Source organism: Variovorax sp. CCNWLW186 (assembly GCF_037203865.1).
Taxonomy (GTDB): Bacteria; Pseudomonadota; Gammaproteobacteria; order Burkholderiales; family Burkholderiaceae_C; genus Variovorax.
Window position 1 is genome coordinate 1 of record NZ_JBBCBO010000008.1, and the last position, 57,197, is coordinate 57,197.

The following is a 57,197-nucleotide window of genomic DNA, read 5'->3' on the forward strand; positions in this document are numbered from 1 at the left end:
TGCTACTTCTGGGTCGACCCGGTCAAGAAAGTGACCGGTGCGGTATTCACGCAACTGCTGCCGTTCTACGACGCGCGAATGGTCGAACTAGTCGGTGCTTTTGAGCGCGGCCTCTACACCGGCTTGGCAAGCGCCTGAGCTCCTTACATCAACGAGCAAGAATAGATGCAATCCTTGACCATTCACGGCCTCTCCATTCCTCGGCTGGAACTGGGCATCTTCCGCATGCGCGGCATGGCCTGCCAGCAGGCCGTCGAGAGCGATCTCGCGCTGAGATACCGGCACATAACGGTTGAGAACTAGACAGGCTGCAGTCGGCCAAGACCGGCCATTCCCACCGACCTCCCACTTTTCACGAGAGCACAACTTTATGAAGAGCCGCATCATGTACATTGAAGCGAAGTCGGGTGGTCTGACAGGACCAGCTCGCATCGGCCGACTTACCTGCTCGAAGTCCGGGGCGACGCTGTACTACGTAGGCTTGGCTTTTTCGTTGCCTCAAGGGGAACGGATTCAAGTCGAATTACTTCGACGTTGAGACAGGCGAGCACTACTGGATCTGCGGGCCCCCGAAGAGACGGCAAGGATGCTCTGTACGCCACGTACAGCACATCTGCATAAAGGCCAGGCGGCTGTGGTCGCCCAACTGCAGAGCCTCACCACTTCACCCGAACACCCAGCGATCCATTGATCGAGCTCTTCACCCTGGCGTTGCCGCCGCTCGCCCAGAGCCTGCCGACTTCGCCGTAGAGGCTGGTCGACTGGCCCAGTGCGAGCGTGAAACCGCCCGCGAGTTCGGTGCTCGTGCCGCCGGTCGGCGCGGAGATGTCGGTGGTGGTCGCGCCGTTCACGAAGCGGGCGATGTCCGCGCCGCTGGACGTCCGGTAGACGTTGAAGCGGCCGTAGGGCTGCAGCATGCCGACGCCCGTCGCGATCTCGCCCTTGACCCGCACGCCCGCGCGGGCGATCCAGCCGCTGTCGGCCTGAGGCTGGACGACGGCGCCGACGATGGCGGAGTTGTTCAGATCCATGTGCTGATGGATCAGCTGCAGCTGCGGCTCGACGCGCCAGCCGCCGCCGCCCAGCGCGAAGGACTGCCCCACCTCGATGGAGCTCAGCAGGCTGTTGCCCTTGCCGCTCACGCCCAGGCTCGCCAGAGGCTCGACCGAGTAGCGATGGCGGCCCGACTGCACCACGACATCGGCGTAAAAACCGCTAACGCTGGTGTAGGTGCCGTAGACGCCCAGGTACTGGCTGCGCAGGTCGTTGCGGCCCACGGCCAGGTTCAGGATGCCGCTGGCGAAGCCGCGCACGCTGGCGTCGCCATCGAGCTGGCCGACGTAGAGGCCCGCGCGCCAGTTGGGCATGGCCAGCAGGTCGGTACCGGCCTGGAAGCCGGTGAGGCGGCCCTTGCTGGTGGGCGATACCGCACCGCCTTGCTGGATGTCGACGTCGGTGGACAGAACGCGGCCCCAGGCGCGGCGATCTGAGCCGGTCGGAGTGGTCGTGGTGCCCTTCACATCGTCGTCGCCCACGCGCTTGCGCAGGTCGCCGAGCATCGCGAGGCTTCCCTGGCGCAGCTGGCCGGGGAGCGCGGAATAGAGCGAGGCTTCGGCGCGGTAGGTGATCACCGGCGTGGGAGCCGCGGGTGATGCGATCGTGCTCGACCGCAGGTACCAGCTCTCGCCGGCGCCGTTCGCGTCGGCCGCGTAGAGGCGGTATTCGTAGGCGCCGGCATCCACGTGGCCGTTGGCCAGGCTGAACGCGTCCTTGGTGGTCTGGGCCGTCGTGGTAGCACCGTTGCTCGTGGTGACCACCTCGATGCCGTTGCCGCTGGTGAGCGCCCCCAGGCCGCCGAGGTTGGCGATCTGCACCGTGGTCCGGCCGCTTGCGGATGCCGTAGCGCCGTCGAGCACCAGGCGGTCGGACGGTCCCGTGCCGTTGAGCACGGTGCCGAGCCTGAGCACGCCGTTGTTCCCGACGTACGCGCCCGTGACCGTGAGCGTGGTGCCCGCGGTTGCGCCCACGAGCGAGAGGGTACCGCTGTTGGCCAGCGAGGCCACTGTCTGGCTGAAGCCTGCGAGGTCCAGCGTGGCGCCCGAGGCCACGCTGTGGGCGGAGGCCGCGCTGAAGGTGTTGGCGGCGCCCGCCCTGAGCGTGCCCTGCGCGATGTTGGTGGCGCCGGTGTAGTTGTTGGCGCCGGACAGCGTCAGCGTGCCCGTGCCTTCCTTGGTGATGAAGCCGCCGCCGCTGATCGCCCCGCTCAGGGTCGCGTTGAAGGCACCGGTGTCGATGACCGGATCGTTGTTGCCCGTGAGCTGGATCGCGTTGGCGATCGTCAGCCCGTCGGCGCTGAAGCCCAGGGTGGTGCCATCGTCCATCGCGAGCGCGCCGGTGCCCAGCGCCTGGCTATGGCCGAGGTTGAGCCGGCCCTGCTTGAGCGCGGTGCCGCCCGTGTAGGTGTTCGCGCCCGAGAGCGTGAGCGTGCCTGTGCCCACCTTCACCAGCGAGCCGCCGGTGCCCGAAATCACGCCCGAGACTTCGGTGTCGCCGTTGAGTCCGCCCGTGCTCAGCGTCTTGGCGCCGAGGATCACATCCCCCGCGCCGGACAGCGAGCCGATGGAGATTCCCGCCGCCGTCAGCGAACGGATGCGCAGGCGTCCGCCCGCGTTGTTGACCACGGTGGCCTGATCGGCGGTCGCGCGGCCGAAGATGTCGATCAGGCCGCCGCTTTCGTTGATGAAGGTCGCCTGGCCCGCACTGGCGTCGTCCAGCAGATTGATCTGGCCGCCGGCGAAGTTGGTGATGCGCGCGCTGCCGGCCGTGGCGTTGGACACGATGTTCGTCAGTCCGCCGCGATTTTCGATGACGGCGTTGCCGGCGGAGGCGTTGTCCCTGAACTCGGCCGACGCATCCCTGTTCATCACGAGGCGGGCATTCCCGGCCGAGCTGCTGCCGCCGAACTGCACGAAGCCGGCGTTGTCCGTCGGCAGGGGCCCGCGCTCGGCGGCGGTGATCGTCAATCCGCCCGCGTCGGCATTGCCGCCAAAAAGCAGCGAGGCGTTGCCGGCCACCGACACCGGCCCGGTGCCGAGCGCGCCGGTCGCCAGCGCCTGCAGGCTGCCCGCTGCCACCGAGGTGCCGCCCGTGTACGCATTGGCCGCGCCCAGCACCAGCGTGCCTTGGCCGGTCTTCAGGAGCGCTCCGTCGCCCGAGACTTCACCGTTCAGCGTCAGCGTACGGACCAGGTTCACATCGAAGGTGCCACCTCCCGGGCCCAGTGCGACCGTGCGGGTGGCGGTGGTGTCGCCGGTGACGTTCAGCGCGCCGCCGTCGAGCGTGAGCCCACCGCTCGAATTGCCGAGCGCACGATCGTCGGCGATGGAGAGCGCGCCGCCACGCACGGACCAGGGCGTCAGGCCGGTGTTGATGCCGGTCAGCGTCCAGGTGCTGGCACCGGTCTTTTCGTAGCGCGCGAAGCCGCTGTAGGTGCCGGCGTCGAGCGAAGTGGTCCCGTTGGTCGTGTCGCCCGCCAGCCTCAGCACGTTGCCGGTGCCGGAAACCACCCTCAGCAGGCCGGTGATCGTCGAGCCGGCACGCAGTTCGAGCCGGTTGTCGTTGCCGGTGATCCGTACCGCGTCGCCGCGCGTGGCACCGTCGCCGCTCATGCCGGCCGTCAGCGTCCCCGTGTTGACGATGGTGTTCGAGTCACCCCGAACGCGCAGCGCCGCACCACCCACGCCGAAACGCACGGCGATGCCGCCGGCACCGCCCGCGCCCCCCGTCAGCGAGCCGGTGTTGGAAACCGAGTTGTTGCTGGACTCCAGCGCGAGGCCCGCGCCGCCCTCGCCGCCGAATGACGACGTCCCGGTGAACCCGCCGCTGACGGTGCCGATGCCTCCGGCACCGCCGACGGACGCGCCGCTGTTGGCGACGGTCGCGCCGCCGCCTTGCAGCACGATGCCGTCGCCGCCACCACCGCCGCCGCCGGCCCATTGGCCAACACCACCCGCGCCGCCGTTGCCGCCGATCGTCTGCCCCACATTGTTCAGGTTGACGCCGGCCGCCGTGGACTGCAGGCCCGCGCCGCCACCGCCACCGCCGCCGGCCAGCCGCGCGACGCTGCCGGCACCGCCATTGCCGCCCCGCAGGATGGTGCTGCCGGACACGGTGATGCCCGTGTCGGATGTGTACACGGCAGCACCGCCGCCACCGCCGGCGCCACCGCCGTAGACCGGATCCCCATCGGGCGTGCCGTCGGTTCCCGAGCCCCCCGTGACCGAGCCGGCCACGCTGGTCGCCCCCACGGCACCGCCCGTTCCGCCGAGCCCGCCCCCGCCGATGCCGCCATCGCCCCCCGTGCCGCCCGACGGAGCCAGGCCGTTGGTCTCGGGGAACTCGCCGAGGCGGCCGCCGCCGCCGCCGCTGCCGTTGCCTGCGCCGCCCTGGCCGCCTGTGCCGCCAAGGCCGACGAAGGTCTCGCCGCCCGCAGCCTGAGCCCAGGCACCGCCGGACACGGCGACCAGCGTGAGCAGGCACGCGGCCGCCGCGAGCCGCTTCGCTTTGCGGCTTCCTTCGACTGTCGAGCGCCGCGCAGGCGATGCAGCAAGCTCCGACACGGCCTGCCAGACACCCAACACGCCGTTCCACACAACGCGATAAGTACGGTTCATTCCGACGATCCTCGACAAATGCGCAAAAACGGCGCAATGTAACATTTGCAACAGACGATTCAACTACCCGAAAGTAGTAATAGACATCGCCGCCGTTTCTGCTGCGGGAGATCGTTTGCCCCTAAGACGCCAAGGCCAACCTGCTGCCCCTGCCCAAACTCCTCTTCAAAGCAAGGGCGTCGCCTACCCGGCGGACTTCGACGTGGTGGGCGCTGCCAGCTATATCTGCGCCTGTCGCAGCGTGCACTTCCGCGCTCGGCACCAGCAGGTACCGAGCGGCTGCTATTTGCCGATGTCTATGTCTGCAAAGGGCCAAGGCTGTGTAGAAACATGCCGTATTGCCACGTCGAAGGCGGCTGGCTCGCCAAACTCATCCAGTGCTCTGGTGCTCAGAACTCGCATTTCGCGGCTTCGTGACGCTCCTTGTGCACACGTCAGAAGACACACAGGGACTCATTCCCCCGCCATCCACTCACATGCGTTGCAGGATGATGGCGAGCAGTGCGCGCACACGGTGGCTGTGCAGGCTCTTCCAGTCACGTTGGACTTAGTTGATGATTTCCCCCATGCCCTCCTGCACACGGCGCCGCAGTTCCCGAATGAACTCGGCATCGAAGGTCTCCCAGGAATCGATCTCACCGATGACTTTCAACGGATGCCGACTTCTGTATGAGCGCGTCGGATTTCCAGGAAACTTCTTGTCCGTCACGTTGGGATCGTTCTCGAATTCGCCGGTCGGCTCGACGACATAGACCCGTGGCTTGCCGGGGCCCTTCGCAATCTCAGCGGCCAAGCCGGCGCCCTTGCTCGGCGCTGTAAAGTAGATGTGATTCATCACGAGGCCGTCCTTGTAGTTGGACGTGAATCCCGCGGTGAGCAGATCGCCCACGCGCAGATCCGCCTTCGTGCCGTGAAAGAACGGTCCCGAGTCCAACACTGTCATAGAGGAACGCAGGTCTCTTTCACCGAGGGCGTCGGCCTACGCCCCGCTTCGATCCATCGGCACGCACCCCGGCACCGCCTCATCGCAGGTGCGGCGGCCGCAGATCGCGGCATCCGCGTGCCGAACGCTGTCTGCGGAACGACACTCATCTTTCGTCAACGCGCCATTGCGCTTTCGTCGGCCAGCGCGGCGGGTCGCCCGATCGGCGCTGCGGCCAGGCGTGGCACGGCGGGCACGTGCAGAATGCGACCAACAGCCGGATCCGGCCAAAACCGGACCTTCACAGCCACCACCAAAATGTTTTCTTTCCGACGATCTCGTGATCCCAGCCCTATGCTGAAGCTCTATCGCATCAACATTCATGTTCGCCGTGGCGAAAACACTGAGATGCCCGCCGATCTCGCCGGCGCATACGTCCCGGTCTTCGTTGGTGCGCAGGATCACGAAACTGCCGCAGCTCTTGCCGTGTCTCACCGTTCTCGTCAGGGGTTCGAATTCATCGATATCGCCGACGGAAAGATCCACCTTATCGACCCAACCTCTTGGGATACTTTTATCCAAGCGTCGTGGCCTGATTTCGTCGATCACTTTCCCAATCAAGCCAACGTCGTGCACCGGTTGGATAGCGAGTTCCTGTGCACCGGTCCGTTCGCGAGTTACACCGCTTCTGGGGCCGGCGACGTCCATTGAGCGACCGCTAACTAGAAACGCGACGGGCGGCTTCGAACTCCTCTGCGCCGACCGGCCGTGAGGCTACAGTCGGCCAGAACCGGAAGTACGACCGCACTTCATCAATGCCAAGACCACTCTCAATCGAACGTGAGCGCGAATTCGGCGAGCTTTATGCCTTCGTCGAGTTCTACATGACGCATGTATCTAAGGTTGAGGCGCCGCCGGACCTGAGCATGGCATCAGTGTGCGCTGACATGGTTCGCAAGTTCGGCAAGTCAAAAGCACTGACGGGACTCCGTCAGGCCGCCAATGACATCGTCGAAGACTTGAGTGGCCGATCAGCGGAAGGAATCGCAGCATTGGACGAGGTGTTGAGCGAGCGCGGGATTTTGACCGTTTCAGAGGTCCGGCGCCGCTACTCGACAGTGTTCAAGCGCATCGTCAAACGCGGCGTCATCCGAGATGAAACCGAGTACCACCTGATTACTGGTTTGGTGGTCGATCAAACAAGCGACATAGATGCGGACCAGCGAGCGTCACTTCAGCAGTTGCTGGATGCCTACGATAGGTCAGTTGAGCCAAAATCCTAGCGTCCCCGAACGTCCGCTTTTGAGCCGGGCTTCGGGCCACGGTGGCGCGACCGGCTACAGTCGGCCAAATGCAAACATTCGAAACCGGCGCCCAAGCGCACCTGTGAGCCGCACCAACGAGACCGCAATGTTTCGTGCGAGTTAACTACAAGGCAGCAGCTATGAAGAATGCGATGTCGCGAGAGCATGCAGTCTCGTATTTGTGCGCGCAAGGCTTCTCTCTGCCTGAACAGTCTGCCGACGCGCAAGCAATGTGCCTACGCTCTGCGCAAGAAGGCGACGTCGTAGCTCAATGCGTGCTGTCCGTCGTCCTTTCAGCCGGCCTTACCGGACAAAAGGACGAAAAGCTCGCCTTCGAGTGGTGCAAGGTCGCTGCAAACGGTGGCTCGCAAGACGCAAAATCGGCGCTGGCGGCGCACCTGATAAGCGGCAGGCAGATGGAGCGCCAGCCACAACGAGGCGTAGCAATGCTTCGCGATCTCGTTCAGGAGGGAAACCTGCCTGCGATGGCCTTGCTGGGGATGCTGATGATGAGCGGGCATACCGAATCCGTCTCGAAGAATGAGTCGGACGCGATCGACCTTTTGTTGGCACCTGCGCAGGCTGGCGATCCGCTCAGCCAATGCCTCGTTGGAGCTCAGCTCATCCTGGACGATGATCCCGGAGTCAATCTTGCGGGAGCCAAGTGGATTGCCTCATCTGCAGAGGGCGGCTTGGCATCGGCCCACAGATATCTTGCGACGTTTTATCGCCATGGGAGTCACGGTTATCCAGTCGATCCAGAAAAATCTGCGGTGCATCAAGCTATCGCGCAGCGCCTGGAAGAGGCAAGCCAATAAGGGAGGGTAGCGCGACCGGCTACATTCGGCCAGCAGCGGACCTTCACCGAAGCTGCAGAATGCCCAGGCTCGCCTATATTGCGATATGCCGTATCGAGTTCGACTTCCTGAAGCGTACCTCTTCGTCCGAGCATCCAACGCCCATCGCGGGCACTGGACGGCAGGCGTTCTCCAAGCTTGCCGACGGGCGGCGATTGACGCGCGATCTGTCGAGATCATCGATGAGGAAGACGCTTCAGCCACCGGCAATCTCTCCAGCGTCGTCCTGAAGATCTGCGACCAGTTGCCAGCTGAAACCATCCAGCGCCTGCCCAAGGAGATTGAAGCGACCGGCCCTCAGGGCGCGTCGATATGGGTGATAAGAGGAGTCTCACCGGAAAATTTCGCCCTAGATCCGGAGGACATCTTGACCGAATACTTCAGGCATGAGTTTGTGGTGGGCAGCAATATGATCCACCACGCAGAAAGTTGCGTAAGGCTGACACACCGCTCTACCGGCAGAAGCGCGCGAAGCACGGCGCATCGTTCGAGGGCTCTCAACTCGGAAGAGGCGCTCCTCCTCTTGGAGTGCCTTGTGAGGAGCGGTTCCGCAGCAGCATAGGTCAGTCGTCTTCCGGCCAGGACCGGACATTTAACCGAAGGAGCGGACATGAGCCAAGACGTGAGCCCGTCTGACGCGGATAGAGCGAGAAGCGTTGTCTCGGAACACCCGCTTTGGGTAGAGGCTTCGGCCCACGTGTACTGTGAGAGCGATATCTTCAGCTCTCAAAAGAGCCTCATTGAGCGTGCGCGCCTGACTGACGAAGAGCGCGTCGCACTGCAAGCTGCGCTCGCGGATGCAGATTCAGTTTTGGTGGTCAGCTATTACACAGCCGACAAGATGCCGGAGCCGCTCTCGGGGGGAGGAAAACTGTATGGCTTTTTGGTCCATCCCCATTCCTTTGCGCTGCTGCACGCTGGTGAAGGCACTTGGCGCTCGTAGCTCTTTCCACTCTCACGCGCCCAGCCTGGCGCGAGGCTACATTCGGCCACAAGCCGACGTTCGAGCCCGCGCCAGAATTTTCATCCGAGGCTCCCGCGATGCCAATGTACCCAAAGCCAGACTTTCCATTCTTCTTCAAGACGTCCGCCTGCCTAGCAATCGTTCTGGTTGTGCTGCACTGGCTGCCGGAGATTGCGACGTGGCTACACGCGACCATCTACGGCCAGAAGCTCAGCGTTGAGCCGCGCCGGTTTCGCTTGGTTCTCCTTGCCGGATACGCGCTGGTGGGCATCTCCTTGTCGCTCCAGCTTGCCGGGCTGCTGTGGGCGTCATGGCACCACCGAAAGCGGGCTCGCTGAAGGTGCGGGGTTCGTACGTCAAAATCCGGCCAGAACCGGCCGTTCACGGTGCCCCTCCACAACTTCAGAACACTCGGGGATGATGAAGGTTCAACCATTGACGCGACGACGACTTGCTACCTACATGGCTCTTGCGAGTACCGGCCTGTCGAGCCATTTACTTAAGGCTGCCGAACAGAGCCACCCTGTCGCTGAGACCAGAAACGCAATGCAGCTTCAAATCGATCACGTCATGTTTCCGGTGTATTTCAACAATGCATTCTTGGACATTGTTGAGAAGACCTGGAAAGGCAAAGCAATCGGAAGAGTTTTTGCCCAACCTCAGAACGCCGCCTTCAAGGCGGTGTACCTCCAGGGCAAGAGCTTCTACGTCGAGCATCTATCGACAGTTGAGTCCGAACCGTATTGGTCCAACACCCTGTATATCGTCGTACCGAAGGAATTTTGGTCGTATTACGCAGCGCCGGCTCTTCGCTCGGAACACTTCCTCATGCCTCGCTTCGGATGCGGCTATTCGCTCGTGAGTCCGGAGTTTCCTCATCTGCACTCAAGTCTTCCTGAGCAAAGCAATGACGGTCTTTCCATCCTGATTTCCTCCGCGCTCGAAGCCGAGTTGAAGACGCTCGCCGGGAGAGCGTGGAGTTTGCCGCCTCACGTGCGGGTGCACAACGGGCTGCATCACGCGCACGACATGGTTGTGGTCGATGGCAATTCGAAAGTCATTGCGCCGTTGTACCAAGCCAACCCACTCTTACGGGAATACCTCTAAGCCGCATCGACGGTCAGCTTTGGAGAAAACTGTACAGCCGGTATGGGCCCACTGCTGACCTTCAGCCTGCCGGGGAGCGGACGCTCGGTGTGACCTCCCGTTGAGCCGACGCCTCATTGTCCCAAATAGCCGCGACTAGTGAGGAGTTGGCAGGAGTGGCAAACCCAATGTTTCGGCAATCGCGCGCGCGGCCTCCGCAGGGCCGAGAGCGGAGGTATCAATGACTACTTCCGCTTTCGGCATCAACCGCTCGGACGCTTCAAACTGCGTGCGCAATTCACGCAGAAGGTCCACCGACTGAAGCTTTCCAAAAGCAGTCCGGCTCGGTGCCGTAAGACGTTCCTCTTGTACGGCTGCAGGAACGGTCAGTTGAACAAAATGGGTACTGCCACCGGCGGCCCTCACGCTCTCCACCACCCGCCTGTCGAAGCCTTCGACGACCGTCGGCTCTGGCGCAAACGTGAAGATGAGAGAGCGCTTAGCCATTGCCGCCTCGCGCATCATGTCGAGCCACATTTTTTCGCGCAGCCTCACAAACTGCTCGGTTCCGAAAGGGAACACCGCTGCCACGGCATCAACCACCAAGTGGTTGTGGAAGACGGCGTAGCCGGTCATGCGCCCGAGCTCCTTCGCAATGGTCAGCTTTCCAGAAGCGACGGGGCCATGGACAAAAACAAGTTTCATGCTGCTGAAAATGGTTAGAAAGCCAGCCACTCGAAAGTCGGGTTCTGGCCGCAAGCTGCGAATCAACCGCCGTCGGCTGTAGGCGCAGAGAAGACTTTCACCACTTCGTACATCCCTGGGTCGAACTTAGCTAAGGCGAGTGCCTGTTCCAAATATGGGGAGGCGACCGGATTCGAGCGCATTGCTTGGTAGTGCTCGGCACTTTGCCATTGCGCGTACATCGCGATTTTTGTACCGTCGACGCTGCCATGAAGGGCGGCGGAGACGAAGCCCGGCACGTGGCGCACGGATGTATCGGTGGCGCGCGCGAGCAGGGTGAGGAGTTCCTGTTGATTCGCAGGCTCGACCGAAAAGACGTTGATGAGCGTGACAAATCCCGTGTTCTCAGCAATCGTGGTCATGTGAAGCTTCTCCGCGTGTGGGAAAGAAGTATTGCTTAACTCATAGAAGACGGTCGGCAGCGCCGGACCGAATTCGGCCTCGGCGCTGGACGGCCGCGCATGGCCGAGGCCAGAAGTCCGTAGAGATAGGACAACTTTCGGTGCCAGCCGGCCGCCGCCAAGCACAGCACTAGCACACGGTCTTAAATTTCATCCGGTACGTGGTCGCTCAACGACACCATTACCCCGATTCCAACGCCGCCTACTGTCCCGGCGGCTTGCCGCGGACCTGAACCTCGCAGGCCGCGTACAGCAGCATCTTGCCTGCTGTACCTGGCAATGTTGGTTCTAGTGCGGCATTCGCCTGTTCGCCAGTTCGTTTCATATGCGTGACCAGTGGACCGGTCGCATTCAATCCGCCAATGACGGGAACAACGCATCGACGATGAAGCTTTTATGAATCTGATTTTTCGGACGCTTGCGGATCGCTCAGCAAATGTCTAGCGACAACCTGAGCCTTGAGAACAAGAAAAAGCCCCAGTGCCAGCGATCTGCTGAGGAGTCATGAGGTTTGCGCTTTTGCGCTCGCTGAGAAGAACCTGCTCTTAGTTGCTTGGGGGTTGCGGTTGAGGCGTTCCGCGATGAGCAAGCAGCAGGAAGTCGACACCCTGGGCACGGACGGACTGCATGTCGAACTTCGAAAGACTGGCCTGGCCCAAGAGCGAAACACAATCGGTGCAGACAACCGCGGGGACGTTCTTCAGCTCGAAGGGACCGACCTTGATGGATTCAACCACCACTGCCTTGGCTTCGACCTTGCGGCCATCGGCCACGGTCATCTGGATCTTGGGGTCGACCACCCGGTACACCGCCTTGGAGTCGCGCAGCAACGCTTCGCTCAGGCTGGTGAGGCTTGCGCCGGTGTCGACCATGAAAGGCTTCGGCTTGCCCGGGCCGAGCGTCACGGGCGCAAAGAAGTGGCCCGCAAACATCGGAAGGCGCAGCGCCATGCGCTCCTCGTTCTTCTCGGGCTCGGCCTTGTCAATGGCCGTCTCGATCGAGATCCGTTGCGCCGCGAAGTACGGCCGCATTCCCTTGGCCTCCAACTGGCTGTCGTAAGCCTGCAGCAGCGACAGAGCCTCGTAGGGGCGATGGGTTTTGAGCAGCAGGCCAGCCAGACGGCCTCTGACGTCGACCAGGCTCGGCGCCACGGAAAGCGCCTTGTATGACCATTCGATGGCATCGCCGGTGCGGCCGAGTTTTTCGTGGCTGTCCGCGTAGTAGGCAAAGAGGTCGTACGCCCCTGCTCCGAGATCGATCGACTTTTTGAGCTGGACTATGGCTTCTTCGTGCTTGTCGCGCTCATTCAACACGAAGCCGAGGCGAGCGATGCCTACGGAATCCTCAGGCCGAAGGCGCACGTATTCGCGCCAGCTTGATTCCTGGCATCGCAAGTCGCGCAACTGCGCGCATTTGTTTGCCTGCGACCTGAAATCTTCTGCGCTCAGGTTGCCTTTGTTGAACCAACGCTCCACGTAGCCACGGGTCCAAAGCGAACTCGCGCTGGAGGTTGCGAGCAGCACCGCGCAGCACCCGACAAAGACCTGCAGGTTCTTTCGTTGACTCGGATAGGCGGTCCAGAGCGAGAAGACGGCGACCACCACCACCGGAATCAGCATTGCGCCGAGTCCAATTCCGAGTGCGTAGCCGAGGGAGGCCCGCTCGGGCAGGTGGAAGGCCAGGCTGAACCACACCAGTGCCACGGACAGCACGACCGCGCAGGTCCACAGAGGCGCGCCGGCGGTGCGCCCGCGCAACCGGTCAAGCCTGACGAAGTCCGGCTCGATGTTGGGTAGAGCCGCCGCTCCTGCCGCGTCCGGCGCCGCCATCGGAACGTCTGCAAACACCGGCTCGCGGCGCTGCTCGAGCCCTTTCAGATTTCGTACCCGCGGGCGTCCGGGTTCGAACGACTGGGAACTGGAGCTCTGCTTTGCACCGAAATACGTGTTCTTCACTCGCTCGGACTTCGTGAAGTACAGGTACCAGAGAAAGCTGGAGATAAAGCCGCGGACGGTGCGTCCCATCTCCTCGCCAGTCGCATTGACGCTGAGGAAGGCCCAGCCCGCTCCCACGTCGCCGAGATAGACGACGAACGGACTGAGAACCAGAAAGAGCTTGGCATGCGCCACGCTCTCTGGCTCGTACCTCGTGCGGAGCCGGTTGGCCATCCATACCTTCCAAACGATGACGCCCAGCAGCAGGCACCAGCAGAAGGCCTTGTAAGGCACGTAGCCCGCAAGCTCGAGGACTGCGGGCGTGCGTGCTTCAACATCCGCAAAGGTCCTGAATTGCGTCCCGATGCTCATCAGGGGACCAAGGACGAACGCCGTGACCAGAAAGAAGCCGAGCCAGCCTTTTGTTCCGTAGAGCGGCTCGCCTTGAACCGCCCTCTGGCGTGCCGACCGGCGGGTGAGCCATACGCAGCCCGCCACGAGCGCGATGAACAGCAACAGCGGCACCATCGAACCAACTTGCTGCGAGTTCATTCCCGCTCCCTGGATAGCGCCAAGGCAAGTGCGCCCATCCCGAGGGTGGCGACACCAATCCAATCAAGCCCCTTCTCCCAAGTTCGCATCCGGATTCCCTCCAATAGGGCGCGCCCGGATTTTCTCGGTACCGCCCTGATCCTCGACTGCCCGAGGCGTCTCCCGGGAGGAGTACCGCCGCTTCTATTCTTTTTACGCACCCGCTCAGTGGCTGTTTCTATGGTGCGACGTGGATGTTACCTGCAGTAACTCCGGCATACAACATTCGGGACTGCGCACGCGAAGCGCAGCTCACGACGCAGCAATCGACTCGTTCACGAAGTCGCCGTACTTGCGCAGCGGATGCCCGATGACGGCCTGCAGGCGTTCCACTGCGCCGTCGGCCCCCTGCATGCCAAACTTCTGAATCCCGGCCATCATGAGGCGCATGTCGTAGGCAAGCCACGACGGCCCCTGCCCTGCCATCTGTGCTTCGAAGGCGGCCACGTCATCGCCGCCGTAAGCCACGTCGCGGCCCAGCGCGGCACTCCAGATCTTGGCCACCGACTCTCCTGTCAGCAACTCGGGCCCGACCAGTTCCAGCGTTGCGCGCGGCAGCGGCGCGGGCGCGTGGTCGCGGCGCAGCAATTCGGCGATGGCGGCATCCGCAATGTCTCGCGCATCGATCATGGCCACGCCGGTGGAGCCGATCGGCATCGGGTAGACGCCGTAGCCCTGGATCACCTGCTGGACCATGCGCTCGTTCTGCATGAAGTAGGCCGGCCGAAGAATGGTCGCGGGAATGTCGAGGCTTTCGATCATTCGCTCGACGGTGTGTTTGCCGGTGAAGTGCGGCACGTTGGTGAACTTGTCCGCATGGATGACCGACAGGTAGACAACGCGCTCGATGCCGGCCTCGCGCGCCAGGTTCAGCGCGACCAAGGCTTGCGTCACTTCGTCTGGAGTGACGGCGTTCAGCAGAAACAGTGTGCGCACCGACGACAGTGCCGCGCGCAATGAGGGCACGCCGGTCAGGTCGCCGACGACCTCCTTGACGCCCGTTGGAAAGCTTTGCTTTCCGGGTGTGCGAACGAATGCCCTGACCTGGGCGCCGGCGCTGGCCAGGCCTTGGACGACGAGGGAACCGATGGTGCCGGTGGCACCGGTGACGAGAATGCTCATGAAAATCTCCAGGGGTAAGGGGTAAGGGGTAAGGGGTAAGTGGGTAAAAGGGAATAAAGGGATCGATCAGCGCGAGAAGTCCGCAACCACCTTGCCGATGCGAGGGTCGGTGCGGTTGCGTTCAATGGCCGCCGGGATGTCGGCGAAGCCGACGACTTCGCCGAGCTTCGAGATCAGCGTGCCTTCGGCGATCTCCGCCGCCAGCCGCTCCAGCAGGTCGGCGTCCGGCTTGTTCATGAACCACAGTCCGCGGCGGCCGGGCGGCGTGCGTGCAAGGATGTCGGGCGACGAGGTGCCGACGATCGCGCCCTCCTTCTTCAACACCTGCCACGAGCGGTCGAGCATTTCGCCGCCGACGTAGTCGAGCACCAGGTCGATGTCCTGCGCGACCGACTCGAAGCGTTGAGCCCGGTAGTCGATGACGTGGTCCGCGCCCAGGCTGCGCACATGGTCGAGGTGCGCGGCCGACGCGGTTGCGAAGACTTCGGCGCCCACCCGCTTGGCGTACTGCACGGCATAGCCGCCCAACCCTCCCGCTGCACCGTGAATCAGGATCCGCTGGCCTGCGCCGATCGGTCCTGCGTGGTGCAGGCTCTGCCAAGCTGCAACGCCCGCGACCGGAATGGCGGCCGCATGAACGTCGTCCAGGCCGTGCGGCGTGCGCACCAGGTTCGCCTCGTCGACCGCTACGAAGTCGGCATAGGCACCGAGGCCGCCAAGCGGCCCCATGACGCGATCGCCCACACGAAAGCGCGAAGCGCCGGGGCCAACCGCCTCGACAACACCCGCAAGCTCTATACCAAGCACCGCGGGCAGTTGCAACGGAAAAGCCTGCCGGACCAAGCCGTCACGAACTTTCCAGTCGATGCCGTTCACGCCGGCGGCCCGAACGCGGACCAGAACCTGGCCCTGCCCTGCCAAGGGCCTCGTGATTTCGGCGACCTCTGCGGCACCGCCATAGGCCCGGATCAGCACAGCACGTTGAGTGGTGGTCATTTCAATTCCTCATTTCGAAGTTGCGATGAGGAGAAGATAGGTCGTTGCATTGATAAAACGAAGACCCGAAAATGAAGACACCTCGTCTCAATTTCGAAACACCATGGACCTGAACGCACTGAGCGACTTCGCGCTCGTCGCAACGAACGGCGGCCTCGGAAAAGCAAGCCGCGCCAGCGGCAGATCGAAGGCGACGCTTTCACGACGCATCGCGGACCTGGAAGAGCAGCTCGGTGTGCGGCTCATCGAGCGCAGCGCCCGCGGGCTCAAGCTCACGGAAGCCGGCCAGTTGCTGATGGATCGCACCGAAGGGCCGATGCACGAGGTGGCCGACGCGATGACTTCCGCACGCGAAGGTTTGTCGGTACCGCGCGGACGCTTGCGCATCGCCTCGCCGGTGCTGTTCTCCCAGCTTGCGATGGGCCGCATTTCGGCCGGGTTCTGCGCGGCCTACCCTGAGGTGACGTGCGAGGTGGTGGCGGACGATCGGCTGGTCGACCTCGTCGAGGAGCAGTTCGACGCCGCGATCCGCATCAATCCGAGCCCCGACAGCAGCCTGGTGGGCCGGTGCTTCGCCAAGGACCGGCTGGTGGTGGTGGCCGCGCCTTCCGTGACGGCGCCAAAGCCAGGCAAGGTCAGCGCCGTTCCCGGCATCGTTTCAACAAACTTTCAAGGCGGAAACTGGACGCTCGACGACGGGCGCCTTGTGATCGAGCCGATTCCAAGGCTGAGGCTTTCCTCGTTCCTGATGATTCGCGATGCTGCGGTCGCGGGCGCAGGCGCCGCCCTCATGCCGCAGTCCATCGCGTGGAACCAGCTGACGCGCGGAGAACTGGTTCAGTGGGGCATGGTTTCGGGTGCGGAGGTCGCGCTCTGGGTGCTGCATACGTCCAGGCGGCTTCCTGCGCCGAAGGTGCGCGCGTTCGTCGACTTCATGTGCGAGCAGTATCCGCAGGAGTCGCTCGTGCTGAACGGCTAGGAGACCGGTCGGCTCGCGGCGCGACGCGCGGCCGGCCGCTTCTGCCGCGACACCATTCCCAGGATGGTCTCGAGCAGTTCCTCCTTGGCCTGCGACGCGGAGATCTCGTCCATGGCCGCCGCGTACGACAAGGCCTCGGCCGCTCCCAGCATGGCGCGCAGCCCGGCCACGCCGATGTCCTTGCCGGGAGCAAACGGTGCCAGCAGCGCGCGGCACTTCTGCAAAAAGGCCGCTTCCGATTCGCGCTTGAGGCTCTCGAGTTCGGGAGAGCCCGCTAGCGCCGCGCTCACGCCGGGCAACTCGCGCCCTTGCGCGAGCACGCAATCGACATACGAGCCGGCAATCACCGATGCGCGTCCGGCCAGGGTCGGTTCGCTGTTCTCGATTGCGGCATCGATCAGCGCGTTCTGCTGCATGTCGAACTCGCCGTAGAGCGCGGCCAGCAGCCCATTGCGCGTCGCGAAATGGTCATACACCACCGGCTTGGCGATGCCCGCCTGCTCGGCGAGCGAGCCGAGCGTCAAGGCATCGGTGCCCGATTCGCGCACGATGCGCCACGCCACTTCGATGAGCTGGCGGTAGCGGTCTTGCCGCGAGAGGCGGCGTCGCTTGGGTTCATCGGTGTCGGCTGATGTGGCGCGTGCCTCTTTAACCCCGTGCTTGGTCATGGTTATGTACCAAAGGTAGGTTAATCAATATACTAAACGTAGGTTGCAACTGTAGCAGCCCTCTTCAACCTCAAGAAGCATGAAAGGAATGTCACGCATGCATGCGCTCATCGTTGTCGCACACCCGAGTCCGGAATCGCTCACCCACCACGTCGCACGCAAGCTCGCGGAAGGTGTCGCGCTTGCCGACGACGGCCACACGGCGGAAATTGCCGACCTTGCAGCAGAGGGTTTCGATCCGCGCTTTAGCGCGGGCGACCATGCCGCCCACAGGAAGCAGGCGCCGCCCGATGCCGACGTGACGCGTGAACAGCAAAGAATCGACCGCGCCGATGCGCTTGTGCTGGTGTATCCGGTGTACTGGTGGTCCTTCCCGGGGCTGCTCAAGGGCTGGATCGACCGCGTGTTCGCGAACGGATGGGCCTACGACGAGCGCAACGGCAAGCTCGTCAAGCGCCTGGGTCACTTGCCGGTGCACCTCGTCGCCATTGGCGGCGCCGACCCTGGAACCTACGACCGGCATGGCTACTTCGATGCGATGAAGACGCAGATCGACCATGGCATCTTCGGCTACTGCGGCGCACGCGTGGTGAAGTCGGAGTTCCTGCTCGAGTCCGACCGGCCGGACCGCACCGTTCAACTGGAAGCCGCGCGCGACCTGGGGCGCGGGCTTTTCTCGGCCGTTGCCGCTTGAGCTGAAAGCCAGGGAGTCCTGGCCATCGCATCAGGCTTCAGGAAGCTTCGCAATCACCTTGATCTCGAACTTGAAGCCATAGAGCCACGTCACGCCGATGCCGGTGAGCGTCGGGTGCGGCGCATTGCCCCAGTACTCCGGCACCACCTTCCAGATCTTTTCGAAGTTCGCTTCCGGGTCGACGACGAAGACGGTCACATCGACCACGTCGTCGAACGTGCAGCCCGCGGCCGCCAGAATGGCGTTCAGGTTCTCGAAGGCAAGCCGTACCTGCGCCTCCAGGTCGGGTTCCGGCGAGCCGTCGGGGCGGCTGCCGACCTGGCCTGAAACGAACAGGAAGCCGTTGGACCGAACGGCCGGCGAATAGCGGTTCTTTTCATAGAGCGCCTGGCGCCCGGGCGGAAAAACGACGTCGCGTTGAGCCATGGATTGCTTCCTTCTTTCTCGAATGAGCCGTCGCCGGCCCGTCATCACGATCAAGCGACTTTAGGGATCCGGGCTCATCGGATAAACAGGCAAAGCCAACAATCATTGTTTGGCAAACTCAAACAATCTTCGAACCAGCAGGAACAGACATGGACCGCTTCGATGCGATGCACGCATTCGCGCGCGTGGTGGAAGCAGGCAGCTTCACCAAAGCGGCCGACACGCTGAACATGAGCAAGACCACCGTGACGCAGCTGGTGCAGCAGTTGGAAGCAAGGCTGCGCGTGAAGCTGCTCAACCGCACCACGCGCAAGCTCAGCGTCACGGCCGATGGTGCCGCCTACTACGAGCGCGTGGTGCGCCTGCTGGCCGACATGGACGACGCGGAAACCAGCCTCTCGAGTGCCTCGGCGTTGCCGCGCGGCCACTTGCGGGTGGACGTGCCAAGCCCGCTGGCCCGCATGATCCTGGTGCCGGCCTTGCCGGCGTTCCATGCCCGCTACCCCGACATCCAGCTCGACATGGGCGTGAGCGACCGCATGGTGGATGTGATCGGCGACAACGTGGACTGCGTGGTGCGCGGCGGCGAGCTCACCGACCGGTCGCTGATGGCGCGACGCGTGGGCGACCTGCGGCTGGGCGTCTATGCGGCGCCGCGCTACCTGGAACTTGCCGGCACGCCGCTGCACCCGCGCGAGCTGGAAAACACGCACCACCGCATCGTGGGCTTCTTGTGGTCGCGCAGCGGCAAGACTTTTCCGTATGCCATGCGGCTGGGCGAAGAGCGCATCGAGGTGCAGGGCCGCTACGTGCTGTCGGTGGACGACGGCAATGCCTACCTCGCGGCGGGGCTTGCCGGGCTGGGGATTCTCTGGCTGCCGGACTACATGGCCAAGGGGCACTTGGCGGGCGGCGAGCTGGTGCGGCTTTTCGATGGCTGGCAACTCGACTCGATGCCGTTGTATGTGGCGTTTCCGCCGAACCGGCACGTCAGCGCCAAGCTACGCGTGTTCATCGATTGGATCGCCGAGCTGATGGCGCAGCACGCGCCTGTCGAAGCCCGGAGGCAGCTCAGGCCGTGACGACCGTGCTGGGCTGCGCACCCGCAATCTGACGCAGCGCCCGCTCGAACACCTCGACCGGCTGCCCGCCCGAAATCAGGTGGTGATCGTTGATGATGATCGCGGGCACCGAGTGGATGCCGGCATCGGTGTACATGCGTTCGCGCTCGCGGGTCTCGTTTGCGTACTCGTCGCTTGCCAGGATTTCGCGCGCACGCGCCGCATCGAGGCCCGCCTCCGTGGCCGCGCGCACCAGCACCTCGAGGTCCGACGGGTTTTGCCTGTCGGTGAAGTAGGCCTTGAGCAGCAGCTTCTTCAGCGCGGCCTGCTTGGCCGGGCTTTCGAGCTCGGCCCAGTGCAGCAGCCGGTGGGCGTTGAAGGTGTTGTAGACGCGAGGGCGGCCTTCGGGGCTGAACTCGAAGCCCACCTCAGCCCCGCGCTGGCGAATCATTTCGCGCGCCTGCGCTTGCTGTTCGCGCGTGGAGCCGTACTTCTGGTTCAGGTGCTCGAAGGTGTCCTGGCCTTCGATGGGCATCTGCGGGTTCAGCTCGAAGGGCTGGAAATGCAGCTCGGCCGTGACGTCCGGCGCCAGGCGCCGGAGCGCCGCCTCGAGCGAACCCAGGCCGACGGCGCACCAGGGGCAAGACACGTCGGAAACAAAATCGATCTTCAGATGGGAGGTCATGGGCGCCATTCTTCATGGCGCCGACTCCCTTGGTGCGCGCAAGGTCTTCAGGCGGTTGCCTTGGCCATGCGTGCGTTCACCAGCGTTTGTTCGCGCAGCCGGTCGTACTCGGTCTTCTCGACCGGAACTGCGTCAGGCTTGCCGAGGTCGTTCATATGCACGCGGTAGGTTTCGCGGGCGCTCCAGGCCGAGACGGCGGCAATGGCGCAGATCGCCAGCGTGATGGCACCCACGGTAAGCGGGATGTTGGCGGCACCGGGAGGCGCAACAGCCACGAACAGCGCCGGCAACAGCGCCGTGATCGCGGTGCCGATGTTCTGCGAAATGGCCATGCCCGAGACGCGGGTGCGCGTGGGGAACATCTCCGGATAGAAGCTCGGGAACACGGCGTTGTAGCCCTGGTAGACCACGCCCCACATCAGGAGCGACATCACGATGGCCAGCGGCACGTTGTGGATGCTGATGGCGTACAGGTAGCCGAACGACAGCAGGCCCGAACCAAGGGCGCCGACGACGATCGGCAGGCGCCGGCCGACTTTGTCCGACAGGTTGCCCACGAACGGAATCACGATCACGGCCAGGATGTTGCCCATGACCGGAATCCACAGATAGATGTCTTTCTCGAAGTTGATGCCGTAGCCCGGCTGCACCGCATAGGCCGCGCCGAAGATGGTGGCAACCACCGGAATCACGTTCATGAGCGAGCACAGCAGCACGCGCAGCATGTCGCCCCAGCTCTCGGTCACGGCCTGGATCACCGGCGCCTTGGGCACGGTCGCGCTCTTCTCCACTTCGGTGAAGGCGGGCGTCTCGTCCACTTCCTTGCGGATGATGTAGCCGGCCACGATGACGATGAAGCTCAGCAGGAACGGAATGCGCCAGCCCCAGGAGTTGAAGGCGTCCTTGTCCATGTAGTGCGCGAGCGGCAAGAACACGGCGGCCGCCATGATCTGGCCGGCCTGCACGCCCTGCAGCGTAAAGCTCGCAAAGAAGCCGCGGCGTCCGAACGGCGCGTGCTCCAGGATCATCGAGCTCGCGCCTGAAATTTCGCCGGCCACCGCAAAGCCCTGGATCAGCCGGAGCACCACCAGCATCGCAGGCGCCCACAAGCCGACCTGGTCATACGTCGGCAACAGGCCGACGGCAATGGTCGAAAAGCCCATGAGGAACATGCAGAGAATCAGCACGGTCTTGCGGCCGTGCGTGTCGCCCCAGTGGCCCAGCAGCAGTGCGCCGATCGGCCGTGCCACATAGCCCACGCCGTAGGTTGCGAGCGACGCGATGATCGCGATCTGCGGGTCGCCCTTGGGAAAGAAGATCTGCGGAAAGATCAGCGCCGCCGCGGTGGCGTAGATGAAGAAGTCGTAGTACTCCAGCGCCGAGCCGATCCAGCCGCTGGCGGTGGCCTTCTTCGACTGGTGCTTGCCTTTCGGCTCTTGGGCCGTGGTGTTTGCCATGGTTTGTCTCCGGGTTGACTAGAAGAAACTTATTCCTGCGCCTGCGATGCCATGCGGGCGGGTGCATTGAGGGCACCGTAGGCGTCGTAGCCCGCGGTGCGTTGTGCCAGTTCGAAGAAGAGCCCGCCTTCGATGCTCTCGGTGTAGATGTGCAGGTAGTCGCCGGCCGCAGAGCGGTCGAACAGCACGCCCGCCGCGCGCATGCGTGCGAGCAGCGCCGGGTCGAGATCGATGCGCGTGGCCAGGTCGTCGTAGTAGTTGCCCGAAATGGGCACGAAGCGCGTGCCGTTGGCGCGCAGCCGCTCCACGCTTTCGAAGATGTCTTCGCACCGCAAGGCAATGTGGTGCACCGCGCCGCCGCCCGTCACGCTCAGCGTGCGCGCGGTGCGGGTGCGCTGGCTCAGCGACACGTTGAGCACCAGCCGCACGCTTCGCGCCGCATCGGCCACACCGCGGCTTCGAATGAGCCCGAACGGATCGGCCAGCTCCAGGCTTTCGCCCGGCTCCAGCCCCAGCACCGCGCGTGTGAACAGCACCCAGGTGTCGAGTTGGTCCACCGCCAGGCCAAGGGCCACGTGGTCGATCTGCGTCAGGCCGGCGCCACCGGCCTCGGCTGCGTCTTCTTCGAGGATGAAATCCGCCTCGTACAGGCCATTCGCGCCCAATGCTTCCGACACGAAGTGAATGAGGTTGCCGCCCGGCGCCACGATGGCCGGCACTCGCAGTTCATTGGGACCGACCGGGCTGTCGTGGCGTTGCGATCGCATCGCCGTGGCGCGATCGACCGCTGCCAGCGGGTCAGCGCAGCGCACGCCCAGCGCGCACACCGAGGTGCCGTGCGCATCGAAGCGGCTGCGCGCGAACGAATCCGGCTGCGCATTGACGATCAGGTTGATCTCGCCCTGCCGGTACAGCATCACGGCCTTCGAGCGGTGCCGGCCGACGCGGCGGAAGCCGAGTTGCCCAAGCAGTGCGCCGAGCGTGCGGGCCGAGCTTTCGTCAGCCGCGAACTCGATGAACGAGAGGCCCGACAGCGCCGGCACGGGGGGCGGATTGAAAAGCTCGACGCGTTGCGGCGGCACGGGCACGGCCGCGGTTTCGGCCGCCGCCGCAAGGCGCCGCTGCGCCTCGCTTTCGAGATACAGCAGCGAGCGCATCGCATCCACCGCGGTGCGGCGATTCGGTGTCTCGCGGAAGATGTCGTTGAAGATCTCGAGCGACAGCGGCCCCGTGTAGCCCGCGCGCAGCACCTGCTCGAAGAACCCGATCACGGCAAGGTCGCCCTGCCCCGGAAACGAACGGTGATGGCGGGCCCACTGCAGCACGTCCATCGAAAGCAGCGGCGCATCGGCCATCTGCAAAAAGAAGATCTTGTCGCCCGGAATCTGGGCGATGCCCGCGGGATCGTCCTTCAGCGACAGCGTGTGAAAGCTGTCCAGGATCAAGCCGAGGTTCGGATGACCGGCCTCGCGCACGATGTTCCAGGCCTGGCCATAGAGCGAAGTGAAGCGGCCCCAGGCCAGGGCCTCGAAGCCCACGCGCAGGTTGCGGCGTGCGGCGCGCTCCGCCAGCTCGTGCAGCTGCGCCGCGGCAAGCGCCGGGTCATCGATGGCGAGCGGCGAGGTGTTCGAGCAGCACAGCATCATCGGCGCGCCCATCGCCTCCATCAGGTCGAACTTGCGTTCGGCGCGCTCCAGGCTGCGCCGGAACTGCGCCTCGGGCATGCCCTCGAAATCGCGGAACGGCTGGTACAGGTCGATCGACAGGCCAAGGTCGGCGGCAATGCGGCCGAGCTCACTGGCACTGCCCTTGAAGTTGACGAAGTCGCTCTCGAACAATTCGATGCCGTCGAAGCCCGCGGCCGAAACGGCTTCGAGCTTCTGGCGAAGCGTGCCGCTGAGAGAAACGGTGGCAATGGAGCGATGCATGGGAACCGACTTTAGAAACACGGCGCCCTGCCCACAATGCTCCACGCTCACCTGCAGTTCGATAATCGAACGCCTACGTGCAGTGTTCGCACGAAATAGGGGTTAGACCTAGGCGTGATCCCGCTCCGCGAGCGGCCGATTTTCAGAGACTGCGCCAGTAATCGATCAGCAGCTGCGTAAATTCAACCGGCCGCTCCACCGCACTCAGGTGCGCCGCATCGATGGTGGCCAGTCGCGCGCCGGGAATGGCGGCCACCATGGCCTCCGACATGACCAGCGGCGTGGCTTCGTCCTGCAGGCCCGCAATGACCAGCGTGGGCACGGCAATGCGGCGGTTGCTCTCGCGAAAATCGATGGCGGCCACGGCATTGCAGCTCTCGATGTAGCCCTGCGCATCGGTGCGCACCAGCACCTCGTTCAGCGCCTGCGCGGCCGCCTTGCCTTCTTGCGTGGTGACATAGCCGTGCGTCAGCCAGCGCGACACGGCACCCGGCGCAATGGCCGCCACGCCTTTGGCGGCCACCGTTTCAACGCGCGCGCGCCACGGCGACTGGTCGGGGTAGTGGGCCGACGAATTTGCAATGACCACGCTGCGCAGCAGCTCGGGATGCCGCACCGCCAGCGCCTGCGCCGTCATGCCGCCCATCGAAAGGCCGACGAAATGCACCGGCTCTCCGCCGGTCTCGCGCTGGATGAGCTCGGCCACGTCCTGCGCCAGTGTTTCGATGCGCAGCGCCCCCGGCACCACCTCGGAGCCGCCATGGTTGCGGTGGTCGTAGCGGATGACGGTGTGGCCGCGCGCAAGCTGCTCGGCCACGCCGTCCCACATGTGCAGGTCGCAGCCCAGCGCATGGCTCAGCACGACGAAGGGGCCGCTGCCTTCGCGGACGACGTTCAAACGGGTCATGTTGGTTCCTTCCTTATCGGGTGTTGAAGACGCGGCAGCCAGAGAAATGCGATGGCCAGCAGCACGCAGCCCGCGAGCAGCATGGGCACGACCATCGGCCAGGCGCCGTTCGAATAACCGGTGTCGACAAACTGTGCCGCAATTTGCCCGACGCTGAATGCAACCATCATCATGCCGAAGCCCGACCACGACACGGCGCGACCCGCCAGGTGCGGCAAGTCGCCCACCGCACCGGCCTGGCCGCAGGGCTGGTGGATGCCGTGGCCAAGGCAATAGACGGCGTGCCCCACCAGCAGCGGCACCGCACTGTGCGGCGCCAGCCAGCAGCCCAGCGCCTGGATCGTCGCGCCGGCAATGCTCAGCGTAGCGCCAAGCTGAACGGTGTGCACAGGCCCGTATTTGCGCAGCAGGCGCCGGCACATCGTGGTGCTGAAAATGTAGACCAGCGAGCCGCCGGCCGGAATCCAGCCGTACATCGCGGGCGACCAGCCCAGATAGCCGATGTAGACCATCGGCGACAGCAGCAAAAAGCAGAACAGGCCGCCGTAGGTGGTTGCGGCCACCGAAGCCCAGGCGCGAAAGCTGCGACTCGCAAACACGGCGCGCGCACTGCCGCGCGGCGCGGAAACATCGCCCGCCAGCGGCCGCCGCGTTTCGCCGAATGAACGCCAGCAGAGCGCAAAGAGCACCAGCGCATACAGCGCCATCGACCCCATCACCCAGCGCCAGCCCGCCCCTTGCACCAGCCACGCGCCAAGCAGCGGCGCGAGGAGCCCGACCACACCCAACCCGGTGAGCCCGCGCGCCATGACGTGCGGCCCCTCGTGCGCGGGGTACAGGTCGCGCACCGCGGCGCGCGCGCAAACCAGAATGGCCGCCATCGAAAAGCCCTGCAGCGTACGCCAGCCCGCAAGCACCGCCACGCTGCCGGCGAATGCACCGCCCAGCGCCGCGACCACGTAGCAACCCAGCCCCACCAACAGCACGGGCCGCCGCCCGAAGCGGTCGGCCAGCGGCCCGCACAGCAATTGCGCAAACCCAAAGGCCAGCACAAACAGCGTGAGGCTGGTGCTGGCCGAGCCCAGCTCATTGGCAATGGCGGGCAGCGCGGGCAGGTAGCTGTCGGTGGCCACAGGCTGGGCCGCCAGGAGCAGCGGCAGCAGCAAGCCAAAGCCGACGTCGAAGCGCCCTTTGCGAATATCCGTGGGCCCGGTCACTGCGGGGCTGCTGCCAGCAGGCCCTTCTCCCGCAAGATGCCGGTCGCAATGCCGAAGGCGTGGTTGGCCACCGGCACGCCGCAGTAGATGGCCGCCATCATGATCACTTCCTTGATGTCGTCCGGCGTCAGGCGCGATTCGGACGGGCCGTCGAGCGCCGCGCGCACGTGCATGGCGAATTCCTCATACGCATGAATGCCCAGCATCATCGACAGCACCATGAAGCGGCGCGTCTTGTCGCCCAGCGCGGGCCGGCCCCAGATGTCGTTCCACGCGTGGCGCGTGATGAGCTCCTGGAACTCGGCGTTGAACTCGTTGCGGTTGGCCAGCGACTTGTCGACCCACGCATCGCCGAGCACGCGCCGGCGGTTGACAAGGCCCGCTTCGTAGTCACCGGCGGGAGGTGTGCTTTTCGGATCGGTCATCGGGATGTGTCTTTCGCAATCAGTTGGTCGCGCAGCGCCGTCACCTGGCGCAGCGCGGTTTCGCCTGCCGGTCCGGCCAGGGCCGGGCTGAACCATTCGTCGGCTGCCTCGCGCGGCAGTTCCGTTCGAAGCGTGTCGATGTTGGCGCGCATGCGCGCCGCGTCGATCTGCAGGCCCGGCAGCGCACCGGCCAGGGCGCGTGCGCTGCCATGGGCGGACATCAGCAGTTGCGGCCACTCGGCCAGCTCGGCTTGCCAGCCGCCGAGGGCGCGCTCGTGTTCCTGCGGCATGGCGGCCAGCAGCGCGGCCACGCGCTGCGGCGCACGCTGCGCCGCGGCCAGGGCGACCATCGAGGCCACGGGGTTGCGCTTGTGCGGCATGGCCGAGGAGCCGCCGCGGCCCGGCTCGGTGGGTTCGGCCACCTCGCCGACTTCATACTGCCCCATGAGCGAGATGTCGCGCGCGATCTTGCCCAGGCTGCCGGTGAGCAGGCCCAGTTCGCAGCCGAGTGCGACCCATTCGTCGCGCTGCGTGTGCCAAGTGGCACCGGCGTTGCCAAGGCCGAGCTCGTCCGCCACGCGCTGCACCACGGCCGGGCCCTGCCCCTTCATCTGCGAGAGCGTGCCGACGGCTCCGCCGAGCTGCACGTTGAGGGCGTGGCGCGCGGCCGTGCGCAAGCGCACGCGGCTGCGCACCAGCGGCGCGGCCCAGCCCGCGCACTTGAGGCCGAAGCTGGTGACCGAGGCCGGCTGCATCAGCGTGCGCGCAAGAATCGGCGTGGCGGCATGCTGCGCGGCATGCTGCAGCAGCGCCTCGATCGCGCGATCGAGGTCCTTCTCGATGAGCGCCATGCCCTCGCGCGTGACCAATGCCATGGCCGTGTCGATCACGTCCTGGCTGGTGCTGCCGAAATGCACGAAAGGCACGGCCTCCGCATTGAACAGGCCCACGGCCTCTTTCAATGCCTTGACCAGCGGAATTGCAACGCTGCCCGCGCGGCCGCTGTCGCGCACGATCTTCGCCACGTCGAACAGCTCGACCTTGCAGCTTCCGACGATCGAATGCGCGGCCGATTCAGGCACCAGCCCGACGGCGGCCTGCGCCCGCGTGAGCGCCGCCTCGAAGCGCAGCATGGCGTCGACAAAGTTGCGGTCGCTGAAGGCTGAAAGCGTTTCGGAAGTGGAAAGAAAGCCTTCAAAAATACTCATGGTGAACGCCTCTTTGCATCAAAAAAATCGGGCGGCGAGACGGCATTACACCGCGTTCGCAACACGCCCGTGGGACGTAGGCGTTTGCGTCGGTCGCAACTCAGTAGCTGATCTTCGCCTCGGCGCGCAGCTCGTCGGCCGTGGCGGTGCCAAAGCCGAAGAATTCGAGATACGCGGGAATCATCTCGAACAGCATGTCGGTGCCGACCTGCACCGCGCAGCCCTTGTCCAGTGCGGCACGCAGCAGCGGCGTGTATTCGGACTTCATGACCACCTCGCCGACGAAGGTCGAAGGCGCGATGCGGTCGACGTCGAAAGGCAGCGCATCGCCCTCCTTCATACCGAGCGGCGTGGCGTTGACGACCACGTCGAAACCGGCCGGGTCGTTCGAGCCCGTGGAAACGGCCAGCGCGGGATAGTGCGTGCGCAGCCGTCCGGCAAGCGCATCGGCCGACGGCGCGTGGGCGTCGAAGAGCGCAATCTGCGCGACGCCGGCGGCAGCCAGCGAAGCCGCAATGGCCGAGCCGACACCGCCGCTTCCAGAGATCAGCACGCGCGCGCCCTCGAGCGCGCAGCCCTTGCGCAGAACGCCGCGGACAAAACCCGCGCCATCGAACTGGTCGCCCACCAGCGTGCCGTCGGCGCGCTTGAGCACCGCGTTGCAGGCCCCGGCGATCTTCGCGGTCGGCGTGACCTCGTCGACCAGGCCCATGGTCGTGATCTTGTGCGGCATGGTCACCAGCGCACCCCGGATGTTGGTGAGCCGGAACAGCGCGGCAAACGCCGCGGGGTAGTCCTCCGGCTTCACGCCCATCGGCACCACGACCGCGTCGATGCCCTGCTTCTCGAACCATGGGTTGTAGATCATCGGCGCCTTGAAGCTCTCGGTGGGAAAGCCCAGGTGCGCGACGAGGGTGGTCTTGCCGGTGATCATGCTGTCCTTCATTCGCCTGTCGTTGAACTTACTTGCGGACCTTTGCGATCTCGGCCATCAGTTCCTTCACGGTCGCCTCGCCCACGGTGGCCGTGTACTTGTCGATCACGGGCTTGACCTTGTCGCGCAACTTGGCCATTTCGGCGGGCGGGAGCTCGGTCACCGTCATGCCGGCCTTCTTGAGCGTGTCGAGCGCGGTGTCGGCCGCGGCGCGCGAGGCCTCGCGCTGGAACTTGGTGGCTTCGGCAGCGGCGTCGCCGATGATCTTCTTTTCTTCGGCGCTCATGCTGTCCCAGGTCTTCTTGCTGATGATCAGCGCCTGCGGGTTGTAGATGTGGCGCGTTTGCGTGATGTGCTTCTGCACCTCGGCAAACTTCGACGATGCGATCACGGTGTTGGGGTTCTCCTGGCCGTCGACCGCCTTCTGGTCCAGCGCCGAATACAGCTCCGGGAAGGGCATCGGCGTGGCGTTGGCGCCCAGCGTGTTGAACAGGTCGATGTAGATCGGCGACTGGATCACGCGGATCTTCAGGCCCGCGATGTCCTCGGCCTTGGCAATCGGACGCTTGCTGTTGGTCAGGTTGCGGAAGCCCAGGTCCCAGTAGCCGAGGCCGTGCAGGTTCTTCTCGTCCAGCTTGGCGAGCATCTTCTGGCCGAAGGGGCCGTCGGTCACCGCGTCGGCTTCCTGCGCGTTGTTGAACAGGAACGGGAAATCGTAGGCGGCAAATTCCTTCACCTGCGCGGTCAGGATGCCGGCGTTGAGCACCGTCATCTCGATGGTGCCGCCCTGCATGGCCGAAACGGTCTGCAGGTCGCCGCCGAGCGTGCCGCCCGGAAAGAGCTTGACGGTGATCTTCTTGCCCGACTTCTCGGCAACGAGGTCTGCGAACTTCTGCGCACCCTGTGCCTGCGGATGGCCGGTCTGGTTCTGGAACGCGAACTTGAGCGTGCGTTCCTTCACCTGGGCGGCGGCCCCGCCCATGGCCGCGACCGCGACCAGGGCGACCAGCGTCTTGCTGAAAAATTTGTTCATGGTGAAAGTCTCCTCGGGTTGAAATAAGAAAAGCGAATTGGGGAAAGGTCGGCTGGCCAGCGCCTCAGCCGCTCAGCAGCCGGGCCGGCCAGATCACGAGCTGCGGAAACATGACCATCAGGAACATCATTCCGAACTCTGCGAGCGCAAAGGGCCACACGCCGCGCGTGAGCTCATCCATCTTCATGCGCCCGACGCCGGCCACCACGTTGAGCACGGTGCCTACCGGCGGCGTGATCAGGCCGATCGAGTTGTTGATGATGAACAGCACGCCGAAGTAGATCGGATCGATGCCCGCCGCCTTGACCACCGGCATCAGCACCGGCGTGAGGATCAGGATGGTGGGCGTCATGTCCATTGCGGTGCCCACCGCCATCACCAGCACCATGATCACGATCATCAGCAGCATCGGGCTTGCGATCAGCGGCTCGAGCAACGCCACCAGCTTGGCCGGCAGGTCGGCCACGGTGATGAGCCAGGCCGAGACCATGGCCGCCGCAACCAGGAACATCACGATCGCGCTGGTCTTGGCGGCCGACACGAACATGACGTAGAACTGCGAGGGCTTGAGCTCGCGGTAGACCACCGTGGCCACGAAGATCGCATACACCGCAGCCACCACGGCCGCCTCGGTGGGCGTGAAGATGCCGAAGCGCAAGCCCACGAGAATGATCAGCGGCAGCAGCAGCGCCCAGGTCGCTTCGCGCAGCGCGGTGAGCATCTCGCCTTTGGACTTGCGCGGCGGCGGCAGCACCTTTTCCTTGCGCACCAGCCACCACCACGTGAACCACAGCGAGGCGCCGATCAAAATGCCCGGGAAGATGCCCGCCAGGAACAGCTTGGAGATCGACACGTTGGCGGCCACACCGAAGATGACGAACCCGATAGAGGGCGGAATGATCGGGCCGATCACGCCGGAGGCCGCGATCAGGCCGCCCGAGCGCGCCTTGTCGTGCCCCGCGGCCACCATCATCGGGATCAGCAGCGCCGAGAGCGCCGCCGCATCGGCCACCGCGGAGCCCGAGAGGGCCGACAGGATGCAGGCCGCCACGATCGCCACGTAGCCGAGCCCGCCGCGCACGTGGCCCACCACCGCCAGCGCCAGGTTCACGATGCGCCGCGACAGGCCGCCCTGGTTCATGGCTTCGCCGGCCAGCATGAAAAAGGGCACGGCCAGAAGCGGAAAGCTGTCGGCGCCGTTGATCACGTTCTGCGCGAGGATCTGCGCATCGAACAAGTCGAGGTGCCACATCAGCGCAACACCGCACAGCAGCAGCGAATAGGCGATCGGCACGCCGATGGCCATGGCACCCAGCAGGGCACCGAGGAAGATGGCGATCGTCATGTCAGTTGCCTCGTGCGCCGTTGCCGCCGCGGTGGCGGGCCGAGGCCTCTTCGGCATCGCGCCGCGCAAGCTCGGCGTTGATGCGGTCGATGTCGCCCTGCTCTTCCGACTCGTGCACCATGACCAGTTCGGCGTCGCTGAGCTTTCCGGTCACTGCACGCCAGAGGTCGTACAGCAGGAACACGATGGCCGAGACGCCGAACACCACGCCGACAAAATAGAAGATGCCGACCGAGGCACCGGTGGTAGGTGCGCTCACGTCCCAGTTGATGAGCGTCTGCTGCCAACTGCCCGTGAGCAGCAGGTACGAGGCGAACAGCATCAGCCCGTGCGACAGGTACACGCACAGCTTCTTGCCCCACGTGGGCAGCTTCGAGATCAGCATGTCGGTGCCCAGGTGGCCGTGCTCGCGCACCGCGACGATGGCCCCCAGAAAGGTCATCCAGACGAAGAGCCAGCGCGACACCTCTTCCGACACGGTAATGCCCGAGTTGAATCCGTAGCGCAGCACCACGTTGCCGAACACCATGACCACCATGATGGCCAGCATCAGCGCCATGAGCCCTTCGAGCCCGCGGCAGTACCACGAGAAGATTCTTGTCATTGTTCTTTTGCCTCTTGTTGAAATTGTTCCGCTCGGCGCCGCTCCGCAAGCACCTTCAGGCGACGGTGTCGGAGCGATAGCGCAGAGGGGCGGCAATCTCCGCATGCATGGCGGGCGGATAGATGATCTCGCGCAGAAAATCCGCGTCCCTGCGCAGGCCCTGCGCCGCCTCGGCATGGCCGAAATACGCAAAGTAGTGCGGCATTTGCTGGATCAGCATTTCGAAGCCAGCCTGTGCGTTGAGCCCGCGGGCACGCGCGGCGCGCACCAAGGGCGTCGGCTGGTTGCGCAGCAAGATGTCGAACAGTGCGGCGTGGGGCTCCATGCGCGCAACATCGACCGGCAGAGCGTCGGTCTCTTCCAGCCCCTGCGACGTGGCATTGATGACCAGGTCGTAGCCTTCGGGTGCATTGCTGTCGACCGCCACCACGTTGGCATCGAAGAACGCATCGAGCTTGGCCGCCACGCCCGCCGCCTTGCCGGCCGAGGTGTCGTACAGGGCAATGTGCTCCGCGCCATCCACGGTGCCGCCTTCGGCCAGCGCAACGCCGATGGCCGCAGCGCTCACGCCGGCGCCGAGGATCAGCACCCGCTTGCCGCGGAACGGAATGTTGAAATGATCGAGCGCACCCAGCAGGCCTTCGCCGTCGAACAGGTCGCCTTCCAGTTCGTTGTTCTCGATGCGGCGCACCACATTGACCGAGCCTGCCACGCGGCCGAACAGGCCGCATCCGTCGAGCAGGTCGACGGCCAGCGGCTTGTGCGGCGGCGCAATCACCATGCCGCGCACGTTGCGCGCCAGGAAGGCCGACTTGAGGAACACCGCAAAGTCGCGCAGCGGCACCTGCATGGGCACCAGCACCGCGTCGATGCCGAAGCGCTCGAACACGGCGTTGAACATCTTCGGCAGGCGCACGTTGCGCACGGGGTCGCCGGGGATCAGGTACGCCAGGGTGCTGCCGGTGATGGAGGTGGTCATGTCTTGCCTCTTTTGTGCGGCAATCGCTCCTAAGCCATCGCCAGGGCGCACTTTATCCATCTTGAGTCCCAAGACCGCCTTCCGCAGCACCGGAAATGCACGACTATCGTCTTAATGCGTTCGTTCATCGCACAAAAACAGGGTTAATCCTGATGAGGGCTGAGCGCTGCAGCGCCGCCGGCACGGCAAACTCCCGCACCATGAGCACCGATCTCACCGACCTTTCCCCCGCGCCGCCCGGGCTCGACAAGCGCGACTGGATCGCCGGCCTGGAGCGCGGCGTGAGCATCATCGAAGCCTTCGACGATGCCCACCCGCGCCTGACCGCCAGCCAGGCCGGCGAGCGCACCGGCATGACCCGCACGGCTGCGCGCCGCTATCTGCTGACGTTGCAGCACATGGGTTACGTGGCCAGCGACGGCAAGCTGTTCTGGCTCACGCCGCGCGTGCTGCGGCTGGGCCAGTCGTACCTCGACTCGGCGCGGCTGCCGCGCATCGTCCAGCCGTTTCTGCAGCGCGTGGCGGCAGGCACCAACGAGATCGCCTACCTCAGCGTGATGGACGGCGACGAGGTCGTCTACATCGCGCGCAACGGCCCCAACCGCAGCATGAGCACCGGCTACGTGCTCGGCGCGCGCGTGCCGGCGCAGGTGACGGCCGCGGGCATGCTGATGCTGGCGCTGCGCGGCGACGCCGAGCTGGCCGAATGGCTCGCCACGCGCGAACTGCAGGTGTTCACCTCGCACACCATCGCAAGCAAGGAGCGCATGAAGCTCGAGCTGGCGCGCATCCGCGCACAAGGCTGGGCCCTGTCGGAGCAGCAGCTCGACCTGAACTCGCGCGGCATTGCGGTGCCGCTGCGCGACCGCCACGGCATGCTGCTGGGCGCGCTCAACATCACCATGCCCATGGGCCACGAAAGCTCCGAGGACGCGGTGGCGCGCGTGCTGCCGGTGCTGCGCGAGACGGCGCAGGCGATGCGCAACCTGATCTGACCCGGCAGGTTGCGGCTGCATTCGTCGGGCAAGATGCTCCCCTCACACAAAAGCAACGGAGACAAATTCATGTCCGACAACTTCTTCCTGAACGATCAACAGTCCACGCGCCGCCAATGGCTGCAAGGCGGCGGCGCGCTGGCCCTTGGCGGCCTGCTGCCCTCGCTGGTTTCGGCCCAGGCCGCCTGGCCCAGCAAGTCGATCCGCTTCGTGGTGCCCTTTGCGCCGGGCGGCAGTTCGGAGATCGTGGCGCGCTCCACGGCCGCCGAACTTTCCCGCACGCTCGGGCAAAGCGTTTTCGTCGACAACAAGCCCGGCGCGGCCGGCAACATTGCGATGAGCGAAGTGGCGCGCGCCACCGACCAGCACACACTGATCCTCGGGCACATCGGCACGCTGGCGGTCAACCCGTACATCTTTGCCAAGCTGCCCTACGACGCGAACAAGGACTTCAAGCCCGTGAGCCTGCTGGCCAAGGTGCCCAGCCTGTACGTGGTGCACCCCGACGTACCGGCGCAGAACCTGAAGGAGTTCATCGCCTACGCCAAGTCGAAGCCGGGCAAGCTGAGCTACGGCTCCGCGGGCAACGGCAGCGCGGGCCACCTGGCCTTCGAGTACCTGAAGATGACCGCCAACGTCTTCATGCTGCATGTGCCCTACCGCGGCACCGGCCCCATGGTGACCGACCTGCTCTCGGGCCGGCTCGATGCCTCGGCCATCGGTGCGGCGGCCATCCTTCCGTTCATCAAGAGCGGCAAGGTGCGTTGCATTGCCACGGGTTCGGCCAAGCGTTTGCCGCAACTGCCCGACGTGGGCACGGTGGCCGAGCAAGGCTTTCCAGGCTTCGAGATGACGCAGTGGTACGGCATGCTTGCGCCGGCCAGCATCGAGCCCGCGCAGCTGGCCAAGCTCTCTGCCGAGACCATGAAGGCCGTGAAGTCGCCCGACTCGATGCAGCGGCTGACGGGCGATGCGGCCGAGGCCATCGGCGGCACGCCCGAACAGTTCGCACAGTTCATTGCGGCCGAGCAGGCACGTTGGCAAAAGGTGATTGCAAGGGCCAACATCAAGCCGGACTGAGCCGGGCCTGAACGGCCTCGCGCTGCGCGCTTACGCCGAAGGGCGCGCCAGCGTTGCGAGTTTCTTCTTCGCGCTTTGCAGAAGGCCGACCTTCTCGACCGGCGGCTGAGCCTTCGTATCGCCAAGCGCAATGATTTCGAGCGCGCCCGGTGCCGCAATCTTCGACGCGAGCGAGTCGCGCGGCGTGAGGCTGTTGAACCTGATGCTCGAGATGACGTGCATCTTCAGATGGCGGTGGATGTTCTTCGACAGCTTCTGGCACGCGGCCTTCATGGCGGATTCATCGGGCACCAGCTGGCCGTGCACGACGAGGAGCTCCAGGGTGCCGTCCTTGTCCTCTTGCAGGATGAATGCGCGCATGACCGAGTCCTTGAACTTTGTGCGCAGCATGGAGCGGACCGGTTCGGCTGCGGCAAAAGACTTGAGCGCAATGTTGCGCAACTCGTCGTGAAAGATGAACGCGCGGTCGACCGAAATGGTCTCGGCCTCGTCTGCCTTCGGTTTGCTGCGCTTCAGGATGCCGCTGCCGACAAGGTGCTCCAGCGTGCGCGCTGCATCATCGGGTTCGAGCTTCGAGCGCTTGGCCAGCTCGCTGGAAGAAAACGGTTGGTCAGGCGCCGCGTAGGCAACCATCAGTAGCTTTTGTACTTCGGGGGCGAAGAGGAAATCTGCGGCACTCATTTTGCGGTCGGTTCTATCTACTGGACGGACTGCATTATCGAAACTCTCGCGTCTCGGCCCTTTCGAACCGTCCTGGCGGCTTTCTCCGCGGCGTTTTCGAGGCGTATTCCGTCGTGGCGCATGGCGCAGGCCTACAAGGGCGGTCGGTTGCGGCCGGTAGAACGGCTGAACACTCACAAGGAACTTCAGCCATGGGCCTCGAACAGACGATCGGCAAGACCGGGCAACCGGATATTGCGCAAGGCTCCAGCCGTTACTGGGCGCCTTGCCTGGGTGTGGCACTGGTCGCGGTGTCGCTTTTCTATGTGACCTTGAAAGACCTGGTTCAAGAGAGCGCCGCACGCGCGCCCGGGTTGGCACCGGCAGTCATGCCGGCGCATGTCGAGCCGGCCACCGGCACGCGGGCGTTGCCGAGTGAAGTGGCCCGCTCGTCCCCTGAACCGGTCATGCCCATGTCGCCGTATGCGCCCGCTTATGCGCCGCTCGCAAACGCGAACTTCGGGGCCCCTGTAGTCGCTCCGGCGGAGACGCCCGCCAAGGCCGCACCGGCCGTGGTCGAGGTGCACAAGTGCGTCATGCCCGAAGGCGAAGCAAGCTATTCCGATGGACCTTGCCCCGAAGGCGCGCAAGCGAGCACGTTGCGGCTGCCGCGCGGCGTGCACGCATCCGCAAGCTTGTGAGCTGCGCAAGCCCCTAGGCCGCCTTCAGGAACACGTCGTGGTCGGGCGCGAAATTGGCGTGCAGCGGCAGCATGGCCCCGCCCAGCGCACAGGCCTGCGCGCCCAGCCTGCCTCCATGCAGCTGCGGCGGCCATAGCCCTTCCCAGTTGCACTGGGCCAGCGCCGCGCGCGTCTGTTCGAGCAGCGCCTGCAGCAGCGAGCGTGACATCGAACCGTCCATCACCACATCGGCGAGGTCGAGCACCGCCGTGCTGCTCACGATGGCATGGGCCAAGGCCAGCGATGCGGAGCCCAGCCAGGCTTTGGTAACCGCTGCATACGGCGCCTGTAGCGCGCGGTCGTCATACGCGGCAGTGGTATCCAGCCCTTGCGCCTGCAGCCGCTGCTCCAGCTCCCAGAGCGAAGCCTCGGCCATGACCTGCGGCGGCAGCGTGCCACCGGCTCGCACCGACTGCATCGGCAACGAGGCCAATGCTCCCGCGTTGCCGTGCGCACCGGTGTGCAGGTGCGAATCGATCACCAGCCCGCCGCCCACGAAGGTGTCGACGAAGATGTACAAAAAGCTCTTCAGGTCGTGACCGCGCCCGCCGACCAGTTCGGCCACGCAGGCGGCGACCGTGTCCCGCGCAAAGCTCACAGGCACCTCAGTGCGCGCCCTTACCTCGGCCAGCAGGTCCATCTGGTTCCACTCGTCCGACTGCGCCTTCGACAGGCCCAGCGTGCGGTGCCAGCCGCCAAGCAGAAAAGGCGCGGCCAGCCCCACGCCCACGTTGCGCACAGCCAGCGGCCCGAGCCCGTCGCGCAGGCGATGGATGTGCTCGGCAATGGCGGGCAGCAGCGCCTGCGCATCCGGAAAGTCGTAGCTCATGGCATGGCGCTCGCGCACCTGTGCGGCAAAGTCGATCAGCAACCATTCGGCGCCGCGCCGTCCCACCTTGATGCCGATGGCAAAGGCGCCGTCCGGGTTCAGCGCCAGCGGCACCGAAGGCTGTCCGATGCGGCCGCGCACGCGGCCCTGCTTCACGATGAGCTGGTCTTCCTCGAGCCGGGCGGTAATGAGCCCGATGGTCTGCGCGCTCAGCCCGGTGAGCCGCGCGAGGTCGGCCTTCGGCAGGCTGGTGTGAACGCGCAGGGCCTGCAGCACCACGCGCTCGTTGAACTGGCGCATGCCCACCTGGTTGGAGCCGCGCGGGCGCAACAGGTCGGGCGGGCGCATAGCGACTTCTGCATCAGGCATGCGCCTCCGCGGGCAGTTGGTCGGCCGTCATGGCGCCGGTCATCACGGCCACCGTATCGCTCATGCTGATGTTCTTCGGGTTGAGCACCGCCGCGCGCTTGCCGAGCCGCGCTACGTGAATGCGGTCGGCCACCTCGAACACATGCGGCATGTTGTGGCTGATGAGCACCACGGGCAGCCCGCGGTCGCGCACGCGGCGGATCAGCTCGAGCACCATGTTGCCCTCCTTCACGCCGAGTGCGGCGGTGGGCTCGTCCATGATGACCACGTGCCGCGCGAAGGCTGCGCTGCGCGCCACGGCCACGCACTGGCGCTGCCCGCCAGAGAGCGTTTCGACCGCCTGCGTCATCGACTGGATGCCGACCTTCAGGTCTGCCATGCGCGCGGCGCTTTCCTGCAGCATCTTTTTCTTGTCGAGCATGCGCAGCACGTTGCCCATGAAGCCCGGGCGGCGCAGCTCGCGGCCGAGAAAGAGGTTCTCGTAGATGGTCATGGCGGGGGCCACGGCCAGGTCCTGGTAGACCGTTTCGATGCCGGCCCGGCGCGCGTCGAGCGGGTTCCGAAAATGCACCGGCGCACCGTCAAGCAGGATCTCGCCTTCGTCCGGCACCACCGCGCCCGATAGCGCCTTGATGAGCGACGACTTGCCCGCGCCGTTGTCGCCGATCACCGCGAGGATTTCTCCTTCGCGCAGCTCGAAGTCGACACCGTCGAGCGCCGTCACCTGGCCGTAGCGCTTTACCAGGCCCCTGGCCTGCATCACGATCTTGGCGGATTTGGGATTGGCCACTGCGTTCATCAGCGTGCTCCCCGGCGCGAGAGTTGATCGGCCGCCACCGCAAGAATCACCAGCACGCCCGTTACCAGCACCTGGTAGATCGACGACACGCCCATCAGCGTAAGCCCGTTGCGGAACACGCCGACGATGAGCACGCCGATGAGCGAACCCAGCACAATGCCGCGCCCGCCGAACAGGCTGGTGCCGCCGAGCACCACGGCCGTGATGGCGTCGAGGTTCTCGGTCTGGCCCGCATTCGGGTCGCCCACGCCGGTGCGCGCCACCGACAGCAGCGAGGCAACGCCGTAGAGCACGCCCGCCGCCACATACACGCCCAGCAGCACGCGCTGTGTGGGAATGCCGACCAGGCGCGTGGCCTCGGCGTTGTTGCCGACCGCGTAGATGTGCCGCCCCGCGGCCGTTTCGCGCAGCACAAACCAGGCGAGCGCATACAGCACCAGCATGAGCACCGTGCCCCACGCCACTTCGGCGCTGCCCACGGTGAAGGTGGTGCCCAGCACCGTGAGGCCGGCGGGCAGGTCGGTGATGGTCTGCGACGACGAATACAGCTGCGTGATCGCGAATGCGATGTTCAGCGTACCCAGCGTCACGATGAAAGGCGGCAGCTTGATGCGCGTGACCAGCAGGCCGTTGAGCAGGCCGAATAGCGTGGTCACGCCGATGCCGCACAAGATGGCCACCGGCACCGGCAACCCGAGTTCGGTCGCGAACTTGGTCATGATGATGCTGCCCAGCGCCATCACCATGCCGCACGACAGGTCGATGCCCGCCGTGAGAATGATCAGCGTCTGGCCGATGGCGATCACGCCGACCACCATCACCTGCTGCATGATCAGCGAGAGGTTGCCGCCCGTCAGAAAGCGGTCGGACTGGGTCGCAAAGAAGATGCATGCGCCAAGCAGGGCCAGCCACGGCCCCAGGGCGCCCCACGGAATGTGGTGCGTCGGAGATTTCGCCATCTAGTTGCTCCGGGCCTTGATTACTTCTTGCCCCAGCACAGCTCGGCGCCGGTCTTGGTGTCCTTGCTGTCGACGCCCGGCACGCTCTTGCCGGCGATGAGCGTCACGCCCGTGTCGACATAGCCCGAGGCCTTCTTGCCCGTCTTGGCATATTCCACGCCCGCCGCCACGCCCATGGCCGCCATCTTGAGCGGGTACTGCTGCGAAGTGGCCGCAATGACGCCGGCGTTGGTGTCCTTGATGCCCTGGCAGCCGCCGTCGACCGAGACGATCATCACGCCCTTCTCCTTGCCCGCGCGCTTCAGCGCGTTGTAGGCACCGGCCGCGGCGGGCTCGTTGATGGTGTAGACCAGGTTCACGTCGGGTGCCCTCTGAAGGCAGTTCTCCATTGCCGTCTGCGCCTTGGCCTGGTCGCCGAAGCTGTCGGCCATGCACACGATTTCAGGCGCCTTCGACAGCTCGTTCGACTTGGCGTCGTTCGCCTGCAGGCCGAAGCCCTTCATGAAGCCGTTGTGCCGCTGCGCGCCCACCGGGTGGCCAGGCAGCAGGTCGAGCGCGACGATCTTCGCCGGCTTGCCGGCCATCGCGGCCTTGGCGTATTCGCCGATCAGCACGCCGGCCGTGTAGTTGTTGGTGGCAAAAAGCGCATCGGTCGCCTCCGGCGGATCGGCCGGGCTGTCGAGCGCAATCACCATGATGCCCTTGTCGCGCGCCTTCTTGATTGCCGGCACGATGGCCTTGGCGTCGCTCGGCGTGATGAGGATGGTCTTGGCGCCCGCGGCAATCATGTTTTCCATGGCCGTGATCTGCCCCGCGTTGTCGCCGTCGGCCTTGCCCGCGCCCGAAAGCAGCTTGGCGCCGAGCTTCTTGGCTTCTTCCTGCGCGCCCTCCTTCATCTTCACGAAGAAGGGGTTGGTTTCGGTCTTGGTGACGAGGCCGATGACCGGCTGGTCGGCGGCAAAGGCAGCAGACGATGCAGCCAGGGACATGGCCGCCAGGGCCAGGATGGAGCGGGAGCTGAGCATGTGTGTGTCTCCGTGGGCAGGCGGCAATGCGCCTGCGGTCTTGGGATCCGGATGCGGGCCGTGGAAGGCGTGGGGCATCCGGGCGCAGGGAGACTATCGAACAGCGAAGCGACTAAATCAAGTGGATTTAGTTATCGGAAACCCGGGGTAACGGTGAGGAGTGGTAACAGGCTGGCGGTAGCGGGAACCCCACGGCGCCAGTGTGGGGTGAACCACATCTACTTGATTCACGACGCCTTCATCGGTGCTACTTAACTCCGTTGGAAAAATCCAAGAGCTCAAGCGAAGAGAGTTTTACAAAAAACACCGCGTATTGTATTTTCTACCCCTTCTAGAAAATCCACAGAATTCTGATGAACTAAATTCGCCATCTTCAATGAATTTTTTCAAAAGAAACTCCGCATATTCACAAGCCTCATCGCTCATGGCAAGGGTTAGTCTCGCGCCATTGATCTCCAGCCTCTCCCCGTCCTCTCTTTTGAATTCGATCTTAGCATCAGAAAGCTTTTCCCAAGAAAGCTCGAAGCCAGGAATAGCTACCGATCGGCTTTCTTCTTTCGAGGCATTCGCCATTCCCGTCAAAAATTCGCTAGCCCCGTTAACATCAAATCTCATGACGAGCTCGTTTTTGCTGAGGGGTCCAAAACTAAAAACTATCATGTACATCACCCACGAAGCAGACGCATCAGACAGTCGGTTTTCCAAACGCAACTTCGATGTTTCCTATGGGCTGAAGTTCATCCAGTAGATTCTTCGCGCGCCCATTCAGTCTCTGACCGCCAACCCCAAGCCCCCACTCTAATTAGCCCGACGCGCTTAAGCGTATAAAAATTCTCTAATATCTTGCGCGACCTCAATCCGAGCTTCCATTTTCATAGTGCATATGCTCCTGTGCAGCAGAAGAAAACTTCTGAATGAATTCGGGGGACTGATCCCTCTCATTTTTTATTTTAAAGTTGTCGGTCTCAAGCGCCCATTGATAAACGGAAGTTCCTACAGGATATTTGGTTAGCACTCCTGTTAGCCTATGCTTTCTGATCCATTCTTCCGCTTCGGATTTTTCTTCAAAAATGGCCGACGGGAAGCGTCCACCCGCACCATTAAATACCCAAACGCTATTCATATAGATGCCTCATTCAATTGCAGCATGTACAATCATTCGGAAGATTTTGATATCTGTGCCAACGTTGAATTTTATCGACACCGGATCTTAGCTTAGACCTATTGTTCAGAACAAATGCTTCTTGCGCAGCTGTTAATCTCACTTTGCTATCGAGAGGCTTTCCATTTTGACCAACTTGGACATTTAGACCGTTTTCCCCTCTAAGATGAAAATGAGCAGGCGCATGATCGCCACTTCGAACATAGTGCTCCAGTCTCAAACCGCCATCGGCAGCAATCACCTTTTCGGGTAACTTTGGTTCGGTCGAGTTTGCTCTTGTTTGACATGGCTTCTTTTTCGCAAGGCCAAGGGGATCAATCCATTCAACAGGATTTTCTGCATACGCATGTAAATTCCCACCCCCTAATAGTCCAATCGGGTCCCGACTGAGAAATCTCGCCGAGTTCGGATCGTAGTACCTGTACCGGTTGTAATGCAGCCCCGTTTCCTCATCGAAATACTGCCCTTGGAACCGGATCGGATTCCTGAACCCCGCCCTTCTGCCCGCCTCGCTGATCGTCTCGCGCGCTTCGCCCCAGGCCTTGTGCTGCGCCGACCACGCAATGCTTCCTTCATGGTCGGTCAGTTCCTGCGGAGTGCCCAGGTGGTCGCATTGATAGAACGCCATCTCCTTCCTGTCGAAGGCGCTCGGCACGCTGCGCTGTTCGCCATTCCACAGCGGATCCTGCCCGATGTCATACGCGCCGCCGTTCGCTTCCATCAACGCCTTCACATCCGGCGTTTCGCTCAGCGCCATGGCGCGCGGCTGCCTGATCTGCATCAGCGGCACGAAGGAACCGCGCTCGTGGATGTAGTGCACGCTCCAGCCCTGCCCTTGCTGTTCATCCAGCGCAGCGGTGCTTTGGGTGCTTTCGAACGCGAGCACGTCGCCGTCCCAGCCGAACGAAGTGGTTGCGTCGCCTGATCGCTTGGCGATGCGACGGCCCAGCGGGTCGTAGCTGAAGGTGGTGGTGATGCCATCGGGGTTGGTGGCGGCCGCCATGCGGTTGAAGCCGTCCCATGCAAAGACCGTCTTGCGGCCGTTCTTCACGCGCTCGACGAGATTGCCGCGCTCGTCGTAACGGTAGCTGGTGCCTGCGTATTCCTTTAGCAGGTTGTCGAGCAGCTTGTTGGCAGTGCGCTGCACCGGGCCTTCAGCCTGGGCTGGGTCGACGATGTTGCCCGCGGGGTCGAAGGCGAAGACCTCGCGGCCGAGGCGGCTGTTGGCTTCGAGCAGCTGGCCGACCGGGTCGTAGCGGTAGTCCAGCCGGCCGCGCCGGCTGTCGCCAATGGCGGTGAGCTGGCCGGCCTTGTCGTAGGTGTAGCGGCGGCTGAGTTCCAGCGCATCGGCGGGGCCGCGGCCGGTTTGCGAAATGCGCTGCTCCAGCAGCCGGCCGGCGGGGTCGTACTTCTGGCGCTGGCTCAAGCCGTTGCCTTGCTCCCTGGCCACCTCGCGGTGCAGATCGTCGCGTTCGAACCCCAGAATGTCTTGCCCATCGACAAGAAGGCCGTGCACGTGGCCAGAACCATAGGTGAGCCATTGGGTCACGTGGCCGTCGGGGCGAGTGGTGGCAATGCGCTCGTTGAGCTCGTCGTAGCGGTGTTGCCACACCGCCGTGCGCGCATTTGCAAGATAGTGGTGATGCTCGCGCGTCAGGTTGCCGGCCGGGTCATAGAACCACTGCAGGCGCGCATCGCGATTGGCGGCCTCCACCAAGCGGCCATTGAGGTCGTACGCGAAGTGCTCAAGCTGGCCTTCGCCCGCATTCCGCTCCACAAGGCGGCCCAGCGCATCGAACTGCAGTTGAGTCGCGTGGCCGGCTTCGACCACTTCGGCGAGCGTACCGGTGGTCGCCTCGTGGCGGTAGTGCGTGGTCTTGCGGTCGAAGCCGGTTTCTTCCAGCAGGCGGCCCACCGGGTCATAGCGAAAGTTGTAGTGGCTGCCGTTTTCGTTCTGCAGCTCGGTCAGCCGGCCCAACAGGTCCCAGTGGTATTTGAGCGAGCGGCCTGCAGCGTCGGTGCGGCCCGCGATGAGGCCTGCACGCGTGTAGCTGTAGCGGGTGCGACGGCCGAGCGCGTCGGCGTGCGCGAGCAGGCGCCCTTCGGCATCGTGCGTGAAGTGCTCGCTGGTTTCGTCGGGCTGCACAACTTCTTCCAGCTGGCCGGCGGCGTAGCGGTAGCTGGTGGTGTTGCCGGCTGCATCCACGGCCTTGGTCACGCGGCCGCGCTGGTCGTACTCCCATCGGCTGGTCTTGGCGGAGCAATCGGTGTAGCTGAGCAGTTGCCCTGAAGGGGAATAAACGAGCGCCTTCACGCCGCCCTTCGCATCGGTAATGCGCACGGGCCGCCCGGCCTTGTCGTAGGCGTACTCGGTCTTATGGCCCAGCGGATCGATCTCTTCCGTCAGGTGGCCCTGGGCGTCGTAGTCGCGCTTCCACACGCCGCCCTCGGCATCGCGAATGCCGGTGAGGCGGTGCTGGTTGTCGTACTCGAAGTGCACCCGGCTGCCGTCGGCGCGGGTGTGCGCCTGCAGGTTGCCGTCTTCGTCGTAGGTGTAGTCGTCGGTGGTGCCGTCGGTATGCACATGGCGCGTGACGTTCTTCGCGTCGTCCCGAAAGAACCATTCCTCCAGCTTGTCGGGGTGGATGACGCGGTAGGTGTAGCCCTCGATGTCGTAGTAGTGCCAGGTCTCGCCGCCCAGGGCATCGGTCACGTAGGTCAGGCGGATGTTGGCGTCCCATTCCAGCTGCAGCGCAAAACTGCCGTCGTCGGACCACTCGCGCACGGCCTTGGCGTCGGCGCCGGTGCCGTCGTACTCGAGGTTCATGCCGCGGCCGGTGCGGTCGGTGTAGCGGGTGACCAGGTGGTGGCTGTAGGTGTAGCTCCAGCTGGCGCCGTTCTCGTCCTGCGCGGCAATCAGGTCATGTTCGGCGTCGTGCGTGTAGGCGGCCAGCTGGCGCACGACCTGGCCGTCCTTCAGCTCCCACAGCGACCGGATGAGGCCGGTCTTTGCATCGGGCTGCGTGCCCACGTGGGCCATGACGACGTCGCCCTGCTTGCTGATGATGTCGCTGAGCACTTGCTCGCCTGTAGAGGCGATCACGTGGTCGTATCGCAGGCCGATGGACTGGCCGTCCTTGCCCTGCTGCGCCACCAGCCGAAAGTGCGGCTGCTTGCTGTCGACCAGTTCGTAGAGTTCGCGCCACTCGGGTTGCGCTCCCGCTGGCAGCGGCTTGCCGAAGTCGAGCGCCAACAAGGTTTCGCTGAGGCGCGAGACGGTTATCTCCTCGATGGCATCGCGATGCACCTGCCCCACTGCCAGCACCGGATACGAGTGGCTGCGGCCGTCGGCTGCGTGATAGACCATGCTCGCGCGCCCTTTGCGAGCGCCGCGCGTGGGCGTCGTGATGTCCACGCGCATGCTGTAGGGCGTGATCCACCGTGCACCCAGGCTGCCTCGGTCGAAGGCGTCCAGGTCGCTGGCGTAGGTGCGCGCCCATTCGATGGGCAGCGGTGCGGCAAGCACGAAATCAGTGTGCGTGAAGCTTTCATTGCCGGTCGCGAGGCTGATCGAACCGCCTACACGCGCCGGCGCAGAGCAGTTCTTGCAGCCTGGGGGCGGTCCATGCGCATCCGCCTGCTTGCTGATGTGGCCGAGCGCCGCACCCGGCTTGTCCTTCTCGGCCTTGCTCCCCGCCTGCGGCGACACGAGCGCCGAGCCTTTGCCCTTCTTGCGCAGCAACGCGTCCCGCAGCTTGTGCAGCAGCCACATGATGCTGGCCTGCGCGTCGCGGTCGGCCAGCTTCGACAATTGCCCGCGCAGCAAGCGCTTGAAGTCCAGCATCTGACTGATCACACCCTCGACCCGGCTCGCGACGCCGGCGGGCAGCTGGCTTGCCGCCGCCTTGGCCACGTAGTTGGCCGACTCCTTGGTATAGCGCACCGCGCTGCCCCACATGCGGCTCCAGGTGCTCTGCGTCTTGGGGTCGTGCACCTTCGTTTCTGCCGCGCCGGGCTTGGCCACGGTGAACAGGTCCTTCTGCCCGAGCACGCGCCGAAGAATGTCCACGAGGTTGTCGATGATCTTGTCGGCCAGGTCCGCGCAGCTCTTCAGGATGCCATCGAGCTTGCCTATGGCGCCATCGATGAACTTGTCGAGCTCTCCCACGATGGTGGCGTTGAGGTGCCCTACCAGCGTGGTGACGATCGCCTCGCCCAGGTTCGAGGTAGCGCTCTTGAGCTGCTGCTTCACGAGGTGCAGCGTGGGCCGCAGGCTCATGCGCGCCGCCGCCATGGTCGGCGGCAGCGGGATCAAACCGATGAGGTTGATGCCAAGGCTCACCCACGTCAGGAACGCTTCGACCCCGTCCTTGGCTTTTTTCTCGACGATGTTGATGATGTCCAGGAACACATCCACCAGCGCCATGATGTTGCCGACGATCGGAATGCTGCCCAGCACCATGGTGAGCCGCTCCAGCGTGACGTAGCCGCCGCTGAACGAGCGCAACCAGTCGTCCACTGCCTTGCTTGCGGCCGCTACATCTTCCTTGACGATGGTGTTCAGCGGCGCGACGGCCGTCTGCGGTTCGCGCTGCGCCGGCGCCTTGGTTTCCCCCGTCCCTGACATTTCTTGTTTTTCCTCTCAGTTGATGTTCGCGCCCTGGAACTCCAGCTGCTCGAACGTGCTGCCCGTGAAGTCCACGCTTCGCCCGTGCAGGCCCTGTGCGTGAACCACGGTGCCGCCGCAGTTCAGCACGCCCACGTCATTCCAGCGGCCGCCCGCAAAGCTGATGTCGTCCCATTGGCACTGCGCGAAGGTGCTGGTGCCGATGCTGCCGCCGTCGAAGTTGGCGCGCGTGAAGCTGCAGTTGACGAAGGTGCAGCCAGTAATCGATATGCCGCTGAAGTCGCATTGCGTGAAGCTGCAGCCGGTGAACTGGCAGGCGCTCCAACCGGCCTGCTTGAAGCTGGTTGCAGTGAAGCTGGTGCCCGCGAAAGTCGAGCCAGCGAACTGCGCCAGGCTCAAATCGAGCCCCGCATAGGCGAAGCTGTCGGCTTGCCCCACAAGGCCTGCCGGCGCCCCGCCTGCGCCTTTGCGCCACATGTCGTGGGCCAGAATGATCAGCTGCGAGCTCACGTCAGCGGGCTCCAGCCCGACACAACCTTTTCGGTTTCGATTTCGCTCAACAGCCAGCCGGCTTCGGCGTTGCCGTTCTTCTGCGACTCCGCCGCCCAATAGGCAGCCTTTGCAAGGTCGGTGCCGCTCATATAAAGGTCGTAGGCAAGGTTGTGCTGCGCAATGCTGTGGCCGCCCTTGGCCGCCATCGAAAGCCAGTGCATCGATTGATCGGGATCGGAGAAAGTGAAGGTGTAGTACAGCGAGAGCCGAAAGGCGGAGTCGGCATTGCCGGCTTCCGCCTTTGCCGCTAGTGCAAGGCGTTGCTCGTCAGTGAGCGCATAGCTCTGCGCGCCAGAAATGGGAGAGAGGGAAGAGACCGAAGCGGAAGCATCGTTTTCCATGAGCTGTTCTCCATTGCGTTAGGCGCTTAGCGGCTCCCCGCTTCGCGCAAGATCTCGCCCGATGTTCTAGAGGCGATGTACAGCACCGAACGGCCGAGGCGGTTTGCATTGCCGAGGCCCTTCTTGCCCGGTTCGAGCTTTGCGACAAACGCGATTCCGATGGTGTTTTCACCGTTCTCGTCCTCGCCGTTTTCACGCGTGCGCTCGCTGATCTGGATGTCGAAGTTCTTCAGGTCTTGCCCTGTCTGCGCAAAGCGCTCATAGGCGTGGCCCAGCGCAATGGCAAGCGGCGTGTTGAGTTGCACGCTCGTCGCGGGAGGGTTGATCTCGAAGATCGGCGCTGCAGAAATCTGGCTGTTCATGAATATCCCCAATGCAATGACAAGGCTGCTAGAGCCTGTACGTTTGATCCAGCTTCGGGTTGTAGCCCTTGAGTCCGTCGCTCGGCGTGCCGACGTAGCCGCGGTAGTCCGGATGATCGTTCTGCATACCCACCTTGGCCGCATTTTTGTCCTCCGGCGAGAAGTTGTTGCTGTCGTAGTAGTCGCGTCCGCGCGTGGTGCGGTTGCCGCGGCTGTCCGTGTGATCCCCATGGGTGTGCCAATAACCGACCTCCTGCGCGCAGCGAGGAATCCGGCGCGCGGTCGGGCCCCATGGGTCGACCGAATCGCCTTCGCCCCGCGTGGCCTTGGTGAAGTCGTACTTGCCGTCGGGCGTCTTGTAGACGAGGCCACCATACTCGAGGTTGTCGCGAATCGACTTGTCGTTGTAGCGCAGCATGGCGGCCTTGGCAGCGCCGTCTGCGGTGGCAAAGCGCCCGCCCTTGGGCGTCTTGCAGGCGGCGGGCTGGCCTTGCAGGCCCAGCGGGTCGACCCAGCCCGTGGGGTTGGCAACATAGGCATGCGTGTTGAGGCCGCCGGCCAACCCGATCGGATCGCGGCTCACGTAACGGCCCGTGTGCGGGTCGTAATAGCGGTGCCGGTTGTAGTGCAGGCCGGTTTCCTCGTCCCGGTATTGGCCCTGGAAGCGGATAGGGTTCGCAAGACCTGCGCGCCGCCCCGCTTCGCTGATGACCTCCCGCGCCGCGCCCCAGGCGCGGTACTGGGCGGACCAGGCAATGCGGCCTTCGTGGTCTGTCAGCTCCTGCGGCGTGCCGAGATGGTCGCACTGGTAGTAGGCAATCTCCTGCTGGGCAAAGGCAATCGGGCTGGGCGTCTGCTCGCCGTTCCAGACCGGGTCTTGCTCGATGTCGTAGACGCCGCCGTTTGCGTCCATGAGCGCCTTCACGTCGGTTGCTCTGGCAAGCGCAATGGCCTGCGCTCGCCGCATCTGCAGCAACGGCACGAAGGAATCGGGCTCGTGCACATAGTGCACGCTGTAGCCGCGGCCTTGCGACTCGCGCTCGCCGGCCGTGCTTTGGGTGCTCTCGAAGGCCAGATGGTTGCCGTCCCAGCCAAAGACGGTGATGGCATCGCCCGAACGCTTGGCGATTCGCCGCCCCAAGGGGTCGTAGGCAAAGAAGGTCGAGCCTTCATCGCCATGCGCCGCAATCATCCGGTTGAAAGCGTCCCACTCGAATGCCGTATGCCGGCCATTGCTCGTTCGCTCGACAAGGTTGCCACGGGCATCGTAGCGATAGCGCGTGCCGGCGTATTGACGCAACAGGTTGTCGAGCAGGCGGCTGACCTGGCGGTGGCCTGCCAGCGATGCCGACGGCGTGGAAGCCGGGTCGAGCTCTGGATCGGCGATGTTGCCGGCAGGATCGAACGCGAAGGTTTCACGTCCCAGCCTGCTCTGCGCTTCGATGAGCGTGCCGACCGGATCGTAGCGATAGCCCAGGTTGCCACGTCGCGAGTCACCGATGGCAATCAACTGGCCGGCCTTGTCCCAGCCATAGCTGCGGTGCAGATCGAGCGATGCGGCGGCACCGGGCCGCCCATGCGAAATTCTCTGTTCGAGCAAGCGCCCCACTGCGTCGTAGCGCACCCGCTGGGTCAACCCGTTGGCCTGCTCGCGCAATACCTCGCGGTGCAGGTCGTCGCGCTCGAAGCTCAACACCTCCGAGCCGTCGACCAACAGCCCGTGAACATGGCCCGATCCATATGTGAGCCACTGCGTGACGTGGCCGTCGGGGCGAATGGACGAGATCCGCTGGTTGAGCTCGTCATAGCGATGCTGCCATATGGCAACGCGCCCGGTCGACAGGTAGTGTTGGTGCTCCCGAGTGAGATTGCCGACGGGGTCGTAGAACCACTGCAGGCGCGAATCGCCATTCGAGGCCTCGATCATCCGGCCGTTGCGGTCGTAGCTGAAGCGCTCGGCCTGTGCGTTGGCCGCACTGCGCTCGACCAGTCTTCCCACTTCGTCGAAACGAAGGCTGAGCGCATGACCGCCCGCATCGACTATCTGTTCGAGCACGCCCGTAGCTTCGTCATAGTGGTACCGCCGGCCTTGCCGATCGAAGCTGGTTTCCTCGATCAGGCGACCTACCGGGTCGTAGCGGAAGTCATGCCGCGCGCCGTTCTGGTTCTGGAGCTCGGTAAGGCGCCCCATCAGGTCCCAGTGGTACTTGAGCGAACGGCCGGCGGCGTCGGTGCGCCCGCCGACAAGCCCTGCGCGGGTGTAGCTGTAACGGGTAGTCCGGCCCAATGCATCGGTGTGAGAGAGCAGACGCCCTTCAGCGTCGTGCATGAACTGTTCACGTGTCTGGTCGGCCCGAACGACCTCCTCGAGTTGACCCGCATGGTTGCCGCCTCGCGCCGCCTGCGCGTAGCCGCTGGCGGTGTAGCGATAGCGCGTAGCCTGCCCCGCCGCATCGATGTACTTGACGAGCCGCCCGCGCGAATCGAACTCCCATCGCTGCGTCTTGCCCGAGCAGTCGGTATAGCTGGCCAGCTGGCCACCGGGCGTATAGCTCAGGTACTTTGCGCCGCCTGCTGCGTCGGTAATCGCCACCGGCCGGCCCGCCTTGTCGTAGGCGTAGCCTGTCTTGTGGCCGAGCGGGTCGGTTTCTTCGGTCAGGCGGCCTTCTGCGTCATAGTCGCGCTTCCAGATGCCGCCCTCGGCATCGCGCAGTCCGGTCAGCCGATGCCGGCTGTCGTATTCGAAATGCACGCGCGTACCGTCCTGGCGCGTGTGGGTCTGCAGATTGCCGTCGGCGTCGTAGGTATAGCTGTCGGTGCTGCCATCGGGATGAACATGGCGCGTCAGGTTCTTTGCTTCATCACGAAAGAACCACTCCTGCCGCTTGTCCGGATGGATGATGCGGTAGGTATAGCCGAGGATGTCGTAGTAATACCAGGTCTCGCCGCCCAGCGCGTCGGTCACGTAGGTCAGGCGAATGTTCCGGTCCCATTCGAGCTTGAGTGCAAAGCTGCCGTCGTCGCTCCACTCGCGCACGGCCTTCGCATTCGCGCCGGTGCCGTCGTATTCGAGGTTCATGCCTCGGCCGGTACGGTCGGTGTACCGCGTCACGAGGTGGTGCGTGTAGGTGTAGGAGCGGCTCGCGCCGTCCTCGTCCCTTGCCTCCATCAGGTCGCGATTCGCATCATGCGAATAGGCCGCAAGCTGGCGAACCACCTGCCCGTCCTTCAGCTCCCAGAGCGATTCGATCAACCCCGTGCGGGCATCGGGGCGCGTGCCCACATGGGCGGCCACCACCTCGCCCTGCCAGCTGATGACATCGCTCAGAACGCGCTCGCCCGTGGCGGCAATGACGTGGTCGTAGCGCAACCCGATCGACTGGCCATCCTTCGCCTGCTGCACCACAAGCCGGAAGTGGCTGTGGTCATCGGCGATTTCGTAGATCTCGCGCCAGTCGCCATGGCGCCCGAAGTCGATCGCAAGCAGGCGTTGGTCCAGGCGCGTCACGCAGACGTCCTCGATAGCGTCGCGATAGGACTGCTCCGCTTCGAGCACCGGATACGCATGGCTGCGTCCGTCCACAGCATGGTAGACAAGACTCAGCAGCCCTGGGCGCTCGCCGCTCGAAGGCGTCGCAAAGTCCACGCGGGTGGTGTAGGGAGTAATCCAGCGCGCACCCAGTGCGGCGCCGTCAAATGCATCAAGCTGGCTGCGGTATGTGCGCGCCCATTCGATTGGGAGCGGCGCGGCCAGCACAAAGTCGGTGTGCGTGAAGCTTTCGCAGCCTGTTACCAGGCTGACGGAACCGCCCCGCGCTGCCGGCGCCGGACAATTCTTGCAGCCCGGGTCTTTCTTGCCGTCCGCTTGCTTGCCGATGCGTTCGAGCTGGTCGCCCGGGCGATCCTTGTCGGCCACTGCGCCACCATGCGGCGGCACAATCGCGGCCCCTTTGCCTTTCTTGCGCCCGATCGCTTCGCGCAGCTTGTGCAGCAGCCACATGATGCTGGCTTGCGCCTCGCGGTCGGCAAGTGCCGCAAGCTTGCTTCGCAGGTTGCCCTTGAAGTCGAGCATGCTGGCAATCACGCCGTTCACCTGGGCAACGACGTTCGCGGGCAGATGGCCCGCGGCCGCCTTGGCCACATAGTTTGCCGACTGCCTGCTGTAGCGCACCGCGCTGCTCCACATGCGGTTCCAGGTACTTTGCGTCTTGGGGTCGTGCACCTGCGTCTCTGGCGATGGCGCACTGGCAACGGTGAACAAGTCTTTCTGCCCCACCGCACGGCGCAGCACGTCGACGAGGTTGTCGACCACCTGGTCGGCGAGATCGGCGCAGTTCTTCAGCATGTCGCCGAGTTGGGCGATGGCCTTCTCGATGAAAGTCTCGAGTTCGCCCGCGATGGTTGCGTTCAGATGGCCAACCAGCACCACCACAATGGTTTCGCCCAGGTTCGACGCGGCCGTCTTGAGTTCCTGCCGCACGAGATGCAGCGTGGGCCGCAGGCTCATGCGTGCCGCCGCCATGGCCGGCGGAAGCGGTATCAAACCAATGAGGTTGATGCCCAGGCTCACCCAGACCAGGAACGCTTCGACCCCGTCCTTGGCCTTTTTCTCGACGATGTTGATGATGTCCAGGAACACATCCACCAGCGCCATGATGTTGCCGACGATTGGAATGCTGCCCAGCACCATCGTCAGCCGCTCGAGCGTGACATAGCCGCCACTGAACGAGCGCAGCCAGTCGTCCACCGCCTTGCTGGCTGCTGCAACGTCCTCCTTGACGATCGTGTTCAGGGGAGCGACCGCGGTCTGGGGTTCTCGCTGAGATGGTTGTTGTTGCGATCCTTCCGCCATTGCCCTGTTTTCCCTGTTGCCTGAGACGTCTTGTTATTCGAAATACACGCGGTGCCGCAATCAGCCCACGAAGCCGGGAGTGCGCCCCGCAAGCGCGGGATTGGTGCCGGCCGTGGCCATGCCCGTCTTGATGCCGGCCGGCATGCCGCCGCTCATCGCGCTGCCCGCCACATTCGCAACGCCGGCGACGGATGCGCCCATCGGTCCGAGCCGTGCGCCGGCGGCCTGCATCGCCATGCCTGTTGCGGCCTGGCTGGCTTGGCCCAGCAGCGCCTTGGCGCCGCCTTGCTGAATGGCCTGCGCGGCGCCCACCGCCTGCTGTGCCATGCCCGCCGCCTGGGTGACCTGCCCGAGCACGCCCGCGGTCTTGCTGTTCAAGCCCGCGACACCCGCGAGCGCGCCCGCCGCGCCGCCGGCTGAACCAGCCAGTCCGGCAAGATTGCCCGCACTGCCGAGAACGCCCGACAGGCCCGACCCAGCGCCCGCCGCATCGGCGCCGCCGCCGGCAGGTTCCTTCGCCTTCCAGTCCTTGGGCGTGCCGAAATAGCTGCCCTCTTCCCACGGGTCTCGCGGGTCCTTGCCGAACGTGACCTTTGCAGTGCCGATCGGCAAGCCCGAGACGCTTGCGAAGCCGTTGCGGTCGAAGGTGCCGGCGTGCGTGCCGCCTTCCGAATCGACCACGGTGAAGTCGCCCTGCGCAACGCCCTGGTGCTTTTCGCCGGTGGGCTTGATGTACTGGTGGTACAAGTCGAGCTGGCCCTTGGGCAACTGCGGCGGGTTAGGCAGCGCGGGCTTGCCCTGGCTGGCCGGCCCCACGAGGCTGTGCACCGCCGCATGCTCGCGCCAGGTGCCCGAGGTGCCGTGCTCGATGCCTCCCGAGCTCCAGCGGCTGTAGCTGGAGCCGCCGTTGATGACCACCTCTTCCTTCGCGTGAATGGTGATCTTGTTGGCGGTTTGCGTGATGTTGAGCTTGGCGAGCACGTTGACGCTGTCCTTCAGCGCCTTGATGTCGATGTCGGCACTGGCCGCCACCAGCCGCATGCCGGCCTTGGAGGCGAACATTCGGATGGCGCTCTGCACGCTCACCAGAAAGCTCTTGCCTGCGCTCACGCTGGTGTGGCCGCCGCTGGTGAGCGCCGTGTGCTCGTTGCTCACCACGTGCGTGGAGCCCTGCGCCACCGTTTGCAGGCCTTTGGCGCTCGCAAGCGTGAGATGCGGCTCTTGGAACTCGGGGAAATCGCCCTGCTCGCGGTTGCCGCCCTGCCCCTTGATGGCGTCGTTCTGCTCCTTCAGGCCCGTGGCAACTTCGTCCTGGTCGCCGGCATCGTGCGCCTGCGCGGCTTGTGCGGCTTCGCTCAGGCCTTCATGCAGGTCGCGCGCCTGCGTGAGCCGGCCGATGGTTTCGCCCATGTCGGTGGTGTGCGCCTGCGCATTGGGCCGCGGCTCGGTGGTCACCAGCAGGCCCTTGGCCGCGCGTGTCACGCCATGCCCGTCGGTGCGCAATTCGAAGCCCTGCCCACGCGGCTCCTTGCGGCCGGCCGTGTCTTCGATGCGCCCGATGTGCCCCACGCTCAGCTGGCTGGCCTGGTGGTCGCTGCGCAACTGCGCCTGGATCTTTCCCTGGGTGTCGTCCAGCACCAGGTGATTGCCGCGCCCGCCGCCCAGTTCGCGGCTGCGAATGCCCGACAGATGCTTTTGCTCCGGCAATTGCCAAGCCGCCATGGTGTCGGCGTTGTAGACACAGCCCGTCACGATCGGGAAGTCGGGATCTCCGTTGAGAAAGTCGACGATCACTTCCATGCCGATGCGCGGCACCGACACCGCGCCAAAGGTGGCGCCCGCCCAGGCGGTGGACACACGCACCCAGCAACTGGAGTTCTCGTCGTCCTTGCCCAGGCGGTCCCAGTGAAACTGCACCTTGATGCGGCCGTACTGGTCGGTCCAGATCTCTTCGCCGGCAGGCCCGACCACCATGGCCGTTTGCGGACCGCGGGTGCGCGGCTTGGGCGTGGTGCGCCGGGGCCGCCACGCTAGGCTGGTGGGCTGGGCATCGAAGGCAAAGCGCTGCACGGAGCCCTCTGTCGCTTCCGCGCCCTCGCTGGCCTGCAGGTTTTCCTGCAGGTGGTAGCTCACGCTCAGCAGCAGGTATTGGCGGTTCTGGTCGGACCTGGGATGGCCGGTGAGCCGCAGCGTGTGGCCGGTTGCCAGCTCGCGCAGGTTGGAGCGCCCGGTGGCGCGGCTGCGCTGGCTCAGTTGCTCTTCGTTGCGGATGCGCGCGTAGGTTTCGCCGTCGGCGTGCTGCACAAAGCCACCGGGCCACTCGTAGTTCTCGTAGCTGTCGTGGTCGTGGCCGGGCGGCATCTGCCGCAGGTGCGAGAGGTCGGCCTTGGGCTTCTCGAAGTCGTAGTCGTTGTTGTAGTGATGGCCCGCACGCACCTCTTCCGCGGTTTCCCAGGCATAGATGCGCTCGCGCTGGCCCATGCCGGATTTCTCGAGCGGGTGAAAGCGCACCGACTCTCCACCAGGCAGCGGCGCATGCGAACTCGCAATGTCGTCCGCAAACACCAGCACGTGCTGCGAAGCCTCGTGACGGAAGTAATAGTAGATGCCCTCGAGCTCGCACAGCCGCGAGATGAAGTTGAAGTCGCTCTCGTGGTACTGCACGCAGTAGTCCCAGCGGCGGTAGTCGCCCCGGCTGAGCTTCTTCTCGATGGGATAGCCGTAGCTGCCCAGCACTTCGGTCAATATGTCGGGAACGCTCTTGCCCTGGAAGATGCGGAAATCGCTGCGCCGCGTGGCAAGCCACAGCCAAGGCCGCAGTTGCAGTCGATAGAAGGAGTGGCGTGCGTCTTCCTGTTGCAGGCCAAACCGGGTTGCAATGCCGCCGAGGTAGCGCACGCCGCCGCTTTCGGTTTCCACCGCCACGGTCGACGCTTTGCCGAGCAGGGCTTTCGAGTCGATCGCGTTGGTGCTGCCAAGCAGGTCGATGTCGAAGGCGTAGAGCTGGCTCAGCGCCTCGCGGCCCACCAGTTGGTGAAATTGCAACGACTCGCCCAAGGGCGTTTGGATGGTGACGCGGCGGCTCATTGCTGCACCGCATTGAGCCGATAAGACGAATTACCTAATAGCAATTCATCCAATAAGAATATTGTTTTCAAAATGAGCTTCAAGCTCACCTCCCATTGCACGTGTTCACATTTATTTTAAATGTTGATTTATCGTAAAAGCCAATGCTAAAAATTGACAAATAGACGTTTGAACAAAAAGTTCACGGCGTGAACGCTTCAGCGAGCAAAGCGGGAAACGGGGGCGACCTGAATTGCCGACCGCAATGAGGCGGCGTTAATGCGAGGAATACTTAGTATTTAAAAGATCGCCCGGAATAGCGCGTTCCGGGTGATCTCATCGGCCAAACAGGCGAAGAGCCTTCAGCCGGTAATGGGCGGGAAGAAGCCTTCCCGCCCTTGGCTTCGTCAGGCCGCCTTGCGGGCCGTGAGCCATTGGGCCGGCGCCAGCGCGGCAGCCACCACCCGCACCTCGCCGATGTGGCCGAAGAAGCCGTCGGCCCGGGCGCCGTCCCACGAGCCGCCGCCCACCACCCATGGCGAGGTGGCCGAGAGCGTGGCAAGGCCGGGCGCATTGCTGATGTTGCGCAGCACCGGCGCGCCTTCCACATACATCGTGGTGTCGTGCGACACGGGGTCGTTGACGATGGCGATGTGCACCCAGCGGTCGGCAATCACCTCGCCGGACCAGTTGGTCTTGGGCGAGCGCGTGCCGGCCGTACTCGGCACCACTTCCCACTGCACTTCGCGCAGGCTCGAAATGGCGAACAGCATCGGCGGCGCTTCAGGGTCGCCGCCCTGGTAGCCGGCCAGGTCGCCGCGCCGGCCGTCGCGCGTCATGATGTTCATCCACGCCTGCTTGTTGCTGGTCCAGCTCTTGTCGATCTTCACGAAGGCCTCGACGGTGTAGCCGTTGTCCAGCGTCTGGCCGTTGATCGGCGCCGCGGCCTCGGTGAGGAAGTAGCTCAGGCGCGGCACGTTCTTGTCGGTGTTCAGGAAGCGCACCGAGCCCGGCGCGGCCGAGAGATGGTGGCGGTCGTCGCTCCAGACGATGTCGGCGTCGGTCGCACCCACGATGCCGCCCTGGTTCAGGGTGTCGCGGCGCAGCGGGTTGTTGCCTGTGACGTCGGCGATGACGGTGCCCGGGAGCACCGGCTGGTTGACCGTGCCGCCGAAGAAGCGCCAATGCGCCAGCGTGTTCGCGACCTGGGGGTAATCGTCAGCATTCGCGGCGGGCCGCTGCACGGTGAGGTCGGGCTCCTTGTAGTTCGCGAGGATCATCGCCCTGGCCTTATCAACCAACGAGCCCTCGATGAGAGCTTCGCCCGTGCCGAAAGCCTTGTTGAAGCCCGCGAAGCGCTGCGCAAAATCCATCTCGATGACGAAGGACTCGTTGGGCGTGGTGAGCACGGCCTGGTCGAAACTGTTCAGCGTGTCGGCCGGCTTCTGCGGCACCCATGGCGAGAACGACAGCACCTTGATCTGCTTGTGGGTCAGGTCGAATTCGTAAAGGCGCATCAGGCCGTTGCCGCCCTGGTAGGCCATCTGGTAGTCGACCACCATCTCCTCGACCTTGTGGCCGAAGTCGTTGGTCTTCGTGAGATGCGCGGCGCCGTGGTGGTGGCCGTTGAGCGTCATGAAGATCTGATCGTTGTCGCGGATCAGCTTTTCCCACAGCATCTTGCCGTAGTCGGTCTCGAGCGGGCTGGTGCCGTCGGCGTCGATGTTCAGCAGCTGGTGGTTCACCAGGATCACGGGCAGCGTCGGGTTCTTTGCAATCACCTGGCGCGCCCAGGCAATGCCGGCGTCCGAGATGCGCCACGACAGCGACAGCACCATGAACTTCTGGCTCTGCGCCTCGAACACGTGGTACTCGTGAAAGCCGCTGCTGTCGCGCGCGCCGAAGGTGGTCTGGCGCTTGGCGCGCTCGGTGCCAAACCATTGGAGATAGGGCTCGTTGGCGAGCGTGCGGGTCGCATCGGTGCCGCCGTTCGGGTCGATGCCGTAGTCCACATCGTTCAACACGTCGTGGTTGCCGGCGAGCACGCTGTAGGGCAGCCTGGCGTCTTCGAGCACCTTCATCGCGGCATCGGCCACCTTCCATTGGTCGGGCTTGCCGACCTGGTCGACCACATCGCCCAGGTGAATGGTGAACGGAATGTTCAGCGCCGCGGCATTGGCGGCAATCCATTTCGTCTGCGCGGCGAAAGGTGCGCTGCCGAAGCGCTTGTCGTACTGGTCGCTCTCGGCGGCGGTGGCGTAGCGCGCGTAGAACTGCGTGTCCGGCATTACCGCGAGTGCGAAGCTCGAGATCTTCGCGGCGACCGGCGGCGGGGCCGGTGTGGGTGATGGGGCCGGCGCTGGGGCTGGCGACGGGGCAGGCACCGGCAACGGATTGAAGCCGGGCGCTCCGCCTCCCCCACCGCCGCAGGCCGCCAGCAATGCGCTGCTGCCGCCGACAGTCAGCAGGGACGCACCGAGCTTGAGAACCTGCCGGCGCGGCGGCTGGGCAGGATGGGCGGGAGAGGGTTCGGCCGGAGAAGGGGTGTGCGGCGCGCGGGCGCCGTGCGAGTCGTCAGGAGCAGACATGTCGATGGGGAGCGTTGAAAAGCGCGCAAGCGTAGGCAGGCGCGGTG

The 57,197-nt window shown here is 64.4% G+C and carries 47 protein-coding genes and 1 pseudogene; 13 read left to right on the forward strand and 35 right to left on the reverse strand.

Annotation, left to right across the window (positions count from 1 at the left end; all coding sequences use genetic code 11):
• The first annotated feature begins 165 nt into the window (after nt 1-165).
• Entirely contained in the window at nt 166-303 is a 138-nt protein-coding gene (locus tag V9K97_RS11760) for a hypothetical protein (RefSeq protein ID WP_337318184.1), read from the forward strand.
• Between the two features lie 353 nt (nt 304-656).
• On the opposite strand, the gene V9K97_RS11765 is transcribed toward V9K97_RS11760, so the two are convergent.
• Both V9K97_RS11765 and arr read right to left on the reverse strand, forming a co-directional pair.
• The gene (locus V9K97_RS11765) at nt 657-4,673 is read right to left on the reverse strand and encodes an autotransporter outer membrane beta-barrel domain-containing protein (RefSeq protein WP_337318186.1); all 4,017 of its coding nucleotides are present in this window, start codon (nt 4,671-4,673) and stop codon (nt 657-659) included.
• A gap of 547 nt (nt 4,674-5,220) precedes the next feature.
• Nucleotides 5,221-5,616, reverse strand: coding sequence for an NAD(+)--rifampin ADP-ribosyltransferase (gene arr / locus V9K97_RS11770; protein ID WP_337297911.1), 396 nt, complete (start codon nt 5,614-5,616; stop codon nt 5,221-5,223).
• Nucleotides 5,617-5,949: 333 nt separating this feature from the next.
• Between arr and V9K97_RS11775 the strand changes: the two genes are divergently transcribed.
• The 6 genes from V9K97_RS11775 to V9K97_RS11800 all read left to right on the forward strand — a co-directional run bounded on the left by V9K97_RS11775 (nt 5,950) and on the right by V9K97_RS11800 (nt 9,827).
• Nucleotides 5,950-6,306 (forward strand): hypothetical protein, encoded by a 357-nt coding sequence (locus tag V9K97_RS11775; protein ID WP_337318188.1) that lies wholly within the window; start codon nt 5,950-5,952, stop codon nt 6,304-6,306.
• Nucleotides 6,307-6,410: 104 nt separating this feature from the next.
• On the forward strand, nt 6,411-6,878 hold the full coding sequence (locus V9K97_RS11780) for a hypothetical protein (protein ID WP_337318190.1): 468 nt from the start codon (nt 6,411-6,413) through the stop codon (nt 6,876-6,878).
• A gap of 161 nt (nt 6,879-7,039) precedes the next feature.
• Entirely contained in the window at nt 7,040-7,717 is a 678-nt protein-coding gene (locus V9K97_RS11785) for a tetratricopeptide repeat protein (protein WP_337318192.1), read from the forward strand.
• Nucleotides 7,718-8,366: 649 nt separating this feature from the next.
• Nucleotides 8,367-8,699, forward strand: a complete 333-nt coding sequence (locus V9K97_RS11790; RefSeq protein ID WP_337318194.1) for a hypothetical protein — start codon at nt 8,367-8,369, stop codon at nt 8,697-8,699.
• 98 nt (nt 8,700-8,797) lie between these two features.
• Nucleotides 8,798-9,058 carry a hypothetical protein gene (locus V9K97_RS11795; RefSeq protein WP_337318195.1) on the forward strand — a complete coding sequence of 87 codons (261 nt, stop codon included), beginning with the start codon at nt 8,798-8,800 and terminating at the stop codon, nt 9,056-9,058.
• A 79-nt stretch (nt 9,059-9,137) separates the two neighbouring features.
• On the forward strand, nt 9,138-9,827 hold the full coding sequence (locus V9K97_RS11800) for a hypothetical protein (RefSeq protein ID WP_337318197.1): 690 nt from the start codon (nt 9,138-9,140) through the stop codon (nt 9,825-9,827).
• A gap of 135 nt (nt 9,828-9,962) precedes the next feature.
• Here the strand turns inward: V9K97_RS11800 and V9K97_RS11805 are convergent, their stop codons facing one another.
• The 5 genes from V9K97_RS11805 to V9K97_RS11825 form a co-directional block, all read right to left on the reverse strand.
• Nucleotides 9,963-10,442, reverse strand: a complete 480-nt coding sequence (locus V9K97_RS11805) for a shikimate kinase (RefSeq protein WP_337318199.1) — start codon at nt 10,440-10,442, stop codon at nt 9,963-9,965.
• 131 nt (nt 10,443-10,573) lie between these two features.
• Nucleotides 10,574-10,912, reverse strand: coding sequence for an antibiotic biosynthesis monooxygenase family protein (locus tag V9K97_RS11810; protein ID WP_337318201.1), 339 nt, complete (start codon nt 10,910-10,912; stop codon nt 10,574-10,576).
• A 584-nt stretch (nt 10,913-11,496) separates the two neighbouring features.
• Nucleotides 11,497-13,437, reverse strand: coding sequence for an aspartyl protease family protein (locus tag V9K97_RS11815; RefSeq protein WP_337318203.1), 1,941 nt, complete (start codon nt 13,435-13,437; stop codon nt 11,497-11,499).
• Nucleotides 13,438-13,728: 291 nt separating this feature from the next.
• Complete coding sequence (locus tag V9K97_RS11820) at nt 13,729-14,598, reverse strand: NmrA family NAD(P)-binding protein (protein ID WP_337318205.1); 870 nt, start codon at nt 14,596-14,598, stop codon at nt 13,729-13,731.
• A gap of 66 nt (nt 14,599-14,664) precedes the next feature.
• Nucleotides 14,665-15,594, reverse strand: coding sequence for an NADP-dependent oxidoreductase (locus V9K97_RS11825; protein WP_337318207.1), 930 nt, complete (start codon nt 15,592-15,594; stop codon nt 14,665-14,667).
• A gap of 103 nt (nt 15,595-15,697) precedes the next feature.
• Between V9K97_RS11825 and V9K97_RS11830 the strand changes: the two genes are divergently transcribed.
• Nucleotides 15,698-16,573, forward strand: coding sequence for a LysR family transcriptional regulator (locus V9K97_RS11830; protein ID WP_337318209.1), 876 nt, complete (start codon nt 15,698-15,700; stop codon nt 16,571-16,573).
• On the opposite strand, the gene V9K97_RS11835 is transcribed toward V9K97_RS11830, so the two are convergent.
• Nucleotides 16,570-17,241: a TetR/AcrR family transcriptional regulator gene (locus tag V9K97_RS11835; protein ID WP_337318211.1), complete on the reverse strand. Its 672-nt coding sequence runs from the start codon at nt 17,239-17,241 to the stop codon at nt 16,570-16,572. The genes V9K97_RS11830 and V9K97_RS11835 overlap by 4 nt on opposite strands.
• 97 nt (nt 17,242-17,338) lie before the next feature.
• Here V9K97_RS11835 and V9K97_RS11840 point away from each other — a divergent pair, with 97 nt between their 5' ends.
• The gene (locus V9K97_RS11840; RefSeq protein WP_337318212.1) at nt 17,339-17,935 is read left to right on the forward strand and encodes an NAD(P)H-dependent oxidoreductase; all 597 of its coding nucleotides are present in this window, start codon (nt 17,339-17,341) and stop codon (nt 17,933-17,935) included.
• A gap of 30 nt (nt 17,936-17,965) precedes the next feature.
• On the opposite strand, the gene V9K97_RS11845 is transcribed toward V9K97_RS11840, so the two are convergent.
• Nucleotides 17,966-18,361, reverse strand: a complete 396-nt coding sequence (locus V9K97_RS11845) for a RidA family protein (protein WP_337296275.1) — start codon at nt 18,359-18,361, stop codon at nt 17,966-17,968.
• A gap of 149 nt (nt 18,362-18,510) precedes the next feature.
• Between V9K97_RS11845 and V9K97_RS11850 the strand changes: the two genes are divergently transcribed.
• A complete protein-coding gene (locus V9K97_RS11850) occupies nt 18,511-19,443 on the forward strand; it encodes a LysR substrate-binding domain-containing protein (protein ID WP_337318214.1) in 933 nt (310 codons plus the stop codon).
• Here the strand turns inward: V9K97_RS11850 and V9K97_RS11855 are convergent.
• From V9K97_RS11855 to V9K97_RS27290, 12 genes and pseudogenes are all read right to left on the reverse strand, one after another.
• A complete protein-coding gene (locus V9K97_RS11855; RefSeq protein WP_337318215.1) occupies nt 19,433-20,116 on the reverse strand; it encodes a DsbA family oxidoreductase in 684 nt (227 codons plus the stop codon). The two genes, V9K97_RS11850 and V9K97_RS11855, sit on opposite strands and share 11 nt — an antisense overlap.
• Before the next feature lie 38 nt (nt 20,117-20,154).
• Nucleotides 20,155-21,564 carry an MFS transporter gene (locus tag V9K97_RS11860; RefSeq protein WP_337318217.1) on the reverse strand — a complete coding sequence of 470 codons (1,410 nt, stop codon included), beginning with the start codon at nt 21,562-21,564 and terminating at the stop codon, nt 20,155-20,157.
• Nucleotides 21,565-21,593: 29 nt separating this feature from the next.
• On the reverse strand, nt 21,594-23,492 hold the full coding sequence (locus V9K97_RS11865; RefSeq protein ID WP_337318219.1) for a bifunctional sugar phosphate isomerase/epimerase/4-hydroxyphenylpyruvate dioxygenase family protein: 1,899 nt from the start codon (nt 23,490-23,492) through the stop codon (nt 21,594-21,596).
• A 142-nt stretch (nt 23,493-23,634) separates the two neighbouring features.
• Nucleotides 23,635-24,399 carry an alpha/beta fold hydrolase gene (locus V9K97_RS11870; protein WP_337318221.1) on the reverse strand — a complete coding sequence of 255 codons (765 nt, stop codon included), beginning with the start codon at nt 24,397-24,399 and terminating at the stop codon, nt 23,635-23,637.
• On the reverse strand, nt 24,396-25,616 hold the full coding sequence (locus V9K97_RS11875; RefSeq protein WP_337318223.1) for a multidrug effflux MFS transporter: 1,221 nt from the start codon (nt 25,614-25,616) through the stop codon (nt 24,396-24,398). Before V9K97_RS11875 ends, V9K97_RS11870 begins: the two co-directional genes overlap by 4 nt.
• Nucleotides 25,613-26,041, reverse strand: coding sequence for a carboxymuconolactone decarboxylase family protein (locus V9K97_RS11880; protein ID WP_337318224.1), 429 nt, complete (start codon nt 26,039-26,041; stop codon nt 25,613-25,615). The genes V9K97_RS11875 and V9K97_RS11880 overlap by 4 nt, the downstream gene beginning before the upstream one ends.
• Complete coding sequence (gene pcaB, locus V9K97_RS11885; protein ID WP_337318226.1) at nt 26,038-27,249, reverse strand: 3-carboxy-cis,cis-muconate cycloisomerase; 1,212 nt, start codon at nt 27,247-27,249, stop codon at nt 26,038-26,040. The genes V9K97_RS11880 and pcaB overlap by 4 nt, the downstream gene beginning before the upstream one ends.
• A gap of 100 nt (nt 27,250-27,349) precedes the next feature.
• Complete coding sequence (locus V9K97_RS11890; protein WP_337318442.1) at nt 27,350-28,183, reverse strand: shikimate dehydrogenase family protein; 834 nt, start codon at nt 28,181-28,183, stop codon at nt 27,350-27,352.
• Nucleotides 28,184-28,211: 28 nt separating this feature from the next.
• Nucleotides 28,212-29,216: a TRAP transporter substrate-binding protein gene (locus tag V9K97_RS11895; RefSeq protein ID WP_258507653.1), complete on the reverse strand. Its 1,005-nt coding sequence runs from the start codon at nt 29,214-29,216 to the stop codon at nt 28,212-28,214.
• A 64-nt stretch (nt 29,217-29,280) separates the two neighbouring features.
• Nucleotides 29,281-30,561, reverse strand: coding sequence for a TRAP transporter large permease subunit (locus V9K97_RS11900; RefSeq protein WP_337318228.1), 1,281 nt, complete (start codon nt 30,559-30,561; stop codon nt 29,281-29,283).
• Nucleotide 30,562: 1 nt separating this feature from the next.
• Entirely contained in the window at nt 30,563-31,165 is a 603-nt protein-coding gene (locus V9K97_RS11905) for a TRAP transporter small permease (protein WP_337318230.1), read from the reverse strand.
• A gap of 700 nt (nt 31,166-31,865) precedes the next feature.
• Nucleotides 31,866-32,204, reverse strand: a pseudogene (locus tag V9K97_RS27290) (hypothetical protein); the annotation flags it as partial.
• A gap of 140 nt (nt 32,205-32,344) precedes the next feature.
• Between V9K97_RS27290 and V9K97_RS11915 the strand changes: the two are divergent.
• Complete coding sequence (locus V9K97_RS11915; RefSeq protein ID WP_157614602.1) at nt 32,345-33,139, forward strand: IclR family transcriptional regulator domain-containing protein; 795 nt, start codon at nt 32,345-32,347, stop codon at nt 33,137-33,139.
• A 69-nt stretch (nt 33,140-33,208) separates the two neighbouring features.
• The gene (locus tag V9K97_RS11920) at nt 33,209-34,219 is read left to right on the forward strand and encodes a Bug family tripartite tricarboxylate transporter substrate binding protein (RefSeq protein WP_258507656.1); all 1,011 of its coding nucleotides are present in this window, start codon (nt 33,209-33,211) and stop codon (nt 34,217-34,219) included.
• Between the two features lie 30 nt (nt 34,220-34,249).
• Here V9K97_RS11920 and V9K97_RS11925 read toward each other — a convergent pair whose 3' ends face one another.
• Nucleotides 34,250-35,077 carry a hypothetical protein gene (locus V9K97_RS11925; RefSeq protein ID WP_337318233.1) on the reverse strand — a complete coding sequence of 276 codons (828 nt, stop codon included), beginning with the start codon at nt 35,075-35,077 and terminating at the stop codon, nt 34,250-34,252.
• A gap of 14 nt (nt 35,078-35,091) precedes the next feature.
• On the opposite strand from V9K97_RS11925, the gene V9K97_RS11930 reads away from it, so the two are divergent.
• The gene (locus tag V9K97_RS11930; RefSeq protein WP_337318236.1) at nt 35,092-35,580 is read left to right on the forward strand and encodes a hypothetical protein; all 489 of its coding nucleotides are present in this window, start codon (nt 35,092-35,094) and stop codon (nt 35,578-35,580) included.
• Between the two features lie 13 nt (nt 35,581-35,593).
• On the opposite strand, the gene V9K97_RS11935 is transcribed toward V9K97_RS11930, so the two are convergent.
• The 13 genes from V9K97_RS11935 to V9K97_RS11995 all read right to left on the reverse strand — a co-directional run bounded on the left by V9K97_RS11935 (nt 35,594) and on the right by V9K97_RS11995 (nt 57,150).
• Entirely contained in the window at nt 35,594-36,817 is a 1,224-nt protein-coding gene (locus V9K97_RS11935; RefSeq protein ID WP_337318238.1) for an ROK family transcriptional regulator, read from the reverse strand.
• On the reverse strand, nt 36,810-37,616 hold the full coding sequence (locus V9K97_RS11940; protein WP_337318240.1) for an ATP-binding cassette domain-containing protein: 807 nt from the start codon (nt 37,614-37,616) through the stop codon (nt 36,810-36,812). The genes V9K97_RS11935 and V9K97_RS11940 overlap by 8 nt, the downstream gene beginning before the upstream one ends.
• Complete coding sequence (locus V9K97_RS11945) at nt 37,616-38,575, reverse strand: ABC transporter permease (protein ID WP_337318242.1); 960 nt, start codon at nt 38,573-38,575, stop codon at nt 37,616-37,618. The genes V9K97_RS11940 and V9K97_RS11945 overlap by 1 nt, the downstream gene beginning before the upstream one ends.
• Nucleotides 38,576-38,595: 20 nt before the next feature.
• Nucleotides 38,596-39,600, reverse strand: a complete 1,005-nt coding sequence (locus tag V9K97_RS11950) for a sugar ABC transporter substrate-binding protein (protein WP_337318244.1) — start codon at nt 39,598-39,600, stop codon at nt 38,596-38,598.
• A gap of 294 nt (nt 39,601-39,894) precedes the next feature.
• On the reverse strand, nt 39,895-40,215 hold the full coding sequence (locus tag V9K97_RS11955) for a hypothetical protein (protein ID WP_337318246.1): 321 nt from the start codon (nt 40,213-40,215) through the stop codon (nt 39,895-39,897).
• Between the two features lie 238 nt (nt 40,216-40,453).
• On the reverse strand, nt 40,454-40,723 hold the full coding sequence (locus V9K97_RS11960; RefSeq protein ID WP_337318248.1) for a DUF7710 domain-containing protein: 270 nt from the start codon (nt 40,721-40,723) through the stop codon (nt 40,454-40,456).
• A 13-nt stretch (nt 40,724-40,736) separates the two neighbouring features.
• Complete coding sequence (locus V9K97_RS11965) at nt 40,737-45,389, reverse strand: RHS repeat-associated core domain-containing protein (RefSeq protein WP_337318250.1); 4,653 nt, start codon at nt 45,387-45,389, stop codon at nt 40,737-40,739.
• A gap of 15 nt (nt 45,390-45,404) precedes the next feature.
• Nucleotides 45,405-45,899 (reverse strand): pentapeptide repeat-containing protein, encoded by a 495-nt coding sequence (locus V9K97_RS11970; protein WP_337318252.1) that lies wholly within the window; start codon nt 45,897-45,899, stop codon nt 45,405-45,407.
• A complete protein-coding gene (locus tag V9K97_RS11975; RefSeq protein ID WP_337318254.1) occupies nt 45,896-46,282 on the reverse strand; it encodes a hypothetical protein in 387 nt (128 codons plus the stop codon). The genes V9K97_RS11970 and V9K97_RS11975 overlap by 4 nt, the downstream gene beginning before the upstream one ends.
• Before the next feature lie 26 nt (nt 46,283-46,308).
• Complete coding sequence (locus tag V9K97_RS11980) at nt 46,309-46,644, reverse strand: hypothetical protein (RefSeq protein ID WP_337314618.1); 336 nt, start codon at nt 46,642-46,644, stop codon at nt 46,309-46,311.
• A 28-nt stretch (nt 46,645-46,672) separates the two neighbouring features.
• Nucleotides 46,673-51,496, reverse strand: a complete 4,824-nt coding sequence (locus V9K97_RS11985; protein ID WP_337318256.1) for an RHS repeat-associated core domain-containing protein — start codon at nt 51,494-51,496, stop codon at nt 46,673-46,675.
• A 60-nt stretch (nt 51,497-51,556) separates the two neighbouring features.
• Nucleotides 51,557-54,583, reverse strand: coding sequence for a type VI secretion system Vgr family protein (locus V9K97_RS11990; RefSeq protein WP_337318258.1), 3,027 nt, complete (start codon nt 54,581-54,583; stop codon nt 51,557-51,559).
• Between the two features lie 386 nt (nt 54,584-54,969).
• Nucleotides 54,970-57,150 (reverse strand): LamG-like jellyroll fold domain-containing protein, encoded by a 2,181-nt coding sequence (locus V9K97_RS11995; RefSeq protein WP_337318259.1) that lies wholly within the window; start codon nt 57,148-57,150, stop codon nt 54,970-54,972.
• Between the last annotated feature and the right edge of the window lie 47 nt (nt 57,151-57,197).

What these genes read in the sequence shown, in the direction of transcription:
- V9K97_RS11760 (WP_337318184.1), top strand. Translation starts at nt 166, where the DNA reads ATGCAATCCTTGACCATTCACGGCCTCTCCATTCCTCGGCTGGAACTG.
- V9K97_RS11765 (WP_337318186.1), bottom strand. Translation starts at nt 4,673, where the DNA reads ATGAACCGTACTTATCGCGTTGTGTGGAACGGCGTGTTGGGTGTCTGG.
- arr (WP_337297911.1), bottom strand. Translation starts at nt 5,616, where the DNA reads ATGACAGTGTTGGACTCGGGACCGTTCTTTCACGGCACGAAGGCGGAT.
- V9K97_RS11775 (WP_337318188.1), top strand. Translation starts at nt 5,950, where the DNA reads ATGCTGAAGCTCTATCGCATCAACATTCATGTTCGCCGTGGCGAAAAC.
- V9K97_RS11780 (WP_337318190.1), top strand. Translation starts at nt 6,411, where the DNA reads ATGCCAAGACCACTCTCAATCGAACGTGAGCGCGAATTCGGCGAGCTT.
- V9K97_RS11785 (WP_337318192.1), top strand. Translation starts at nt 7,040, where the DNA reads ATGAAGAATGCGATGTCGCGAGAGCATGCAGTCTCGTATTTGTGCGCG.
- V9K97_RS11790 (WP_337318194.1), top strand. Translation starts at nt 8,367, where the DNA reads ATGAGCCAAGACGTGAGCCCGTCTGACGCGGATAGAGCGAGAAGCGTT.
- V9K97_RS11795 (WP_337318195.1), top strand. Translation starts at nt 8,798, where the DNA reads ATGCCAATGTACCCAAAGCCAGACTTTCCATTCTTCTTCAAGACGTCC.
- V9K97_RS11800 (WP_337318197.1), top strand. Translation starts at nt 9,138, where the DNA reads ATGATGAAGGTTCAACCATTGACGCGACGACGACTTGCTACCTACATG.
- V9K97_RS11805 (WP_337318199.1), bottom strand. Translation starts at nt 10,442, where the DNA reads ATGACCGGCTACGCCGTCTTCCACAACCACTTGGTGGTTGATGCCGTG.
- V9K97_RS11810 (WP_337318201.1), bottom strand. Translation starts at nt 10,912, where the DNA reads ATGACCACGATTGCTGAGAACACGGGATTTGTCACGCTCATCAACGTC.
- V9K97_RS11815 (WP_337318203.1), bottom strand. Translation starts at nt 13,437, where the DNA reads ATGAACTCGCAGCAAGTTGGTTCGATGGTGCCGCTGTTGCTGTTCATC.
- V9K97_RS11820 (WP_337318205.1), bottom strand. Translation starts at nt 14,598, where the DNA reads ATGAGCATTCTCGTCACCGGTGCCACCGGCACCATCGGTTCCCTCGTC.
- V9K97_RS11825 (WP_337318207.1), bottom strand. Translation starts at nt 15,594, where the DNA reads ATGACCACCACTCAACGTGCTGTGCTGATCCGGGCCTATGGCGGTGCC.
- V9K97_RS11830 (WP_337318209.1), top strand. Translation starts at nt 15,698, where the DNA reads ATGGACCTGAACGCACTGAGCGACTTCGCGCTCGTCGCAACGAACGGC.
- V9K97_RS11835 (WP_337318211.1), bottom strand. Translation starts at nt 17,241, where the DNA reads ATGACCAAGCACGGGGTTAAAGAGGCACGCGCCACATCAGCCGACACC.
- V9K97_RS11840 (WP_337318212.1), top strand. Translation starts at nt 17,339, where the DNA reads ATGCATGCGCTCATCGTTGTCGCACACCCGAGTCCGGAATCGCTCACC.
- V9K97_RS11845 (WP_337296275.1), bottom strand. Translation starts at nt 18,361, where the DNA reads ATGGCTCAACGCGACGTCGTTTTTCCGCCCGGGCGCCAGGCGCTCTAT.
- V9K97_RS11850 (WP_337318214.1), top strand. Translation starts at nt 18,511, where the DNA reads ATGGACCGCTTCGATGCGATGCACGCATTCGCGCGCGTGGTGGAAGCA.
- V9K97_RS11855 (WP_337318215.1), bottom strand. Translation starts at nt 20,116, where the DNA reads ATGGCGCCCATGACCTCCCATCTGAAGATCGATTTTGTTTCCGACGTG.
- V9K97_RS11860 (WP_337318217.1), bottom strand. Translation starts at nt 21,564, where the DNA reads ATGGCAAACACCACGGCCCAAGAGCCGAAAGGCAAGCACCAGTCGAAG.
- V9K97_RS11865 (WP_337318219.1), bottom strand. Translation starts at nt 23,492, where the DNA reads ATGCATCGCTCCATTGCCACCGTTTCTCTCAGCGGCACGCTTCGCCAG.
- V9K97_RS11870 (WP_337318221.1), bottom strand. Translation starts at nt 24,399, where the DNA reads ATGACCCGTTTGAACGTCGTCCGCGAAGGCAGCGGCCCCTTCGTCGTG.
- V9K97_RS11880 (WP_337318224.1), bottom strand. Translation starts at nt 26,041, where the DNA reads ATGACCGATCCGAAAAGCACACCTCCCGCCGGTGACTACGAAGCGGGC.
- pcaB (WP_337318226.1), bottom strand. Translation starts at nt 27,249, where the DNA reads ATGAGTATTTTTGAAGGCTTTCTTTCCACTTCCGAAACGCTTTCAGCC.
- V9K97_RS11890 (WP_337318442.1), bottom strand. Translation starts at nt 28,183, where the DNA reads ATGATCACCGGCAAGACCACCCTCGTCGCGCACCTGGGCTTTCCCACC.
- V9K97_RS11895 (WP_258507653.1), bottom strand. Translation starts at nt 29,216, where the DNA reads ATGAACAAATTTTTCAGCAAGACGCTGGTCGCCCTGGTCGCGGTCGCG.
- V9K97_RS11900 (WP_337318228.1), bottom strand. Translation starts at nt 30,561, where the DNA reads ATGACGATCGCCATCTTCCTCGGTGCCCTGCTGGGTGCCATGGCCATC.
- V9K97_RS11905 (WP_337318230.1), bottom strand. Translation starts at nt 31,165, where the DNA reads ATGACAAGAATCTTCTCGTGGTACTGCCGCGGGCTCGAAGGGCTCATG.
- V9K97_RS11915 (WP_157614602.1), top strand. Translation starts at nt 32,345, where the DNA reads ATGAGCACCGATCTCACCGACCTTTCCCCCGCGCCGCCCGGGCTCGAC.
- V9K97_RS11920 (WP_258507656.1), top strand. Translation starts at nt 33,209, where the DNA reads ATGTCCGACAACTTCTTCCTGAACGATCAACAGTCCACGCGCCGCCAA.
- V9K97_RS11930 (WP_337318236.1), top strand. Translation starts at nt 35,092, where the DNA reads ATGGGCCTCGAACAGACGATCGGCAAGACCGGGCAACCGGATATTGCG.
- V9K97_RS11935 (WP_337318238.1), bottom strand. Translation starts at nt 36,817, where the DNA reads ATGCCTGATGCAGAAGTCGCTATGCGCCCGCCCGACCTGTTGCGCCCG.
- V9K97_RS11940 (WP_337318240.1), bottom strand. Translation starts at nt 37,616, where the DNA reads ATGAACGCAGTGGCCAATCCCAAATCCGCCAAGATCGTGATGCAGGCC.
- V9K97_RS11945 (WP_337318242.1), bottom strand. Translation starts at nt 38,575, where the DNA reads ATGGCGAAATCTCCGACGCACCACATTCCGTGGGGCGCCCTGGGGCCG.
- V9K97_RS11950 (WP_337318244.1), bottom strand. Translation starts at nt 39,600, where the DNA reads ATGCTCAGCTCCCGCTCCATCCTGGCCCTGGCGGCCATGTCCCTGGCT.
- V9K97_RS11955 (WP_337318246.1), bottom strand. Translation starts at nt 40,215, where the DNA reads ATGAGATTTGATGTTAACGGGGCTAGCGAATTTTTGACGGGAATGGCG.
- V9K97_RS11960 (WP_337318248.1), bottom strand. Translation starts at nt 40,723, where the DNA reads ATGAATAGCGTTTGGGTATTTAATGGTGCGGGTGGACGCTTCCCGTCG.
- V9K97_RS11965 (WP_337318250.1), bottom strand. Translation starts at nt 45,389, where the DNA reads ATGTCAGGGACGGGGGAAACCAAGGCGCCGGCGCAGCGCGAACCGCAG.
- V9K97_RS11975 (WP_337318254.1), bottom strand. Translation starts at nt 46,282, where the DNA reads ATGGAAAACGATGCTTCCGCTTCGGTCTCTTCCCTCTCTCCCATTTCT.
- V9K97_RS11980 (WP_337314618.1), bottom strand. Translation starts at nt 46,644, where the DNA reads ATGAACAGCCAGATTTCTGCAGCGCCGATCTTCGAGATCAACCCTCCC.
- V9K97_RS11985 (WP_337318256.1), bottom strand. Translation starts at nt 51,496, where the DNA reads ATGGCGGAAGGATCGCAACAACAACCATCTCAGCGAGAACCCCAGACC.
- V9K97_RS11990 (WP_337318258.1), bottom strand. Translation starts at nt 54,583, where the DNA reads ATGAGCCGCCGCGTCACCATCCAAACGCCCTTGGGCGAGTCGTTGCAA.
- V9K97_RS11995 (WP_337318259.1), bottom strand. Translation starts at nt 57,150, where the DNA reads ATGTCTGCTCCTGACGACTCGCACGGCGCCCGCGCGCCGCACACCCCT.